This is a genomic window from Pseudomonas sp. AL10 (genome assembly GCF_029960685.1).
Lineage (GTDB): Bacteria > Pseudomonadota > Gammaproteobacteria > Pseudomonadales > Pseudomonadaceae > Aquipseudomonas > Aquipseudomonas lactis.
Genome location: NZ_JASBQZ010000041.1, coordinates 1 through 44316, shown reverse-complemented (window position 1 = coordinate 44316; position 44316 = coordinate 1). Strand labels below are relative to the sequence as shown.

General features: G+C 59.0%; 46 protein-coding genes. 24 read left to right on the top strand and 22 right to left on the bottom strand.

Annotation, left to right across the window (positions count from 1 at the left end; translation table 11 throughout):
- Positions 1-381: 381 nt before the first annotated feature.
- From QK296_RS24765 to QK296_RS24745, 5 genes are all read left to right on the top strand, one after another.
- A complete protein-coding gene (locus tag QK296_RS24765) occupies positions 382-840 on the top strand; it encodes a (2Fe-2S)-binding protein (RefSeq protein ID WP_137205193.1) in 459 nt (152 codons plus the stop codon).
- Entirely contained in the window at positions 840-3077 is a 2238-nt protein-coding gene (locus QK296_RS24760) for a molybdopterin cofactor-binding domain-containing protein (RefSeq protein ID WP_282391603.1), read from the top strand. Before QK296_RS24765 ends, QK296_RS24760 begins: the two co-directional genes overlap by 1 nt.
- Positions 3078-3093: 16 nt before the next feature.
- Entirely contained in the window at positions 3094-4434 is a 1341-nt protein-coding gene (locus QK296_RS24755) for a cytochrome c (RefSeq protein ID WP_282391601.1), read from the top strand.
- 466 nt (positions 4435-4900) lie between these two features.
- Positions 4901-5227 carry a hypothetical protein gene (locus QK296_RS24750; RefSeq protein WP_003190491.1) on the top strand — a complete coding sequence of 109 codons (327 nt, stop codon included), beginning with the start codon at positions 4901-4903 and terminating at the stop codon, positions 5225-5227.
- 125 nt (positions 5228-5352) lie between these two features.
- Complete coding sequence (locus QK296_RS24745; protein ID WP_057710077.1) at positions 5353-7224, top strand: D-arabinono-1,4-lactone oxidase; 1872 nt, start codon at positions 5353-5355, stop codon at positions 7222-7224.
- Between the two features lie 137 nt (positions 7225-7361).
- Here the strand turns inward: QK296_RS24745 and QK296_RS24740 are convergent, their stop codons facing one another.
- Positions 7362-7511: a hypothetical protein gene (locus QK296_RS24740; protein ID WP_003190489.1), complete on the bottom strand. Its 150-nt coding sequence runs from the start codon at positions 7509-7511 to the stop codon at positions 7362-7364.
- A gap of 135 nt (positions 7512-7646) precedes the next feature.
- Positions 7647-8090 carry a YetF domain-containing protein gene (locus QK296_RS24735; protein ID WP_034134983.1) on the bottom strand — a complete coding sequence of 148 codons (444 nt, stop codon included), beginning with the start codon at positions 8088-8090 and terminating at the stop codon, positions 7647-7649.
- A gap of 235 nt (positions 8091-8325) precedes the next feature.
- Between QK296_RS24735 and QK296_RS24730 the strand changes: the two genes are divergently transcribed.
- Entirely contained in the window at positions 8326-8544 is a 219-nt protein-coding gene (locus QK296_RS24730; protein ID WP_003190486.1) for a hypothetical protein, read from the top strand.
- Positions 8545-8547: 3 nt separating this feature from the next.
- Here the strand turns inward: QK296_RS24730 and QK296_RS24725 are convergent, their stop codons facing one another.
- Positions 8548-9387 (bottom strand): DNA/RNA non-specific endonuclease, encoded by an 840-nt coding sequence (locus QK296_RS24725; RefSeq protein ID WP_282391597.1) that lies wholly within the window; start codon positions 9385-9387, stop codon positions 8548-8550.
- Between the two features lie 231 nt (positions 9388-9618).
- Between QK296_RS24725 and QK296_RS24720 the strand changes: the two genes are divergently transcribed.
- Together QK296_RS24720 and QK296_RS24715 are read left to right on the top strand one after the other, a co-directional pair.
- Positions 9619-10311 (top strand): alpha/beta hydrolase, encoded by a 693-nt coding sequence (locus QK296_RS24720; protein ID WP_056784109.1) that lies wholly within the window; start codon positions 9619-9621, stop codon positions 10309-10311.
- 62 nt (positions 10312-10373) lie between these two features.
- Positions 10374-10829, top strand: coding sequence for a GNAT family N-acetyltransferase (locus QK296_RS24715; RefSeq protein ID WP_282391595.1), 456 nt, complete (start codon positions 10374-10376; stop codon positions 10827-10829).
- Positions 10830-10835: 6 nt separating this feature from the next.
- Here QK296_RS24715 and QK296_RS24710 read toward each other — a convergent pair whose 3' ends face one another.
- A complete protein-coding gene (locus QK296_RS24710) occupies positions 10836-11324 on the bottom strand; it encodes a DUF2938 domain-containing protein (protein ID WP_282391593.1) in 489 nt (162 codons plus the stop codon).
- A gap of 81 nt (positions 11325-11405) precedes the next feature.
- Between QK296_RS24710 and QK296_RS24705 the strand changes: the two genes are divergently transcribed.
- The 3 genes from QK296_RS24705 (at position 11406) to QK296_RS24695 (ending at position 12562) form a co-directional block, all read left to right on the top strand.
- Positions 11406-11858, top strand: a complete 453-nt coding sequence (locus QK296_RS24705; RefSeq protein ID WP_282391591.1) for a helix-turn-helix domain-containing protein — start codon at positions 11406-11408, stop codon at positions 11856-11858.
- Positions 11855-12313, top strand: coding sequence for a GNAT family N-acetyltransferase (locus QK296_RS24700; RefSeq protein ID WP_282391589.1), 459 nt, complete (start codon positions 11855-11857; stop codon positions 12311-12313). The genes QK296_RS24705 and QK296_RS24700 overlap by 4 nt, the downstream gene beginning before the upstream one ends.
- Before the next feature lie 99 nt (positions 12314-12412).
- Positions 12413-12562: a hypothetical protein gene (locus QK296_RS24695; RefSeq protein WP_165861668.1), complete on the top strand. Its 150-nt coding sequence runs from the start codon at positions 12413-12415 to the stop codon at positions 12560-12562.
- 28 nt (positions 12563-12590) lie between these two features.
- On the opposite strand, the gene QK296_RS24690 is transcribed toward QK296_RS24695, so the two are convergent.
- Positions 12591-14114: a sensor domain-containing diguanylate cyclase gene (locus tag QK296_RS24690; RefSeq protein ID WP_282391578.1), complete on the bottom strand. Its 1524-nt coding sequence runs from the start codon at positions 14112-14114 to the stop codon at positions 12591-12593.
- A gap of 419 nt (positions 14115-14533) precedes the next feature.
- On the opposite strand from QK296_RS24690, the gene QK296_RS24685 reads away from it, so the two are divergent.
- The 4 genes from QK296_RS24685 (at position 14534) to QK296_RS24670 (ending at position 16429) form a co-directional block, all read left to right on the top strand.
- Entirely contained in the window at positions 14534-14710 is a 177-nt protein-coding gene (locus tag QK296_RS24685; protein WP_019821495.1) for a general stress protein, read from the top strand.
- Positions 14711-15038: 328 nt separating this feature from the next.
- Positions 15039-15389: a general stress protein gene (locus QK296_RS24680; protein WP_019821493.1), complete on the top strand. Its 351-nt coding sequence runs from the start codon at positions 15039-15041 to the stop codon at positions 15387-15389.
- Positions 15390-15442: 53 nt separating this feature from the next.
- Positions 15443-15994, top strand: coding sequence for an ATP-dependent Clp protease proteolytic subunit (locus QK296_RS24675; protein ID WP_192001895.1), 552 nt, complete (start codon positions 15443-15445; stop codon positions 15992-15994).
- 147 nt (positions 15995-16141) lie between these two features.
- On the top strand, positions 16142-16429 hold the full coding sequence (locus QK296_RS24670) for a hypothetical protein (protein ID WP_169855222.1): 288 nt from the start codon (positions 16142-16144) through the stop codon (positions 16427-16429).
- A 54-nt stretch (positions 16430-16483) separates the two neighbouring features.
- On the opposite strand, the gene QK296_RS24665 is transcribed toward QK296_RS24670, so the two are convergent.
- Positions 16484-16753 carry a DUF6555 family protein gene (locus QK296_RS24665; protein ID WP_082628773.1) on the bottom strand — a complete coding sequence of 90 codons (270 nt, stop codon included), beginning with the start codon at positions 16751-16753 and terminating at the stop codon, positions 16484-16486.
- 779 nt (positions 16754-17532) lie between these two features.
- Positions 17533-17847, bottom strand: coding sequence for a hypothetical protein (locus tag QK296_RS24660; protein ID WP_003190472.1), 315 nt, complete (start codon positions 17845-17847; stop codon positions 17533-17535).
- Between the two features lie 409 nt (positions 17848-18256).
- On the opposite strand from QK296_RS24660, the gene cyoA reads away from it, so the two are divergent.
- From cyoA to cyoE, 5 genes are read left to right on the top strand one after another with little or no spacing between them, the layout of a single operon-like run.
- Positions 18257-19168 (top strand): ubiquinol oxidase subunit II, encoded by a 912-nt coding sequence (gene cyoA / locus QK296_RS24655; protein ID WP_238344585.1) that lies wholly within the window; start codon positions 18257-18259, stop codon positions 19166-19168.
- 2 nt (positions 19169-19170) lie between these two features.
- Positions 19171-21144, top strand: a complete 1974-nt coding sequence (cyoB, locus tag QK296_RS24650; protein WP_003190468.1) for a cytochrome o ubiquinol oxidase subunit I — start codon at positions 19171-19173, stop codon at positions 21142-21144.
- Between the two features lie 3 nt (positions 21145-21147).
- A complete protein-coding gene (gene cyoC, locus QK296_RS24645; protein ID WP_020303216.1) occupies positions 21148-21762 on the top strand; it encodes a cytochrome o ubiquinol oxidase subunit III in 615 nt (204 codons plus the stop codon).
- Between the two features lies 1 nt (position 21763).
- A complete protein-coding gene (gene cyoD / locus QK296_RS24640) occupies positions 21764-22102 on the top strand; it encodes a cytochrome o ubiquinol oxidase subunit IV (RefSeq protein WP_019821483.1) in 339 nt (112 codons plus the stop codon).
- Complete coding sequence (gene cyoE, locus QK296_RS24635; protein WP_282391565.1) at positions 22060-22956, top strand: heme o synthase; 897 nt, start codon at positions 22060-22062, stop codon at positions 22954-22956. The genes cyoD and cyoE overlap by 43 nt, the downstream gene beginning before the upstream one ends.
- A gap of 128 nt (positions 22957-23084) precedes the next feature.
- Here the strand turns inward: cyoE and QK296_RS24630 are convergent, their stop codons facing one another.
- The 3 genes from QK296_RS24630 to QK296_RS24620 all read right to left on the bottom strand — a co-directional run bounded on the left by QK296_RS24630 (position 23085) and on the right by QK296_RS24620 (position 26072).
- Positions 23085-24635: a histidine kinase famiy protein gene (locus QK296_RS24630; RefSeq protein ID WP_240520858.1), complete on the bottom strand. Its 1551-nt coding sequence runs from the start codon at positions 24633-24635 to the stop codon at positions 23085-23087.
- A gap of 156 nt (positions 24636-24791) precedes the next feature.
- Positions 24792-25676: a manganese catalase family protein gene (locus tag QK296_RS24625; protein ID WP_282391563.1), complete on the bottom strand. Its 885-nt coding sequence runs from the start codon at positions 25674-25676 to the stop codon at positions 24792-24794.
- Between the two features lie 165 nt (positions 25677-25841).
- Complete coding sequence (locus QK296_RS24620) at positions 25842-26072, bottom strand: hypothetical protein (protein ID WP_032892347.1); 231 nt, start codon at positions 26070-26072, stop codon at positions 25842-25844.
- A gap of 319 nt (positions 26073-26391) precedes the next feature.
- Here QK296_RS24620 and QK296_RS24615 point away from each other — a divergent pair, with 319 nt between their 5' ends.
- Positions 26392-26574, top strand: a complete 183-nt coding sequence (locus QK296_RS24615) for a general stress protein (RefSeq protein WP_003190457.1) — start codon at positions 26392-26394, stop codon at positions 26572-26574.
- Positions 26575-26642: 68 nt separating this feature from the next.
- On the opposite strand, the gene QK296_RS24610 is transcribed toward QK296_RS24615, so the two are convergent.
- From QK296_RS24610 to QK296_RS24560, 11 genes are all read right to left on the bottom strand, one after another.
- Complete coding sequence (locus QK296_RS24610; RefSeq protein WP_229999502.1) at positions 26643-27761, bottom strand: fimbrial protein; 1119 nt, start codon at positions 27759-27761, stop codon at positions 26643-26645.
- Between the two features lie 2 nt (positions 27762-27763).
- A complete protein-coding gene (locus tag QK296_RS24605; protein WP_282391558.1) occupies positions 27764-30361 on the bottom strand; it encodes a fimbria/pilus outer membrane usher protein in 2598 nt (865 codons plus the stop codon).
- Positions 30362-30394: 33 nt separating this feature from the next.
- Positions 30395-31141: a fimbria/pilus periplasmic chaperone gene (locus QK296_RS24600; RefSeq protein ID WP_003190451.1), complete on the bottom strand. Its 747-nt coding sequence runs from the start codon at positions 31139-31141 to the stop codon at positions 30395-30397.
- Between the two features lie 71 nt (positions 31142-31212).
- Positions 31213-31761 carry a fimbrial protein gene (locus QK296_RS24595; protein WP_003190448.1) on the bottom strand — a complete coding sequence of 183 codons (549 nt, stop codon included), beginning with the start codon at positions 31759-31761 and terminating at the stop codon, positions 31213-31215.
- Positions 31762-32684: 923 nt separating this feature from the next.
- Positions 32685-35027 (bottom strand): transporter substrate-binding domain-containing protein, encoded by a 2343-nt coding sequence (locus tag QK296_RS24590; RefSeq protein WP_282391556.1) that lies wholly within the window; start codon positions 35025-35027, stop codon positions 32685-32687.
- The gene (locus tag QK296_RS24585; protein WP_282391554.1) at positions 35024-37384 is read right to left on the bottom strand and encodes an ATP-binding protein; all 2361 of its coding nucleotides are present in this window, start codon (positions 37382-37384) and stop codon (positions 35024-35026) included. Before QK296_RS24585 ends, QK296_RS24590 begins: the two co-directional genes overlap by 4 nt.
- 29 nt (positions 37385-37413) lie before the next feature.
- Positions 37414-38079 (bottom strand): response regulator transcription factor, encoded by a 666-nt coding sequence (locus QK296_RS24580; RefSeq protein ID WP_003190442.1) that lies wholly within the window; start codon positions 38077-38079, stop codon positions 37414-37416.
- 151 nt (positions 38080-38230) lie between these two features.
- A complete protein-coding gene (locus tag QK296_RS24575; protein ID WP_032892352.1) occupies positions 38231-38896 on the bottom strand; it encodes a response regulator transcription factor in 666 nt (221 codons plus the stop codon).
- Between the two features lie 324 nt (positions 38897-39220).
- On the bottom strand, positions 39221-40555 hold the full coding sequence (locus tag QK296_RS24570; RefSeq protein ID WP_192001903.1) for an EAL domain-containing protein: 1335 nt from the start codon (positions 40553-40555) through the stop codon (positions 39221-39223).
- A gap of 137 nt (positions 40556-40692) precedes the next feature.
- Complete coding sequence (locus QK296_RS24565; RefSeq protein ID WP_003190437.1) at positions 40693-41115, bottom strand: hypothetical protein; 423 nt, start codon at positions 41113-41115, stop codon at positions 40693-40695.
- Between the two features lie 20 nt (positions 41116-41135).
- On the bottom strand, positions 41136-42350 hold the full coding sequence (locus QK296_RS24560) for an EAL domain-containing response regulator (protein ID WP_003190435.1): 1215 nt from the start codon (positions 42348-42350) through the stop codon (positions 41136-41138).
- 236 nt (positions 42351-42586) lie between these two features.
- Here QK296_RS24560 and QK296_RS24555 point away from each other — a divergent pair, with 236 nt between their 5' ends.
- Both QK296_RS24555 and QK296_RS24550 read left to right on the top strand, forming a co-directional pair.
- On the top strand, positions 42587-42841 hold the full coding sequence (locus QK296_RS24555) for a hypothetical protein (protein WP_003190434.1): 255 nt from the start codon (positions 42587-42589) through the stop codon (positions 42839-42841).
- 5 nt (positions 42842-42846) lie between these two features.
- Positions 42847-43125 carry a hypothetical protein gene (locus tag QK296_RS24550; protein WP_057710101.1) on the top strand — a complete coding sequence of 93 codons (279 nt, stop codon included), beginning with the start codon at positions 42847-42849 and terminating at the stop codon, positions 43123-43125.
- 19 nt (positions 43126-43144) lie between these two features.
- On the opposite strand, the gene QK296_RS24545 is transcribed toward QK296_RS24550, so the two are convergent.
- Positions 43145-43645, bottom strand: coding sequence for a CinA family protein (locus QK296_RS24545; RefSeq protein WP_034127098.1), 501 nt, complete (start codon positions 43643-43645; stop codon positions 43145-43147).
- A 123-nt stretch (positions 43646-43768) separates the two neighbouring features.
- On the opposite strand from QK296_RS24545, the gene QK296_RS24540 reads away from it, so the two are divergent.
- Positions 43769-44176, top strand: coding sequence for a low affinity iron permease family protein (locus QK296_RS24540; RefSeq protein ID WP_057710102.1), 408 nt, complete (start codon positions 43769-43771; stop codon positions 44174-44176).
- Positions 44177-44316 lie beyond the last annotated feature (140 nt).

Below are 44316 nucleotides of genomic sequence, written 5' to 3'. Positions count from 1 at the left end.
CTGTCAGAGCGGAACCCTAAGTGGCCGTTACCGCAGGAATGGATATGTACACGGTATAACAGCGTCGGCTGTCAGGGCGCCATCGCAGGCAAGCCAGCTCCCACAGAGATGCCGGGACTTCAGTCAAAATCTCGGATCAGCCACTGCTTCTATCGCTCAATCCTCGCGAATACTTGCCTGATCCTCCGACTTATCGCCTGCCGGGATAGATACCCCTTGCGCCGTGGTCTAGAGTCCAACCATGCGCGCGTGGCCAAGATGAAACCGGTTCTCAACCCCGCCGCCATAACCCGTCGCCCATGAGCGACACCAGGGCATGCCACCGCGCACGTCCCTGATAAGAAAAAGCACCACCAACCGATGATCAGCAGGTGAGCCCGCATGGAATTACGTATCAACCAAAAGGCCTATCAGGTCGATGCCGAAGCCGACACCCCGTTGTTGTGGGTGATCCGCGATAACTTGGGCATGACCGGCACCAAATACGGCTGCGGCCTGGCCCAGTGCGGCGCCTGTTCGGTGCTGGTGGACGGCAACGTGGTACGCGCCTGCGTGACGCCCGTGGCCGGCGTGGTCGGTCGTGAGATCACCACCATCGAGGCCGTGGAGGCCGATGACGTGGGCAAGCGTGTGGTGGCGGCCTGGGTCGAACATCAAGTGGCGCAATGCGGTTACTGCCAGTCCGGGCAGGTGATGGCGGCCACCGCGCTGCTCAAGCACACCCCCGCGCCAACCAAGGCGCAGATCGACGCGGCGATGGTCAACCTCTGCCGTTGCGGCACCTACAATGCCATCCATACCGCCATGGATGCCTTGGCCGCCGGGAAGGAGACCGCCTGATGAACACCACCGAGATCATTCCCGGCGTTACCCTGGGCGAACCAATCAACTTGTCCCGTCGCCGCTTCCTGGCCAGCACCGCTGTGGGCGCGCTGGTGATCGGCTTCGGCTTGCCGCTGGGCACCTCCCGCGTGCAAGCCGCGACCGGCGCTGCGGCTGAACGCGGTACTCAAGTGCCCGCCTTCCTGGAAATTCGCCCCGACGGCAGCGTGCGCTTGCTCAGCCCCTTCATGGAAGGCGGCCAAGGCACCCACACCGCCATGGCGCAGATCGTCGGTGAAGAGCTGGATGCCGACCCGGCCACGTTCATCGTCGAAGCGGCCCCGCCCGGCGAAGCCTACGTGGTGATGGAAAATGGCATGCGCATCACCGGCGGCAGCATGTCGGTGCGCATGAGCTACCCGACCATGCGCCGCCTCGGCGCCCTCGCCCGCGCGATGCTGATGCAAGCTGCCGCCGAGCAACTGCGCGTACCGCTCAGCGAGCTGACCACCCAACCCGGTCGCGTGGTGCACGCCGCTTCCGGTCGCTCCCTGGGCTACGGCGAACTGGCCGGGCGCGCCCTGGATATGCCGGTGCCCGACCCGGCCAGCATCACCCTGCGCGACCCAAGCCAGTTCCGCTGGATCGGCAAGCCGGTCAAGCGCCTGGATGCCTATGACAAATCCACCGGCAAGGCGCAGTACACCATCGACCTGAAAATCGACGGCATGCTCCACGCGGCGGTCCAACACGCGCCGCGCCTGGGCATGACCGTGGGCAGCCTGCGCAACCAGGCGCAGGTGCAGGCCATGAAAGGCGTGCATTCGGTTCACACCCTGCCCGGCGCCGTGGCGGTGGTAGCCGAACGTTGGTGGCATGCCAAGCGCGCCGTCGAAGCCATCCAGGTGGAATGGCTGGAAGCCGCCGCCGACTCCACCGTGCGGGCGATGCCGGCGGATTTTTCCAGCGACAAGTACCGCGACTTCCTTGCCGCCCAGCAAGGCCCGGCCCGCGATGAGGAAAACGAAGGCGATGTGCCCGGCGCACTGGCCAGCGCCAAGACCCGCGTCGAAGCCACCTACCACAACCAGTACCTCAACCACGCCCAGTTGGAGCCGCCTTCAGCCCTGGCACGCTTTAACCCCGACGGCACGCTGGAGGTGTGGCTGCCTAACCAGGCGCCGGATATGTTCCGTGCCGACATCGCCAAACGCACCGGCCTGAGCACTGAGCAAATCACCCTGCACTCGCCGCTGCTGGGCGGTTTTTTCGGCCGGCATTTCCTGTATGACTCCGCCAACCCTTACCCGCAGGCCATCGCGCTGGCCAAGGCGGTGGGTCGGCCGATCAAGCTGATCTGGAGCCGTGAAGAAGAGTTCGTGCGCGATGTATTGCGCCCGGTCGCCGTGGTCAAATTCCGCGCCGCGCTGGATGACAAAGGCCTGCCTGTGGCCATCGAAGCGGTGAGCGCCACCGAAGGCCCCACCGAAGCCATCGCCGGCAAACAGGGCGACGCCATCGACCCTACCGCCCTGGAAGGCTTGTCGGGCAAGAGCTACGCGATCCCCAACAAACGCATTGCGCAGATCTACGTCAAAGGTCCGGCCATGCTCGGTTACTGGCGTTCGGTGGGTAACTCGCTCAATGACTTTTTCTACGAAGCGTTCCTGGACGAACTGGCCGATAAAGGCGGCCATGACCCCTATGAACTGCGCCTGCACCTGCTACGCGACAACCCGCGCCTGACCACCCTGCTGCAAGCGGCCGCCGAGCTGTCTGGCGGTTGGAAGCGTGGGCCTTACACCGCCGAAGACGGCACCCGCCGTGCACGCGGCGTAGCCATGGCTTCGCCATTTGGCTCCCATGCAGCGGTGGTGGCCGAGGTGTCTATCGAAAACGGCCAGGTCAAGGTTCATCACATCTGGCAAGCAATTGACCCAGGCAGCATTGTCAACCCGGCGATTGTGGAGGCGCAGGTCAACGGTGCCGTGGCCTTGGGCCTGTCGCAAACCTTGTTAGAGGAAGCGGTGTACGTGGATGGCAAGCCACGGGCGCGCAACTACGACCTTTATCCAGTGCTGCCGCCTTCGCGTATGGCGCAGGTACACGTGAAGATCGTAGAGAGCGGCGAAAAGATGGGTGGCATCGGCGAACCGCCGTTGCCAGCTGTGGCCCCCGCCGTGGCGAATGCCGTGGCGCGATTGACCGGCCAACGCATCCGTAGTCTGCCTTTGAGCCGTTACACCTTCAGCTAACCGACAGGGAATGCCCATGAATAACCGCCGATTCGCAAGAACCGCAGGGTGGCTGGTGCTGCCCTGCGTGGTCGCCGCTGGCGTGCTGGCCTGGTACGTCACACGCCAGCCCGCCTCGCCTTTTGAACAACAGCAAAGCACAAGTTTCGACCCCGCCTTGGTCAGCCGCGGTGAATACGTCGCCCGCGTAAGTGACTGCGTGGCCTGCCACAGCCTGCCAGGCAAGACGCCCTTCGCCGGCGGCCTGGAAATGGCTACGCCGCTGGGAGCGATCCACGCCACCAACATCACCCCCGAGCGCGAGCATGGCATCGGCACCTATAGCCTGGCCGACTTCGACCGCGCGGTACGCCACGGCGTGGCGCCGGGTGGGCGACGGCTCTACCCGGCCATGCCCTACCCGTCTTACGTCAAACTCAGCGATGACGACATACAGGCGCTGTACGCGTTCTTCATGAAAGGCGTGCAACCGGCCAACGAACCTAACCTGCCCAGCGACATTCCCTGGCCGCTCAACCTGCGTTGGCCCATCGCCCTGTGGAACGGTGTGTTTGCGCCCACCGCGACCTACGCCGCCAAGCCCGGCCAGGACGCGCTGTGGAACCGTGGCGCGTATATCGTGCAAGGCCCTGGCCACTGCGGCAGTTGCCACACGCCACGCGGGCTAGCGTTCAACGAGAAAGCCCTGGACGAATCCGGCGCGCCATTCCTGGCCGGTGCCCTGCTCGACGGCTGGTACGCCCCCAGCCTGCGCCAGGACCACAACACCGGCCTGGGCCGCTGGAGTGAGGAACAGATCGTGCAGTTCCTCAAGACCGGTCGCAACCAGCATGCCGTGGTCTATGGCTCCATGACCGAGGCCTTCAACAACTCCACGCAGTTCATGCAGGACGATGACCTGGCCGCGATCGCTCGCTATCTGAAGTCACTGCCCGGCGACCCACAGCGTGACGGCAGCCCCTGGCAGTATCAGGCAGTCACGGCGCGCTCGGATGTCCCTGGCGCCCACACCTACGCCACCCGCTGTGCCTCCTGCCATGGCCTCGACGGCAAAGGCCAACCCGACTGGATGCCACCCCTGGCAGGCGCCACCTCGGCCCTGGCCACGGAAAATGCTTCGGCGATCAACATCACCCTCAACGGCTCGCAACGTGTGGTCACCGCCGGGATGCCGGACGCCTACCGCATGCCAGCATTTCGTGAGCAATTGTCCGACCAGGAAATCGCCGACGTGTTGAGCTACGTGCGTGGTACCTGGGGCAACCACGGCGGCGCGGTCGATGCGAAGGCTGTTAGCAAGTTGCGCGGGCATACGGACCCTGCGAGCAGTAGCCCGATTATTTTGCATATGCGCTGAGGACCAGGCGGTGCAGCGCTTGTGGCCGTTGATAGGCCCAAGGGGTGCACTGCCTCTGAGCACAGGCAGCGAAACGACTGGTATTTCCGAAATGGAGCATATAGCCAAATAGTTTTCTGCCCCACTGGCGAGCAATCGGTACCGCGACTAACCTCCCCTCAGTATCAGAAAGGAATCACCCAGCAGCCACGGAGGCTACCCCCCGCTAAATATGATCCAACTGCCCACGTTATCGAACGTTATAAATGGATTATCCAATCTACTCGTTGTTGTAGGTCAGTGCGCGAAAACAGGCTCACTCACTTGACAGTAATCAGTAAATAGGGAGCGAGGCGACCTATTTGATTTCTGCGTCTCCCATTGCCTCTAAGCAGTGCAATTCACGCCCTTAATAAACACGTCTTATCGCCACGCAAAAGGGCGCAGGCGTGCTCATATAAAATTATTGCTTCAGCAGGAGATAACCATGAGACAAGTTCAAAAAATCACCGTCAATAACAAAGGCGGTTACGTGTTTAACTTCAAGGTCCAATGGCTCAAGAGCGACGGTAAGTGGTACACGTCCCAATGGAGTAGCGGTGACTATCCGGTGGCGCAGTCTCGGACCACACCGAATCTGGAAACCATCGGCGTGCCTTCAGACGCGCTGGCCGTCACGGTGTATGGGCATGCACTGGCCGGGTCATCAGGCCAAGGCACGCCGTTTGTGGGGTTTGCCGCAAACGGCCAGATCGCGACCTACGATGCGGTAGGAACAACCCTCATCGGCTTTGCGATTAACTTGATCGAATAAATCAAGTTCTTTACCACGGGGTATCCGGCCCCCACTTTTCGTGACTTGCCGTTGGAAGTTGGCGCCGGCTTTCTTTTTTACTCTCAACTCACCTGACGTTAAACACCACGTAACAGGAAACCAACATGAAACAAGTCGAACGCATTGGTTGCCTTAACAACGGCATTTTTGTCATGAACTTTTCGATTCAGTGGCTTGATTCGGCCGGCCAATGGCATACCTGCGATTGGAACAGTGGCAACTTCGAAAATGGTGTGTACAGGGTCAGTCCTTCACTTGCATTGCTCGGCATTCCCGCGGATGCAATTGGCGTCACGCCTTATGTGTCCGCCGTCGCAGGCATCCAAAATCAAGGAGAACCTTTAGTTCAGTCGGCCAATAACGGCAGGCTGGCCGCTTATGAAGTCACGGGAACAACCTTGAATTTCAAGGTTCAGCCGCTACCGTGGAAAAACTGGGCTCAGAACATCGTCGACACCCTGGAAATCGATGGTCAATACTACTTCTCCCCAACCCATCTGGCAGCGCTTCAAGACATCGTGCGCCAGGCCGGCGCGGCAGGCGCGACAGTACGCGTATCGGGCCAACGACACGCGCAACCGGCCTTGGTTGCCGAAGACAATCGCATCGCCCCAGCCCCCCACCGCTGGCTCATCGACCTCGCCTGTTACGCAGACTTGGGCCCGAACGGGGATGAGTCTATTGTGCTGGGCACCGCCCCACATACGATCACCGTGAACACGGGTGTGCGCGAGGATGAGTTGGATGCCTTCCTGACCGCCCATGACCTGATGCTCAAGACCGCGACCGCCGGCGGCTTCTTCAGCCTGGGGGGCATGACCGCTGTCGATGTCCACGGCGCAACCATCCGCGCACCGATTTTTGCCGAAACCGCTTCGGCGTTCACCCTCATGGGGCCGGACGGCCAGGTGCGGACCATTGACGCACAGACGCCAGCAGTCGACGGATGGTCGCCCTTGCAATTTGCACGCGTCTCCCTCGGTGCGTTGGGCGTTGTCACTTCAGTGACTCTGGATGTATTGCCCCGCCCATGGGCAACCACGTTGAATGCAGGCAAAGACACCAACGTTGTCTGCGCTGACGAGCCAACCTTCATCGCCCGGTTCAAGGCGCTGCTTACGGACCATGACCGCGTCGAATCCTTTCTCAATCCCTACACCGACAATTTCCTGATCTTGTGGTGGGATGTGGTTGCTTCCCCTGCGACCCAGGTTCCCAACCTGAAGACAAGCGTACCGAATGCCTGTGCCCTGGCGGGAGAGAATGTATTCGGAGCACCCTACCTGATACCGTTTGAGCCCATCATCGAGCCGCCCCTCATCGCCGCCCAGTATGGCAATAACACGACAACGGCGAGTGCAATCATCGACGCTGGGTTCCTTACGATCGAAACGCTTTTTGATCAAGCCGCGGCGGTCTACTCAGACTTGTGGCTAACCAAGGCCTCACGCGTTATTTTCATGTCGTACTTTATCGAGCTCCCGGCTCTGGATGACGAAGGCCTCAGTAAAGCCTGGCAAGGACTCGACGCCGTAAAGGCACGGATCAAGAGTACCAGCGACTTCCTGGTGGTTGCCCCGCTGGAGTTCCGCTTCGTCCGTGGTGGGGACACAGCGTTGGCCGGGACGTACACGCAAACCCCAGACGCTACCTTCGTGAACCTGGATCTTATCGGTTACGTACCCGCTGTGGCGGCGTCTGACTACCCGGATCGCCTCCTGCACTTTTTTGCGGATATTGAACGAGACTGGGTTGCCCTGGGTGGCATGCCGCACACCGGCAAAATGTTCGGTTTTTACAACCCGGCTCAACCCTCGGGAACTTACTCTGAGCCGTTCAACCCGGAATTCCTGAAGGACCTTGCACAGCGCCGAAGCGAGAGAACTGCGGCCTTCAACGCCTTTCGCAAGGCCTGTGATCCAGCGGGTCGATTCCACAACCACTTTGTCGCGACGCTGCTGGGAGACATGCCGTAGCAGGGGTGTTGTGCGCTTGCCTGTGAATTCATCGACTCGGTTTGTCTGATGTACCGAGGTGTTTGCATCGCAGGCAAGCCAGCCCCCACATTCGGGCGATGAGTACCCTTGAGTTAAGCGTCGGCTGTTTGGACGGCTTATTTGCTCTCGTCCGCCTTGCCTTCCTGCATCTGCACTGACGACTGGGTGCCACTGTTGTTGTCTTTGGTGGCGTTATCGGCGTTGTCAAAACAGCCGTGTAGCATGAACGCGCTGCATAGACCCAGGCACATATAGAGTTTCTTCATGAGGGTTCACCTGTTGATGAGTGAGTGATGTACGCGTGACGAAAGTACGATTCGTCCGCCCATGATCTATCTGTCTGGAATAGAGGCGCTGGCGTTCAAAAAATAGCCCCTTGGCTGACGAATGGGGGCCGCGTGTTATTCAAACGGGATCACCGAGATCTTGCCGTTGCGCTCAAGAATCGCGAAGCGGATCTGCTTGAGCTCTACAAGCCCTTGGGTGGACCGGGCCGCCTCAAGGATGTCGCCCTCGTCCAGGCGCGCATGCTTGAGGCGTTTATGCAGCACCTGGCCTTGCTCGACCAGCACCGTCGGCCCGCCATCGAGCACCCGCGCGAACCAGGCTGAACGCTGCTTGACCAGCGAGAATCCGATATCGATGGCAATCAGGGTGGCGATGACCAGCACAGCATTGGTCATCGAGAAGTCTTCGCCCAGCAACGCCTGTTGGGTGGCCTCGCCGATGACCATCAACAGCACCAGGTCAAAGGTGGTGAGTTCAGCCAGCGTGCGCCTGCCGGCAACCTTGAACAGCACCAGCAGTACCAGGTAAATCGCCATAGCCCGCAGTACAGAGTCCATGGTTGACCCTCGCAACAGTGAATGGGAAACGACCGATTCATACGGATTAGGTGACCACCGCGCCGCTCAGGTTCATTCTTTCGACTCGCCCCGGCCACCATCTAAAAAGATGATGGTTCCAGCGCAACTGAAGCGTTGAAGTGATCGAAATTTCGGCAGAAACCCAATTGATATAGGGGCGCTTGAAGCGGGTCACACGTCTATATCGACCACGTTGAAGAAGGAAACCCCTGTCATGAACGACTCACAACGCGCCTGGGAATTGGCCATGGTGCTGATTGCCAATGGCCGGATCCCCTTTGACCCCGCCAACCCGAGCGGGTCGGTGAAGATCCTGTCCAAGCATTTGCAAGCACTGGAAGAAGCACTGCGTGAACAGGCCACAGACGTCGCCACGCATGAGCGCCTGGGCAAGAACAGCAGCCGCAGGCCCTCATTGGTGTGTGCCGACTAGGCGTCAGGCTTTGGTGCGGTTACAGCCGATCCGATTCGGCAACTGGCCCTGCCTGGTTTTCAGCGTGGCCTGCAGCGCTTGCGGCAAGGTGCTCCAGAACGTCAGCCCGGAGCGCTCTTCGATGTGATCCACGGTGACCTGGTAATCGCAGAAGTCTGCGCCCTTGGGGGTTTCCTGGTTCATCACGAATGAGGCGTACAGGCCCGTTTCCGGCGAACTGCCGACCACGATGATTTTCCAATAACCACTGGGGATGGTGTGCACTTTGTTCGTGCCCGGCAACGAGCCGACAAAATGCTCATACAGCGGCCCGGTGGCCACATACACCTGATCGACGCCTGGTTCCTTGCTGAGGTTGCGCTCCTGGTCTTCCAGGCGCGCCCACGGCCCCTGGTTGAGCTCGGCCTTTTGCGGGGTGATGTTCGACAAGTAGTTGAGCGTTTGCCAATCGGCCACCCCGGCCATCGAAGCCAGGTTGGCCTGATGCCCACGGTCGATTTTGAGCGCGACGTTGGCGCCGTTGTAATCCACCGGGTCCAGGGTTTCCCCGGCTGGAATATCCGGGTCGGTGCGCCAGTCACGGGAGCGCCCGCTGGCCGCCGTGGCCTTGGTGATCTTGTAGGACACCCAATTGGCAAACTTGGTCGAACCGTTGTTGTTCAACGTGTAGGCCTGGCGGTTCAACGTCACTGGGCTGCCGCCGGTGGGGCAGCCAACCGCGCAGTTATCGAACGGCAAGGCTGGCGCAGGGAGGACGGCGGACTGGCGCGAGGGTGTGGTACAGGCAACCATCAACGGGATCAACGAAAACGCCAGGTACTTGAACGATGTGCTTCCTTGCATGGTGTTACTCCTTGGGATGAATCTTCTAAGAGACTGAATGGCCTCGGCCGATGCGCGTCCTGCGCAAGCCGAGATAACCATTGAATCACATAAACATTTCTAAACAACGACAGCAACCAGGCCGACGAACGTAACTCCCGCGCGCGCCATCGCAGCCATAACTGTGCTATCCATAACGCCGCCCTTAGGCGAGCGATAGCACCACCTCATCAATGCACAAGGAACTTACACATGAGTGAGAAACCGGCAATTGTCTTGGTCCATGGTTTTTGGGGCGGTGCGGCGCACTGGAATCGGGTGATTATCGAACTGCACAACAAGGGCTATACCGATTTGCATGCGGTGGAGATGCCGCTGACCTCGCTGGCCGACGATGCAGAACGTACCCGCAAGATGGTTGCGCAAATCAAGGGCCCGGTGTTGTTGGTGGGGCATTCCTATGGCGGCGCCGTCATCACTCAAGCGGGCAACGAACCAAATGTCGCAGGCCTGGTGTACATCGCGGCATTCGCCCCGGATGACGGCGAAAGCCCTGGCGGCATCACCCAGGAACATCTGCCCGAAGCCGCCCCTAACCTGGCGCCTGATAGCGACGGTTATCTGTGGGTCAAGCCTGAACGGTTCCACGACAGCTTCTGCCAGGACCTGCCCCGGCAAGAAGGCCAAGTCATGGGGGTTACCCAAAAGGCCCCGCTGGCCAGCACCTTTGGCGATGTGGTCAGCAACCCGGCGTGGAAGAACAAACCGTCCTGGTACCAGATTTCGAGCCAGGACCGCATGATCCATCCCGACAACCAGGCACGCATGGCCAAACGCCTGGGCACTCGGGAAACCCTCACACTGGATGCCAGCCACGCCTCCCTGGCGTCCAGACCGGCAGAAGTCGCTGCGTTTATCGATAAGGCGGCGTGTTCGCTGTCGTGATGATGTAATCAAGCTCGGGGGGGGGGGTAATGAAGTGTTTAAACAGAGGATGCTCCACGACCATGACTGAATACTTTCTGCCCCCCGCTGCCCCACACTGGCTGATCCGCCAAGCCACCCCCGATGACGTGCATGCCTTGGTCGCACTGGATGCCTACGCAACCGAGCATGCCAGCCGTCGCGTGTTTATCTATGACGCCGTGGTTCGCCAGAAATGCCTGGTAGCCGCCGACGCTAACCTGTGCGCCGGCTACCTGGTGCTCACCCACGATTTTTTCAACCATGGGTTTATTGCCCTGGTGGTGGTTTCACCGCTGTACCAGCGCCAGGGCGTCGCCCTTCGTCTGCTGGCAGCGGCCGAAGCAGCCTGCAAGACGCCCAAGCTGTTCGCGTCGACCAATGCCTCCAACAGAGCGTCACAGGCCCTACTGATGAAAGCTGGCTTTATTCCCAGCGGGCAGATCGAGAATCTGGATGAAGATGACCCTGAACACATTTACGTCAAATTCGTCCATTGATCCCGCTCAGGTCCAGGCAATCAGCCGCGCGGCCAAGTAAAGGCCCACCCCAAACACCCCATGGTTGATCACACTGCGCAGGCAATTCTTGCCTGGCGCGGCTGTTTTGGAGGATGCAAACCCGGCCCCCATCGCAGGCTGTATCAGCAACAGCGGGACGGCCACTGTCACCACACCCAGTATCAGTGCCGGCAAAATGGTGGGGGCCTGCAGCCAGGCAATCCCTTCAACCCACACCAGCGTGATCGCAAAAACAACGCCGGTGACGTAATGCGCGACCCAGCCCAGGGCCACTTCACCTCGAACGGATGACGCCTGCCCTATGCTGGCGTGAACAAACCGCCCTTGGCACGCATGACCGACCCAACGCCCCACAAACGCGAAATTCAGCGTCGGAACGCCAAGAGCCTTCATCAATAGCATCCACATATCCATCACGGCGGTAGCTCCCGCCCCTAACAACACAACCTGTGCGACCACTTCCAGCGCTGCCATATCTACCTCTTATTCATGGACCCATCGAACGTGCGCAGGCATCATAGAAGTTGAAGTCAACTTCAAGTCAATGGGTTACCAATGGATATCGCAGAGGTCGTCAAGCGCACGGGAGTTCCTGCCCATACCTTGCGTTTTTATGAGAAGAAAGGCTTGATCACCTCGATCAGCCCGGCCGGTATTCGCCGCCAGTTTCCAGCGGCGGTGATTGAGCAGTTAGCGCTGATTGCACTTGGGCAGGCGGGTGGACTTTCGCTGGATGAAATACAGGCCATGCTATCGCCAAACGGCCAGGCTGATGTGGACAGAGCGGTGCTGCTGGCCAAGGCCGACGAGATTGATGCGACGGTCAGGCAACTGCGCGCCATGAGCCGTGGCTTGCGGCACGCGGCAGCCTGCCCTGCGCCTGATCACGCGCAATGCCCGAACTTTCGTCGGCTGCTTAAAATCGCTGCCGCGGGGGTCTTTAAACGCGACAGCGCCCACCGCCCCGCCGGTGTTCGCCCTGCACACTCAAACGTTGAGGCCGTATGATTCGCGACTTTCGAAACGCTGATGTAGAACCTGTGCTGGACATTTGGTTGCAAGCGTCAACCCTGGCCCACCACTTCATTACCCCTGAGTTCTGGCATAAACAATTGGGCGCCATGCGCGAGATCTACCTACCAAGCGCCGTGACACGCGTGTTTGAGGTTGATGGACAAGTCCGGGGGTTCAGTTGCGTATATGAAAACACCTTGGCAGCGCTATTTGTCTCACCTGCTCATCAGGGCCGCGGCGTAGGCACGCAGTTGCTGGAGGATGCCATGGGGTCTAGAGCCGCTCTTCAACTGAGCGTGTATTCGCAGAATGTTGCCAGCCTTCATTTCTACCAGAAGCACGGATTTATCGTCCTCAGCGAACAGCGGGACGAACACACGGGTCACCTAGAAAAGGTAATGCGCTGGGCATCTGTTAGCTCGCCTAACCCACGGCCCTACCCCCGGTGATCCGGCAAACAGCGGCCTTGCCGGGGCCCCTACGCAGGAACCTTCTCTTGAATGTGCAATCTGTGGTTCACCCTTTGAACCGATTGTGAGACCCCGCGCATGCTTCTGAAAAAAGCCGTCCTCTGCCTGGCACTGCTAAGTGCCGGCTTCATCGCAGGCTATGCGGCAAAACCCACCCCGCAGCTGCAAGTCACCGCTGGCCAATTGATGGAGTGCGGTGAACTCATGATCCCGACGCTTGGGATGTGAGTCGCCAACCTCCAGGTACAAGCCGTTTTCAGCCATTCGAAATCATGTCCGCAGGATGCACGTTGAACCCATTTCGCCCCGCCGCCTTCGCGCCGTAAAGCGCTGCATCTGCGGCCTCCACCAGCCCCAACACCGGCGCCAGCCGTGAGCCCATGCCCGTCGCAACACCGATACTCACACTCACGTGCCCGAAGGGGCTGCCTGGGTGTGTGATGTTCTCCTGCTGCAGACGCGAAAGAATGCGTTGCGCGACCACCGCAGCGCCTGTGCTGTCAGTCGCGGGCAGGATGATCGCCATTTCTTCTCCGCCATAGCGCGCCACCAGGTCCGACGGGCGCCGCACGCACGACTCCAATAGCGTGCTGACCGCCTGCAAGCACGCATCTCCCGCGACATGACCAAAGGCATCATTGAAGCGTTTGAAATGGTCGATATCGAGCATCAGCAATGCCAGCGACGTACCCTCGCGCTGCGCCCGGCGCGCTTCCACGGCCAGCGTCTCATCAAAACAGCGGCGGTTGGCCAGGCCGGTCAGCGCGTCCTTCTTCGCCAAGAGTGCCAATTGCCGATTGGAGTCGAGCAACTGTTGCTGGGCGACACGCAACGCCTCTTCCGCCGCCGTACGCCTGCGGATATCCAGGATCAGAAACCAGCCGATCAGCCCCGTCAGCCCCAACAGCCCCGCCACCACGACCGCTGACAGCGCCGCCTCGATGCGCCACGCCGCGAGGGCTTCGTGCTTGCCCAACGCGACCGTAGTGATCAGCGGCAGGGTTTCGCTTTTGCGAAAGGCATAGAGCCGCTCTACCCCGTCCAGGCTGGAGGTATAGGCCGCAGTGCCCACCGGTTGGTCGACCAGGTACTTGGAATAAATAGGCGAGGAGGAAAAGTTGCGGCCCATGTCCTGCTCGCGGAAGGGGTAACGCACCAGCAACGTACCGTCGGCGTAGGACAGGCCGATGGCGCCCTCCTGGCCCACATCGAGTTTGCCGAATACCCGCAGAAAGTTTTCCACCCCCAGGGTCACAGCGACCACGCCAGCGAAGTTGCCGGCCGCGTCGTTGAAACGGCGGCTGATGGTCACCACCCATTCATGGTTGGCGCGGCTTTGAATCGGCGGGCCAATAAAAGGTTCAGCGCTCGGATCGTCGCGATGGTGGATGAAATAGGCCCGATCACTGCTATTGGCGCCCTCCGGAATCGCACGATTGGAAGACAGCAGCCACCGGCCCTGATGATCATAAATGGTGATGCCGCTGAGCTGCGGCATCAGCGGCTGCTGTCGGTTGATCAGCGTACTGATGCGCTGGATTTGCACCGGGCCACTGCCTTCGGTTTCCAGGCGCTCCACCAACCCCAGCAACAGCAACGAGCTTTGCCGCACGATGCCTTCGGTATAGGTGTTAAGGGCCTGGGTCAGGTTCAAGCCATGCACGTCCACTTCCGCCAGCGCACGGTCGCGGGAAGACAGGACTTTCCAAATCGTCAGCGAAGTCAGGGAACAGCCGATTACCAACAGCAACAGCATCACAAGACGGGTATCACGCTTCACGTCAGCACCTTAAGGAAGTCCGGTTTCCATTCCAGCCATCATTCGAACGTCGGTACTCACAGGGGCAACCGGTTCCAGAGTGCCAGCATACAAGCAGTCCGTGCAGGCTGCAGCAACAGAGTGTGCGGCTGAGCGCCGGCCAGAGGAGCCAGCGGCTTTAATGACCACTATCAAAACAGGGTATTGAATGCTAAACCAACCGTTAAGGTCGCTATTAATTCAATATCAATCGACGCAGAAAAACTTATACGAAGCGGCACTTTCTGAGCCTACTTGTACAAGTTTCATCTGCCACTCTACCGTTCATCGCCCTTTTAAAAAAATTTCAAAACATCTGCGCACCTGCCCTTATCAGAAAAGATGTCCGTTGCATAAACGGGCAACTAGCGAAACGACATTTCAAAACTGGGAGTATTGTTATGACGACGAGCAATAAAAACCCTGGAAACTTTGCCAACGATCGCGAAAAAGCATCAGAGGCGGGAAAGAAAGGTGGACAGGCCTCTGGCGGCAATTTCGCCAACGACCGCGAGAAAGCCTCGGAAGCCGGGCGTAAAGGCGGCCAGAACAGTCATGGTGGGGGGCGTAAGTCCTGACCACACGGGCAGTACCGCTGTTCCGTTTGTTAACAAAGGGCATTCATCATGCGTGCGTCCATTGATAATCAGCGCGGCGAGCCAGCTCGCAGGCCGATTGTAGAAGTGCAAACTAAAGCAAGGACCGGCCTGCGTTCTAATACGTCTGCGTGTTACGAACATCAGCAACTTGCTGAACAAGCCGAAGCCACGATAAGTGCATCTAAAACGCCACCCTTGTGTGAAAGGCACTTGTAATCGTGCAGCTTGATGCCCGCGACCAAGTGCACGCTTCAAGCACAATCGAAGTGAACGTTACATTACCGACATAACGACGAGGTAACTGAACATGACTACTCAAGACAAGCAAGGCAACATGAGCGTCAGCGAAGCCGGTAAAAAAGGCGGCGAGGCCACTTCTGCGTCCCATGACAAAGAGTTCTATCAGGAGATCGGCAGCAAAGGTGGCCAAAACAGTGGCGGGAACTTCAAGAACGATCCCGAGCGCGCCGCTGAAGCCGGCAGCAAAGGCGGCCAGAACAGCGGGGGCAATTTCAAGAATGACCCCGAACGCGCCGCCGAGGCGGGCAGCAAAGGCGGCCAGAACAGTGGCGGCAATTTTGCCAACGACCGTGAAAAAGCTTCCGAAGCCGGGCGTAAAGGTGGCGAACACAGCCACGGCGGCGGGCGCAAAAGCTGATGTGCTTGATGCAGGGGAGCCGTGCTCCCCTGCTTTCATTGATGAGGGACACCATGCCTTTACACATTATCAACTTCACCGCACCGGTCACCGCTTCTACGTGCAGCCAACTGATTGAAAAAGCCTCGTTGGCCGTACAACAAGATGCCCAGGGCCTGGTACTGAATATCGCCACCATGGGTGGTGAATGCAGCTACGGCTTTACGATGTACAACTTTTTATTGTCCCTGCCGATTCCGGTGCATACCCATAACCTCGGCACCGTGGAATCCATGGGCAATATCATCTTCCTGGCCGGTGAGCGCAGGACCGCCTGCAAACACAGTAAATTCCTGTTCCACCCCTTCCACTGGCATGTGCAAGGCGCGGTTGACCACTCGCGCATGTCCGAATATGCGATGAGCCTCGATTACGACTTGCAGTTGTACGCACGCATCGTCGCCGAGCGCACCGCCGATGCCGTCGAAAAACTGGAGACCGAAAAATACCTGATCGCCGCGCCACGCATTCTCGACCCGCAACAAGCGCTCACCGCCGGCTTGATCCATGGGATCGAACTTCCCATGGTCAAGGCGGAATTCGTGAGCAGCTTCATTCATTCCTAGGGCTTATCAGGCAAAAACTGCACAACACGAAAAGTACGCAGCAGAACGGCAAAAACCTGACCCCACGAACCGAGCGGGCGCACGCGCCCGCAACTACCTAACTATCACCACAAAATACTGGCAATAGAACATCAACTAAGCGCTTGTTTGAATTCTTCCTTTTTAGCAGTTGAAAACGTCCACTTCTTAATTGAGAGTGGCCGTTTCATTCAGGGAGGAATCGATGTGACGCATCTACAAGCGAACCGAGGTTGCCTGCACTGCAAACAGCCTTATGAATCAACGCTGGATGACCCGGACTACCTGATGTCGCCAGCGTCAGACATGCTGTGCCCGGCGTGCAGGCAACAGTATGCAGCCGACATCATGAAAGAGGCGCTGCAACGCAGCGTGCAAAAATTGTGCATATTGCAGGAGCGACGCAAAAAACAGTAAACACTTGCCTCGTTCCTGCCGCCCCCTAATGCACATCATCCATTAAAAACCCATTCATTCGGGGGACGGTGGTACATAGGGTTTTGCAATAAACGGGATACTCCCAGACGGACGCCATCTTACATTCTCAAGACCGTAGCGCTCGGCCAGCGGTTTGCTGATGCGTTTGATCTTTTCATTACGCGACCTGGGAATAATGCCAATGCCTGCATCGCAACAGGCCCAATGCCAGGCTTCTGCGTTATTCATCACCTCCGCTCTTATAATGAAAGACTTAGGCTCGTGGTGGTATTCGTATTCGATGACATATAAAGAATTTTTCATAACCTCTCCTTCTGATTTTTTGTTATTTGCTCAGAACGAAGGTTCAGAATTTTTAATGTTTGAATGACGACGATCACACACTTGCCGTCGCACTACCGTTCGTCGGCCTCGCATTAAAAAAATAAAACCGCTCATGCGTCTTTTGTTTCTTAGTAGTGAGTCTGTTCACTCCAGGCTCTTGGTAAAAAACTCCTGTCTTGCCCGCACTCCGTGCGGGCTTTTTTATTTGCGGCGGCGCTACACCCTGTGGCGAGGGAGCTTGCTCCCGTGACGTAGCGACCGACGGTAACCACGATGCGAAGCGAGCCGCTCGTGATCTTGCTCTTGATCTGCTTGTGATCTTGATCTTAAGCGCCCCGTTAAACCACGCTGGCCGAACGCAGGCTTGAATTCGTGGGTAACCCGGCAGGACGCCGGGTTAGCCGCCCCGCGCCATGGATGGCGCGTGGCGGCGGCCCACGGATTCAAGCCTGTGTTCGGGCATACCGAGCGTGAGCGAGGTGCCGAGTGGTGGGGCAAGAGCCCTTTGGTTACCTTGGGGCTTTTCCAAAGTGACCCGCCGTCAGGGCGGCCCCCTAAGTGGCCGTAACCACAGCAATGGATATGTACACAAACCAACTGTGTTGACTGTTAGGCCGCCATCGCAGGCAAGCCAGCTCCCACATTAAATTGCGGGCGTCAGTTAGTTAGGCGTCGGCTGTAAGGCCGCCTTCGCGAGCAAGCCCGCTCACAGTTGCAGCGCGGGGCCTCAGGTAGGTCTCGACCGTCGACCGCACCCTTCAATCGTCGTCGTGCAAGTGCGCATCAGCACAGGGCAGTCGGCCGGACTCACCACCGGCAATCCGTTCCGCCTGATCAATGCCGCGTTTGAGCGCGTCCCGCACCGTCCATTCGGCGCCCGACAATTGCTTGGTACGTTCAACCACGCATTGCCCCGTCGCGGTGTAGACGCACAGCAGCACTTCGATATCGCCATCTTTCCGCTCCCGGGCCCTGACTTCGATATGGCAGCCGTTTTCAACCTCCTGGGTAAAGCACTCTTCGTCGAGTGCCTTGGCGGCCCAGGCTTCATAGGTTTTGCCACGTATAAACATAGCGCTTCTCCAAAACCGTTAGTGGGGTTGGCCATCAACTAACGACTGAACTTCTTAACCCGAATTCAGACTTTTTCCAAGGCCAATTCCATCATGCACCGATAAAAACCCTTTACCGTTTCGCCTGTTAAACCGTTCGTCAGGCGAGGAAACAAATTGTTAAACCAACCCACCGGGCTCTATTCAAAATATTCGGGAGCGCGGCGAAATGCGCCCTGCAGAGCGGCAGCAAAAGCTAATAGAACCGAGCAGTAGAAGCACTTTGTCTACTGACGGCACCTTATTGCCGAGTGTTTAACACCTGGCGGCGTCTGAGGTTAACAAGCGCTTCGCTTAGTTAACGCTTGAGCACTGATTCGGCGCAGCAAAACGCAAGTTTCCAACACAGGAGCAAGGCATGAAACGAGCGATGGGTTATTGCCTGGTCACTATTACCAGCCTCTTCTTACTCACCAGTTGCAACCTGGTGGTATTCAACCCCAAGGGGCAAGTAGCAACCGATGAGCGCGACCTGATCATTCTCGCCACCGGCCTGATGCTGCTGGTGGTCGTCCCGGTGATCGTGATGATGTTCGTCTTCGCCTACCGCTACCGCGCCACCAATAAAAAAGCCCGCTACTCCCCCCGCTGGGCCAGCTCGCACAAAATCGAGGCGGTGGTGTGGGGCGTTCCCCTGCTGATCATCATCGTCCTGGGATGGGTGACCTGGGAGACCACCCACGCACTCGATCCCTATCGCCCGCTGGAATCAGACACCCCGCCCATCAATGTGCAGGTGGTGGCCACCGACTGGAAGTGGCTGTTTATCTACCCTGACCTGGGCATCGCCAGCGTCAACGAGCTGGCCCTGCCGGTGCACACGCCGGTGAGTTTCACCGTCACCTCCGACGCGGCCATGACCTCGTTTTTTATTCCGGCACTCGGCGGGCAGATCTACGCCATGGCCGGCATGCAGACCAAGCTGCACCTGATCGCCAACGAAACCGGTGAGTTCAGGGGGATTGCCGCCAACTACAACGGCCCCGGTTTTTCCGACATGCATTTCACCACGCTGTCGCTGAGCGCTGCCGACTTCCAGAGCTGGGTGACAAAGGTCAAGGGCGCGGCCACGCCTCTGGACCACAGCACTTACGCGCAATTGGCCAAGCCCACCCTCAAGCACCCCGTGACCTATTACTCGGCGGTACAGGAGCGCCTGTTCCTGGACATCGTCGACAAATACGAAGGCATGAACAAGGCCAATAAACCCCGGCGTTCGCCCTTGAGCGACGCTGCACAACGCACCGATCAACACCCAAGTCTGCTGGCTGAGGAGCGGTAACCATGTTCGGAAAACTGTCGTGGGACGCGATCCCAACCACTGAACCCATTGTGATGTACACCCTGGCCGTCGTCGGCCTGATCGGGGTGGCGCTGGTGGGCGCGATCACCTGGAAACGCAAGTGGGGCTATTTGTGGCGCGAGTGGTTCACCTCGGTAGACCACAAGAAGATCGGTTGCATGTACATCATCGTCGCCCTGGTGATGCTGCTGCGCGGGTTCTCCGATGCGATCATGATGCGCACCCAGCAAGCCATGGCCGCCAGCGGCGGGCCGGGTTACCTGCCGCCGGAACATTACGACCAGATCTTCACCGCCCACGGTGTGATCATGATCTTCTTCATGGCCATGCCCTTCGTGGTCGGCTTGATGAACATCGTCGTGCCGTTGCAGATCGGCGCTCGCGATGTGGCCTATCCGTTTCTCAACGCCCTGAGTTTCTGGCTGTTCGTGGTGGGTGCGGCGCTGGTGAACATTTCGCTGGGGGTGGGTGAGTTCGCGCGCACCGGTTGGGTGGCTTATCCGCCGTTATCCGAGCTGGGCTACAGCCCCGGCGTCGGCGTGGATTACTACATCTGGTCATTGCAGATATCCGGCATCGGCACGCTGCTCACGGGGGTGAATTTCTTCGTCACCATCCTGAAGATGCGCACCGAAGGCATGACGCTGTTCAAGATGCCGGTGTTCACCTGGAATGCGCTGTGCACGTCGGTGCTGATTCTGGCGGCATTTCCGATCCTCACCGCCACCCTGTTGATGCTGACCCTGGACCGTTACCTGGGCATGCATTTTTTCACCAACGAGGCCGGCGGCAACCCGATGATGTACGTGAACCTCATCTGGGCCTGGGGGCATCCGGAGGTGTACATCCTGATCCTGCCCGCGTTCGGGGTGTTTTCCGAGATTGCCGCCACCTTCAGCAGCAAGCGGCTGTTCGGCTACGTGTCGCTGGTATGGGCGACCATCGCGATCACCGTGTTGTCGTTCATCGTGTGGCTGCATCACTTTTTCACCATGGGCGCGGGGGGCAACGTCAATGCGTTCTTCGGCATCATGACCATGATCATCGCGGTGCCCACCGGGGTGAAAATCTTCACCTGGTTGTTCACCATGTACCGCGGCCGCGTGCGTTTCGAAACGCCCATGCTATGGACCCTGGGCTTTATCGTGACCTTCAGCATCGGCGGCATGACCGGGGTGCTGCTGGCGGTGCCGGGGGCCGACTTCCTGCTGCACAACAGCCTGTTTCTGATCGCGCACTTTCACAACGTGATCATCGGCGGCGCGGTGTTCGGCTATATGGCCGGCCTGACGTATTGGTTCCCCAAGGCGTTCGGTTTCCGCTTGAACGACAAGCTGGGGCGCATCGCTTTCTGGTGCTGGCTGGTGGGCTTTTATTTCGCGTTCATGCCCTCCTACGTGCTGGGTTTCATGGGCATGACGCGCCGTCTCAATCATTTCGACAACCCCGAATGGCGGCCCTGGCTGCTGCTGGAGTTGGTGGGGGTGGCAATCATCCTCTGCGGCGTGGCGGCGCAAGCCTTGCAATTGTTTGTCAGCATCCGCAACCGTCATCAATACCGCGACCTCACCGGCGACCCGTGGGACGGGCGCACCCTGGAATGGGCCACTGCGTCTCCGCCGCCGCTGTACAACTTCGCCGAGCAGCCCAAGGTCAATGACCTGGACGCGTACTGGGGCATGAAGGAGCGCGGCGTCAGCACCCTCAGCCACACCGACTATCGCAGCATCCACATGCCGCGCAATACCGCGTCGGGCCTGGTGATCAGCCTGTTTGCGCTGGTCTGCAGCTTTGCGTTGGTGTGGCACATCTGGTGGATGGCGGCGTTCGGCCTGGTGGCCTCGGTGGTGGCGTTCGTGGTGCGCAGCTACGACGAAGACACCGATTACTTCGTGCCCGCGCAGGAAGTCGCGCGCATCGAAACGGCACGTCTCAAAGACCTGGCAGAGGCTTGACCCATGTCCAATATCGTTATGGAAAAAGACATCGCCCATACCCACGAACAAGGGCATGAAGACGCCGGTTCCCTGAGCCTGTTCGGGTTCTGGATCTACCTGATGACCGACTGCATCCTGTTTGCGACCTTGTTCGCCGGCTACGCCGTATTGCGCGACAGCGTGGCGGGCGGGCCGTCGAGCATGGATATTTTCGAACTGCCCTATGTGCTCGCCGAAACCATGCTGCTGCTGTTGAGCAGTATCACCTACGGCTACGCCATGCTCGCCATGAACCACGGCAAGCAACGCGATGTGCTGCGCTGGCTGGGGCTCACGTTCGTGTTGGGCGCGGGCTTTATCGCCATGGAGATCAACGAATTCCACCACTTGATCGCAGAAGGCTACGGGCCGGACCGCAGTGCCTTCCTGACGGCCTTCTTCACCCTCGTCGGCACCCACGGCGCGCACGTGTTAACCGGGTTGATCTGGATGGCGGTGCTGATGGTCCAGGTCAAGCAACGCGGCCTGACCAGCACCAACGCCACCCGGCTCAGTTGCCTGAGCCTGTTCTGGCACTTTTTGGACGTGGTGTGGATCTGCGTCTTTACCGTGGTCTATCTGTTGGGGGTGGTGTGACATGTACAAGCAAAGCTCGCTTCACAGCAGTGCCGGTACCAGCCATGGCAGCAGTCGCTCCTATCTGGTCGGGTTCCTGGTGTCAGTACTGCTCACCCTGATCCCGTTCGGCCTGGTGATGTTCCCGTCACTGCCGCGCACCTTCACCGCCTGGCTGGTGGTGGCGTTGGGCGCAATACAAATCGTGGTCCACCTCAAGTTCTTCCTGCACCTGGACACGGCCGAGGAACAACGCTGGAACCTGATTGCGCTGATTTTCTCGGCGGTCATCATTCTTCTGTTGGTGGGGCTTTCGTTATGGATCATGGACAGTATTCATCACAACATGCTGGCGCACTGAAACACTGGCGGGGGCTGTTCAATACCGCCATCGAGCTCACCAAGCCGGGCATTATTGTCGGTAACCTGGCCTCGGTGCTGGGCGGTTACCTGCTTGCCGCCAGCGGGCATGTGGCCTCGGTGACGCACGGGCTTGCCACCCTGCTCGGCACGGCCCTGGTAATCGGTTGCGGCTGTGTCATCAACAACTGCATTGACCGCGACATCGACCGGCGCATGGTGCGCACCTGTCATCGGCCATTGGCATTGCGCACCATCAGGGTGTCCACTGCCGCCGGCTATGGGATCGTCCTGGGCGCCTGCGGTTTTGGCTTGCTGTGGGGCGGCAGCAATGCGCTGGCGTGTGGGCTGGCAATGGTCGGGCTGGTGATCTATGCGGGGGTCTACACCTACTGGCTCAAGCGGCGTTCCCACTGGGCCACCTTGATCGGCAGCGTCTCCGGGGCGATGCCGCCGGTGATCGGCTATTGCGCGGTCACCGGGCGGTTTGACCTCACGGCGTTGCTGCTGATCGTGGTGTTCTGTTGTTGGCAGATGCCGCATTCACACGCGATCACCGTGATGCGCCGCGAGGATTTCCGCGCCGCAGGCCTGCCGCTGTTGAGCCTGGCCCAAGCCCACCGGCAGATACTGGCGTACATGCTGGCCTTCCTCGCAAGCGCTCTGATGCTGGGCGCGGTGGCGCAGATGGCGGCGTTGTATTTTGTGGTGATGCTCGGGCTTGGGGGGTATTGGCTCACCCTGGCGGCCAACAGCACACGACTGACTGACCCGACCGCCTGGGCGCGCAGGATATTCGGGTTTTCGATAGTGCTGGTGCTGGCGCTTAACCTGGCGTTGGCAGTACTGAGGTAGCTCTGCGGGCAGCGCCCTCCCCCTGTAGGAGCGAGCTTGCTCGCGAAAAACGTCAACGATAACGCGGGTTGCCTGCATAAACGCGGCGCCTGTGAGTTTTTCGCGAGCAAGCTCGCTCCTACAGAAGGTCATATCGTCGTCGGCTGTCTGGCATCAAGCACCGCACGGATTTTGCGGGGCAAGTCAGCAGGCTGATACGGCTTGGGAATCAACTCGAACTCATGCACCTCTATGTCCGCGCGGGCCAACGCGTCTTTCGCATAGCCGGTGGTCAGCAAGATCCTGATGTGCGGGTACAAGCGCGACACCTCCCGCGCCAGTGCCGCGCCATTCATTGCGCCGGGCATGATCAAGTCACTGAACACCAGGTCATACGTCGCCTGCCTGAGCATGCCCAATGCCTCGGCGGCATTGAGGGCGATGTCTGTGTGGTAACCGTAGTCAGACAGAATGACCTGCGCCAACTCGGCCACCTCGGGCCGGTCCTCTACAATCAGGATTCGCTCGTTACCTTGGGGTGAGGTCGCCTCAGGTGCCTGCTCGACCCACAGCTGGCTGTCATCGGCCGGAAAGTACAAGCGTATCGTCGTACCGATACCCGGGTCGGAATGAATCCGCGCTGTGCCGCCCGATTGCTTGACGAAGCCGTACACCATCGACAACCCCAGGCCCGAGCCCTGGCCTTCTTCCTTGGTGGTGAAGAACGGCTGCATGACTTTGTCCTGAATACCTGCGTCGATGCCGTTGCCGTTATCCGAGACCGAAATGCTCACGTAACAGCCCTCGGCCAACCCCTCACGCTCGGCATCGATATCGCCGGGCACTTGGACGTTGCAGGTCTTGACGGTGACCGACGGATCAGCACGCCCGTGCAAAGCGTCTTGGGCGTTCGACAACAGATGCTGCACCGCCAGCTCCGCCTGGACCGGGTCGATGCGGCAATTCCACAGCTCGTCGGCAAGCTCCACCTGCAACGCGACGCCCCGCAGCGCACGGGCCATAAAGTCCGGGCGGCCGAGCAAGCTGTTCAAGTTGATCACCCGGCTGTCGAGCCGTTGCTTGCGCGAAAACGCCAGCAACTGCTGAGTCAGGGTTTGCGCTTTTTCCGCCGCCGCCCTGGCACGGCTGGCGCTGCTGACGATGCGCTGCGGATCGCTGCCGGGGCGCTTGGCGCTCTGCTGGATCAAGTCGAGATAGCCCATCATCACTTGCAGCAGGTTATTGAAGTCATGGGCGATGCCACCGGTCAGTTGCCCCAGCGCTTCCAAATCTTGTGCGCGACGCACGCGCTGCTCAGCGTCGTGGCGCCGGCTCACGTCCAGCTGCGAGGCGAAAAAATACACCAGTTGCCCACGTTCGTTGAACAACGGCGAAATGAACAGCTCGTTCCAGAAGGTCGAGCCGTCCTTGCGGTAATTGAGCACCTCGACACAGGCCTCATGGTGCCGCTCAACTGCGCGTTGCACCTGGTGCAGCGCGTTTTTGTCGGTTTGGGGCCCCTGCAGGAACCGGCAATTGCGGCCAATCACTTCGTCCAGTTCAAAGCCTGTCAGGGTCAGGAACGCCTGGTTGGCAAAGATGATCGGGTTATCCGGCTCGGCGGGGTCGGTCACGATCATTGCGCTGTGGCTGGCTTGCATGGCCGCAAAGAACAGGTCTTTGCGGCTGGCAGACAGCATCGCCAATTCCATACCCTCGACCACAGGCTTCTTCTTTGTCGCCAAGGTTCACCTCCAGATACGTGGTATGTGTTCCATGGACCGTGAAAATGCTGCGCAGTGCCATCAAAGGGCGCGGCGCCCGTGATTGGGCGCCGCGCGACCGTACAGCCTGGGTCATGGCTCAGGTTTTGGCTGCAGCCCCCTGCCCAGGTCAGCGCCGGTGGTGGGGTCGCTGGTGGGGTCCGAGAGCGTGCGGATCTTCATCGCGCTCAGCGCCGCTTCCTCGTCGGCGTCCAACTGCACGCTGGCGGTGCCGTCACCGCCATCGACTGCCGGCTGTGGGTTTTCCACGAACTCCCAACCGTCACCCTGGTTCCAGGGCCCGCGCAGGTTTTCCGCACCTTGGGACATGTTGAAGTACACCTGGGTGAACTCCGGCTTGCCCGGCAACTTGCCTTGGGGGAAATTCGGTTGAATGGCATGCAGCGCTTTTTCGAATGAAAGCTGGTGAGCGATTTCCCGCGTCATCAAAAACCCCAGCGCATCTTTTACTCCCGGGTCATCGGTGACGTTCATCAGCCGCTCATAGACGATTTTGGCCCGGGCTTCGGCGGCGATGTTCGAACGCATGTCTGCGGTGGGTTCACCGATGGTGTCAATGTAGGCGGCAGTCCACGGCACACCGGCAGAGTTGGTCAGCGGCGAGCCCGCCCCGTACAGCAGGCTGGTGATGTGCGAGTCATTGCCGGCGCCATTGAGGGCACGATACAACTCGCCCTCCTCTTCCACGCCTTCGGCCATCCGCCCCTTGGCGCCCTTGTTGAGCATGACGATGATGGAGCCGACGATCTCCAGATGGCTGAGTTCTTCGGTGGCGATGTCCATCAGCAAATCTTTGCGCCCCGGGTCGTCTTCCGCCAAGGCTTGGGTGAAGTAACGGGACGCGGCGGCCAACTCACCTTGAGCGCCGCCAAACTGCTCGAGCAAAAGGTTGGCCAGGCCCGGGTTGGGCTCGGCGACACGGACGGTGTATTGAAGTCGCTTGTTATGTAGAAACATGAACAAATCTCCTCAGGCTTACGGAAAAAGGCGCCCTGCTGGAATGCGCGCCTACCTTGCATGGGAAGTGGCCTGCGCATGGAAAATTTCAAAATAAACCGGCGCCTCACGACCAGCGGTAATACGCTGCAGGCCAAGCGAAACGGCGCTTGTAGCGCAGCTCTCTCAATCGGCACCGTGGTTTTCCGACTCGGGCACGACGTCGATGCCGGGCGTACCGCTGGCGGGTTTGATGCTGGCGTCAGCGGGTGTCGCGGCGCTGTCGGGATGGTCCCAATCGGTGGTCGCGTTGGGGTCTTCGTCGCGCCCGGCAGTGCCAATCACGCAACCGTCTTCATTGGGTGCGTCTGGTTGCTCAAGCGGCCGGTACTGTGGGTTGGATGGGTTGGGCTTCATGGCTGAAATGCTCCCGTTCACAGGTTAGGAACTCGTTGGAACGACGCCTTTTTTTGGAGTGCGACGAAAAAGACGAATGGCAGGACCCTAAACTAAGCCGGCAGTTTCGATCTTATTAATACCGAAGCGCTGACCGGCAATAAAAGTTATACGAAGCGGCGTATCAACTAAATTCCTGTATAACTTTTTCAGCGAAATTACCGTTCGTCGCCGGTTAGAAAAATCGGTAAAACATTTCCCAAACAGCCAATATCGGAATAAGTGTCCGTTGCGAAACGGCCAACTAACGAAACGCTAACTTAGCGATTGGAGAACTATCATGACTACAGGTAATAAAAACCCGGGCAACTTTGCCAATGATCGCGAAAAAGCCTCCGAAGCCGGTAAAAAAGGCGGCCAGGCGTCGGGCGGCAACTTCGCCAACGACCGTGAAAAAGCCTCGGAAGCCGGCCGTAAAGGTGGGCAGCACAGCCATGGCGGCGGTCGGAAGTCGGGTTCTTGAGTAACGGTGGGAGGGGCAGCCTGGCTGCCCCTTCAAACCAAACGCACAGAACATAAGTGACATATTCATCACTGATAAATAATCGTAAACGTCGCCGACGCATTGGCCGGGCCTGGCGTGACTCGGTTGGCGGTTTGCAGATAACGGGCACGCAAGCGGATGTTGTAGCTGGACTCGAAGGACAGTGGGTTAATACCGCTGGCCCGATTCATCCCCAGGGGTACCGGGGTACTGTCTAGTGTCGCTACTTGGATGCCGACTCCGCTTGCGGCAGGCGAATTACCTGTGCCTGTGGGATCAATGCTCAGCACGCCCGTACTGGCATTGATCGCCGGGCGCGAGGAGTCGATGCGAAATTGCAGGGTGTTACCCGCTAGGGTTCCGCCGGAGCCAACGCCGGTGGGTGAATTACCACTTTGCGAAAGCCAGCCAGGTCCGGTGGTGGAATAGGTGCCATGGAACGCCGGGCAATCATTCAAGTTGATGGAAAAATCTGTCCACCCTGTGGCGCTGTTAAGCCCGGTGAACTTATTGGTCAAGTGCGTCCCCATCGGCACTGAAACATCCGGCGTACTGCATGTGCGCGAGACAATCTGGATACTGCCGGAGATGCCCATCCTGAAACCCTGCATCCTGGCATCGCCGAAGTTGCCAAACAGGCTCACGACCGGCAATGAGCTGCCCGCCAATACACCTGGCGTTACTTCCCCTAGTTTGATCAGTATCAATTCGAAGTTCGAAGGTCCATCAAACGGAATCAGGCAGCGAGAGCCCGATGTGCAGGCAGTCCAGGATTTGTTGGTTTGCCTGGGCAGCACGCCGCCGAGACTATTGATAACCACCCCCAGCCCTGGAATTCGGGTTCTGTAGACCTTGTTGGCATAGGGGCCGCTGGACCAATTGGCTAAGCCAGAAGTCGCCTCGACCGTCAACTCGGTCCACTGTTGAAACGGAGCAAACCGGCAGTCCAGCTCGGGTGCCTGGCCCAAGGCCATGCTGAAGCGCTGTCGATAGACTTCGGCGCCCACCGGCACATCACGTCCGACGGTAATCGCCGAGACCTGCAATGGCATGTTGCCCACTGCGGCCTGGATACCGTTGTTATATGTACAGGTCACTGCCATGGCCGTATCGGCCATCGCCCAAAGTGCCGCCAGCGCTAGGCTGGGTTTGATCAAAGCGCCCATGTTCATAACGGTACCTTTTGCATGTTGTTGGCCGGCGTGCTGCCCGCGACCTGTTTGCCGGCGGCGCAAATAGCGTCCACCTGTTGCAATTGCTGGCCCTCGCCGGGGCCGGGAGGAATCATCAGGGCACACTGTTGATGGGTCTTGCTGCCCCAGTTGATCAACAACTGGCGGGTTTCTGGCTTGATCCGGGCATAGAGCAGACCGCCCTGCCCGACCATCCCCACCGAGGCGCCTTCGCCGTCGGTCACGCCTGCGCCAAATGGCAAGCTGCTGCCATCGTCCAGGCGCACATTGAGCAGCACCGCACGGCCCTGATTAGTGGTGTATTTAAGATGCACCACGGCACCGGCGCGTGGGGCGACTTGTTGGCTGGTCTCGTTGAGTTCGACATCCAGCGAACTGCCAATCGGGTCGATGGCCACCTCGTTCAGCTCATAAGGCCGTAGGTACGGCACCACGGCATTGCCGCGACTGTCGAGCGTGAGGCCGGGGTATCCCGAAACCTTGGCGCCCGCGGCACCCGGCGCACTGACCACCGCCATGGTTTCGCCGCGGTACGGCGTCATGGTCACACCCTCGGCGTGGGCCACCACGGTGCCGCTGGCGCCCATCGAGGCACTGGTATAGCCATCGCCACGCCCCAGTGCCGCACTGAGCATGGCTCGCCCACCCGTGTACTGACCGTTAAGCGCGGCGCTCTTGCTGTGGTTGGCGCCGTCATGGCCGAAATTGGCGCTATAGCCATATTGACGGTCTTGGCCGGCGGTGCCGCTGATACCGGCCTGCTCACTGTAATTGCCTTGGGTATCGCGGCCCACCTGCGCGGTTATTTGCGGAGTGTTACCCGACGCGCCGAAATCCAGGGGCATGCTCATGGTCAGCAAAAAGCTGTTCTCCATGTCGCCCAGCCCCATGCGGCTGCGGTTGGCATTCACACTGAAGCTGACGCGGTTGAACTGCTTGCTGTAGCTGAACTGGTACTGCACATCACTGCCCGGCTGATTCCAGTAGTTTTGCGCGTAACCGCTGATAGAGACTTGCCCCCAAGCCCCAAGATTCTGGTCGGCGGTCACCGAAAAACGACTGCGCGGGCGACCGAACATGCTCGAATCCCAGCCATTTTTCTCGGCATCCAGCAGTTGGATGGCGTTGCTGAAATCCAGGTAGTCCTGAGTGGAAAACCGATAGGCCGCCAGCGAGAAGTTACTGCCGGTACTGAGCACATTCTTGCTGTACGACACCCGCATGCTCTGGCCCTTGGCAGCGCCGCCGGCCAGGTCGGTCTGGGCGTGCGTGATGTCCACGGCCATCGCACCGATGGGTGTGCCGAACGCCAGGCCGGTGAGCACCGCCGTGTAGTCATCGCTCGATTGCAGACCGGCAAAACCGGTGAAGGTATTGTTCAAGCCGTACTGCACAGTCCCTTGCAGCAGGCGCGCCTGATCGTCGACGAAGTTGTTGCGGGTTTCACCCGCGGTGAGGCTGAACCGCGAGGTGCCGGGGCGTAGCAACTGGCTGACCGAGGCGTAGGGCACGATAAAGTTCTGCTCAGTACCGTCGGCTTCGGCCACGCTCACGCTGAGGTCGCCACCATAGCCGGTGGAGTACAGGTCATCGATCACAAACGCGCCGGGCGCCACGGTGGTTTCCAGCAAGATATTGCCGGCCTGGCGAATGGTTACCCGCGCATTGGTGCGGGCAATACCCCGGATGACCGGCGCATACCCGCGCATCGAATCAGGCAGCATGCGGTCGTCAGTGGACAATTGCACGCCACGGTAGGACAAGGTGTCGAAGATCTCGCCGGTGGTGTTGGACTCACCCACCGTCAGTTGGCTTTTCAACGCGGTGATATCACGCTGAGCGTATGTGTCCAGAGCCTGATACCGGCTGCCCAAACGTGACTGCCAGCTCATGGACGCGTTGTGGCGCAGGCGCCAGTCCCCCAGGTTCAGGCCCGCGTTGAGGCCCATGAACGCCGAATCGGAGTTGCCACTGCGGGTGCGGTTACGATTGGCGTTGAAGTTGTAGCTGAGCATGGCGGCCGTCACGCCACGGTCCCACAACTGCGGGCTGACGTAACCCCGCGCATTACGCTTGAGCGCCACCTGGGGAATGCTCAGGTCCAGCGCCTGGTTCTCTGGGGAGAAGTTCGCGGTAGCGCCAGGGATTACCTGCCACACTGCCGGGCACGCCTGACTGTCGAGCATCGTGCTGGCCTCGGGCGTAAGGCTGGCCATTTGCACACCCTGGCGCTCAAGCAAGCCACGGTTCATACACACCACCGGCTTGCTGCCGTCGGCCTGGGCGTCAATGCGAATATCCTGCCGGTTGTTCAGTTGCCCGTTGAGGATGATGTCGGCTCGGTATTGACCGGGCATCACCGGGTTGCCGGCCTGGTAGGCACTCAGGTCAAGATTGCGCGAGTCTTCGGGCAGGAAGGCGTCATTGAACTGCACTTCTTGCGCCAACGCGCCTTGCATGCTCCACACGCCTGGAGCAATGGCCAATGCCTTGAGGATCAGGGCAGTGAGCGGATTCAAGGCGAAGCGAGGCCGCGCCCGCAGAAAAAGCCTGGAGCAAGAAAAGGTCGACATAGATGACTCGCGGGTAAAAACGTCAGGAATGGATCAGGGCTGCAGCGTGTTGCGGGTCGGGACCAGCGCGCCGTAATCGTTGATGGCGCTGAATTCCACCTGGGCCTGGCTCGACGGCCTGGCCTTGAGCGTGGGCAGCGCGAACTGCCGGGTTTCCCCAGGGCCGACCATGCCGTCCTCACTGCGATAGCGTTGGTTACCCGCCACCAGGTCCAACTCGATCAGCGAGACGTGGAACGCCGACGGGTTGTACGCCTTCAGCGCCAGGCCTTGGCCATCGCGTGCCGTAACCAATTGCCACTGCACCTGCTCAACCGCCTCATTGGGATTTCCAGGCAAGCCGACCGGGCGATAGAACAGCTTGATGCGCGAACGGAAAGCCATTTGCAGCGTGTTGAGGTCTGCACCCGCCTCGGGTTTGGGCGGGATTTCGAGAACGTTGAGCCAGAACACCGACTCTTTGTCCTGCGCCAAAGGCGCGCCGGTAAAGAGCACTCGCAAGCTTTGGCCCTTGGTCGGGTCAATGCGCGCCACCGGGGGCGACAATAGGAACGGCGCCTTGGAGCTGGTGGGTGTCGATTCGACGCTGCCGGTGTCGATCCATGATTGGACCAGTGCGGGCAACGTGCCGTTATTGTTCAGTTTTACGGTGATTTCTTTCTGGTCCGCCGGATAGACCAGGCGCGTACCGGTAATCACCACTGCAGCGAATGCATGGGAACACATCAGTGTGGCCAGGCCGATCAGCAGCAGTGGTTTGAATGCACGTGTGCACGACATAGAGCAATCCCTTTACCGTCTGGATGCACGCCCTTCAATACCGAGCAGGGCGTGTGTCCAAAGCCTGCGACTTACTGATAATTGATGGAGTAAGTCACGGAGCCCACAACGGTGCCCGGCGTGGTAGCCGACTGGGCGTAGTACTGAACGGCGTACGGCAGCACAGCGGTCAGGGCAGTTGGGTCAACAGTTACGCGGCTGGTGGAGGTAACCTGAGACGTGTTGCCGGCCTTGATCGCGTTGCCATTGGTGGCATCCACCAACTGCAGTTGGACCTTGGTGGCTGAACCGCTGATGTTCTTCACATTACCGCTGGCCGGATCCACGCCACCGCCCGACTCAAAGAACGCCGCCGCGGTTTTGATCGCAGCAGAGCACTTGCTCAGTTCGATGTTGAAACCGGTCTGGCCAGCTACTTGCCCGGCGGAAGCCAAGGAAGCGGTGGAGATGGTTGGCAAGGTGACGGTGGTCGCGCCGGAAGCTGCTGCACCATTGACGGCCACTTGGCAGGTTTCGGCTTTCAGCTCACCGTTGAAATCAATTTTGCCGTCCGAAGCCATGGCAGCAGAAGAGACGGTGGCAGCGACCAGTACAGCGAGGGCGCGAGCTTTGTAATTCATGAGTAACTCCGAGAACGCGATAGGCTTGATTAAGTTGTGAAGTTCCCTGGACGGGAAATACTTCTGCGTTGTTGCGAAATGAAGTGTAAGCAGCGCACTTAATTTTCAAAATAGGAGTGCTCTGAAAAACAAATAACCCGGGCAAATCACCTTATAAACAGGCGATTAAAATCAACAAACAAAGTCCCCCAGCATAGTGGGCTGGCTTTAATAAGCCAACAGACAAAGCGTCTATAGGAGTGGTCCTAAAAGCGCGCCTGAACGGTATATTTAAATCCAGCTTATATAATGAGTCATCGTTATCCTGATCATCAGATGTTGACTGACCCATCGTTATCGCAGCCTAAGCATCTACACAACTTCGAGGTTAGGCTGGACCCGTGGCGGCCTGACATCCGACGCTTATCTACCTGGCGCGCCGCAGTCCAAATGTGGGAGCTGGCTTGCCTGCGAAGGCGGCCTGACAGTCAACACAGTTGGATTGTGTACATATCCATTGCTGCGGTAACGGCCACTTAGGGTTCCGCCCTGACGGCGGCTCACTTTTGAAAAGCGCAAAAGTAAGCAAAACGCTCTTGCCCCACCACTCGGCACCTCGCTTAGGCTCGGTGTGCCCGTAATCCGCCAGTGATTTGGGGGCCGCCTGAACGGCTCGCTTCGCATCGTGGTTACCATTGAGCGCTACAGAGTTGTATAGATACCCATCGCTATCGCAGGCAAGCTCTAATACCGTTCAGTTAAGGCATTTTGTAGGAGCGAGCTTGCTCGCGAAAAACTCACAGGCGCCGCGTTCATTCAGGAAGCACGCGTTATCGTTGACGCTTTTCGCGAGCAAGCTCGCTCCTACAGAGGGCGATATACGCTTAACTGAACGGCATTAAGGCAAGCCCCACCTGTGAGAACGAGCGGGTACAGCAACGAGGCTATACTGGCGCAGGCCTTTGACCAAGCAGCACGCTGAGACGCTCGGCTATCTGCTGCGCTGGCCAGTCACGCTCATCGCGCAATAGCCGTTCCAGGCTTTCGACAGTGCTCACCAGGTCGTCCCGCTCCAGCCCCAGCGCCGCCCCGTGCAGACGCTGAACTGCCTGCAACGCTTGGCTTCGCTCGCGCAAGGCCAGTGCCTCGATCAAGTCGTTAAAGGCCGTGCGCAGGATATGCGACTCCTCCTCTGGCTCTTCCTTGGGCATAGCCGGCAGCGGACCTTGCGGCATGTCACACCAAAGCTCGATCATCTGCTGCAACTTGGCCGGTGTAACCGGCTTGACCAGCACCCCGTCGAGCCCCGCATCAAAACAACGCTCTAGGTGCTCGTTATCGCTGAAGCCCGCGACAGCTACAAGCGGACAATGGGCACGCTGCAGCACCTGCTCCAACTCACGAAAGGCGCCCGCCAGCGGCTCGATTTCACTGTTTGGCAAGTCGCAATCGATCAATACCATATCGACCCGTCGCACATTGAATAGCGTCAACCCTTGGGCGCCATCAACCGCCAGCAACACCCTACAACCCAGCGCTTGCAGGTGTGCAGGCAGTGTCTGTTGGCCGGTCACAGGCGCCTGCACCACCAACACGTGTGCACCGTTACCCTCCACTTGGGCCGGCGCCGCTTCAGCCTGGGGTATATCCAGGGTCTTGGCCCACTCGACGGACAGCTTGACTTCAACCTCAGTACCCACGCCTTGGGTGCTGTTGAGGGTCAGCTCACCCGACATCAGCCTCACGAGGCGACGGCAAATCACCAGGCCAAGCCCGCTACCACCGGTACGTTTGTAAGAATGCTTGGCCCGTGCGTAGGGTCGAAACAGGCTGGCCTGCGCCTGCTGTGACAAGCCAATGCCGCTGTCGATGATGCGGATCAGCACGTGCGGCCCACGAACCTCTGGCCATTCAACCACCTTGAGCTGCACCTCTACCCCGCCTACCTCGGTGAACTTGACCGCGTTGGAGATCAGGTTGCGCAGCACCTGACTCAAGCGCATGCCCTCCAGCATCAAGGGGCCGCTGGGGCGCTCACCGCTCAATGTCAGCAGCAGGCCTTTTTCTTCGGCGCCGGCGCGATACTCCTCCACCACCTGCTCGACCAAGGCCCAGAGGTCCACAGGCTCCAGGGTCAGGCTCAGTTGCCCGGCCTCCATCCTGGAAATGTCCAGCACGTCATCCACCAGCCGCAGCAAGGTATTGGCGCCGCTGTTGGCCAATTGAGTGAAGTGGCGCTGCTGTTCGTCCAGCGGTGTGTGCTCCAACAACTCGATAGCCGCCAGCACCGCGTTCATCGGCGAACGCACTTCATGGCTGACCACCGCCAAAAACATCGCCTTTTCCCGCTCGCTCTGCACGGCCTGGCGGCGCTGACGACGGCTTTGCCAGGCGAACGCGATCAACAGCAGCACCACCGACAGCAACAGCCACAACTCACCCTGGAAATGCTCGGCGATGTCCTTGATCGTCGGAATATCCAGGTTCATGTCATCGAACCAGGCGTCATAGATCGCTTTGCGTTCATCGTTGCTGATGGACCCCAGCACTTTCTCCAGGATCGACAACAGGATCTCGTCGCTGTCACGCACCGCCATGCTCACGCCGGTGTGCAATTGCGGCACCACCCCGGATACTTGCAACACCCCCTGATACTGCCGGGAAAGATAGGGGATCAGTAACCATTCAGAGGCGATGGCGGCATCCGCCCGACCGTCCTTGACCATCGCCATGATGTCGACAGCGTTCTGGCCGGAGATCACCGTTATGCCGGGGACTTTCTGCTGCAAAAACGCCTGATACCCCTCGCGCCCCAACATCACCAAGCGTTTGCCGGCAAGTTGTTCCAGGTCCACGAATGGCTGTTGGCCAAAGCGGCTGACGAGGATGGTGGAACTGGTGTTGTAGGGCGTCGTATAGCGCATGCCCAGGTCCTTGACCGGATCGTCGTCGCGGCGCCGGGTCGGCAAGATATCCACCTCGCCGCTGATCAGCATGTCCTTGCGGGCGCTACGATTGCCGGTGACCACCGACTGGAAATGCAGGCCGGTACGCGCCGCAATCAAACCCAGGTACTTGGCCGATAGCCCACGCAACTGGCCGTCGCTGATGTACTCGAAGGGCAGCAGGTTGTCGAACACACCGACACGCAGCACGGGGTTGGCGGCGATCCAGTCACGCTCTTGCTGGGTCAAGGTCATCGACGGCGGGTCGGCCTGCGCATCGGCCAGGCCCGCGCTTACCAGCAGCAACCACCCCAGCAGCAGGCGCAACCGTACAACCTTCATGGTTGCGTCATCGGCGGCGGCGCGACCATGGCCAGCATGTCCAGCGGGGTCTCCTCACTCGCGGCACGCCAGTGCTGAACCAACGCCTGAAGCGTGTGCACGTAAACCGGGTTGCCCCAGCCCTCCTCTGCCCGCAACAGGTTCTCCATGTGCGCGGCCGCCTGGGCCAGGGCCGGCCATTCGATGATCAGTGCCGCGCCGTGTAACCGATGGGCAACATGGATGGCCGAAGGGCGATCACAGAGCGCCATCGCCCTGAGCAGGCTCCCCAGGTCGGCCGCCATCTCACGGTTGATAGCGGCCTGATCAAGTGTCGGGGCCATCAAGCTGGCACGCGGTGCCGCCAACGTGACGCCGCACCACTGCTCGATCACGTCACTCAACTGCCCCAGACGTATGGGCTTGCTCAACGCCCCATCCATGCCCGCCGCCAGGCAGCGTTGAAGGTGCTGCTCGCCGGTCAAGGCGGAAATGGCAATGATCGGGCAGCGCGCTCGCCCCCATTGCTGTTCGAGCGCCCGCAGTTCGCAGACCAGGCTGTAGCCGTCCTGATCCGGCAGGTCGCAGTCCATCAATACCAACGCGTAAGCGCGCTCAGCGAACCGCACGCGGGCCTGGGCCGCATCGGCGGCAATCACTGGCACACAACCAAACCCGCTGATTTGCGCCCGCAGCACTTCCTGGTTGGCCAGGGTGTCTTCCACCACCAGCAGCTGCAAACCATCGGTGACATGCAAAGGCATTGGGGCCGGGGCTCGCGTCGGTTCAGCGGCCTCAGGGGCAAGGGTTGCGGGCAAGTACAGGTTGATACACGTCCCCACTCCCGGCTCGCTGCGCAGGGTCAGCGAGCCTTGCATCAAATCGACCAATTGCCGACATATCATCAGCCCCAGGCCGCTGCCTCCCGCACGCTTGTAGGACTGACTCGCCTGGGCATAAGGCCGGAACAAAGAGGCCTGCACCGCTTCGCCCATACCGATGCCGGTGTCGCGGACTTCAACCTGCAACTGATGCTTACCGCCCAGCAAGTCTTCCAGGCGCAGGGTGATGTCAACAGCGCCGGTATCGGTGAACTTGATGGCGTTGGACAACAGGTTATGAAACACCTGCGTCAGCCGCGAACGGTCGAGCCACAACGACGGCAGGGGGGTCTGCACGCTCACATTCAGACTCAAGTGCTTTTCCCCGGCACGCAGGCGATGCAAGCCCACTACGCCATGCACCAGCGCGATGACATCCGTCGCCTCAAGTGTCAGGCGTAACGCCTTGGCCCCTGAATCCGGCCGGTGCAGCACATCATCGAGCAAGCGCACCAGCATATTGGCGCCGCTGTTGGCCAAGTGCGCGAAGTGGCGCTGCTGGTCATTGAGTCGGGTGTGCCACAGCAGCTCCATGGCCGCCAGCACGGCGTTCATTGGCGAGCGTATTTCGTGGCCCATCACCGCCAGGAACATGGTTTTTTCCTGCTCGTTCCGCTCGGCCTGCCGCTGCTGGCGGTAACCGCGATAGACCAGCACACACAGGCCAATCAACGCCAACATGCCCAGAATCAAAAGGTGCAAGTAATGGCTGGCGATGTCCCACAGGGTCGGCGCATCTACCTCCAGGTCCCGGTACCAATGCTCGTACATCGCATTCTGTTGTGAGGGGCTGATCGAGCCTAGGGCTTTGCCAATGATCGAGGCCAGCATGGCGTTATCGGAGCGCACCGCCATGTTCACATCCAACATGCTACTGCCCACCACGCCAGAAATTTCCAGCACGCCCTGAAACTGTCGATACAAATAGGGCATCAAGAAGGCTTCGGAGGCCACGACTGCATCGGCACCACCGTCCCGGAGGGTGTTCAGCATGGCCAAGGCCTGGGGGCTTTTGATCAGAGTGGCTCGGGGTGCCCTTTTTCTGAGCAACTGCTCGTAATACTCCACATCGGGGATCACGACGGTTTTATCTTGTAGCTGGTCAAGGTCAAAAATATCGGCGTCGTCGACACGGGTCACGATGATCGGCACGGTAGTGTCGTAGACCAGCGCGGTAAGATCCTCGATAGGCGGCTCGTCACGAAAGCGAAAGTGCGAAGACAGCAGGTCTACCTGGCCATCCAACAGCATGCGCTCACGTGCAGCCCGGGTCTTGACCGGCACATAGGTGAATTCAAGCCCCGTGGCATCGCGCACATATTGCAGGTACTGCACCGGCCGCCCTTGCAGCACGCCATTACTCATGTACTCGAAGGGGACCAGGTTTTCCATCACCCCCACTCGAAGGACCGGATGCTGCGCTATCCACAGCCGCTCCTGCTCCGTCAGCTCAACCGGCGCCGCACAGGCAAGCGCGGCATCCAGCATCAGCAACATGAATAAGAGGGCACCCGGTCGCCATCGCCTCATGGTGAGCCGATGATTTTATTGAGCTTGAACAGTTCATTGTTCGAGGTGACCCCCAATTTGCGAAACGCTGAGGTTTTCTGGGTGCTGATGGTCTTGATGCTGCGATTGAATTTTTCTGCGATTTCACTCACGGTCATGCCCGCCAGATAGCAGCGGATCACCTCCTGCTCACGGCTGGTCAGCTCGGCCTGGACCAGGGCATCCGAGGCTTCGCTGGGGTCTTTGCGCGTCTCGCTGGTGACGGTTTCCGCCAGGCGATACGTCATGTCGGTGCTCAGGTACACCGCGCCGGAGACCACCTTGCGAATGGCCTTGACCACTTGCGTCATGTCCTCGCCCTTGCCAACAAAGCCACGGGCACCGACCCGCATGGCCAGGGCCACGGTAGCCGGGTCATGATGGGCGGACAACACCAGGATCTGGCAACTGGGAAACTTGACCCGCAAGGCGCGGATCAGCGATACGCCATCCATCTCGTCGGGGCTCAGGGAGAAATCCAGCAGCAGCAGGTCAGCCGGAGCGCTGACCAGGCCGGCGAGCAAGTCGCGGCTTTTTTCATAAATGCCAACCACGTCAAAGTTGGCCTCGGCCGCCAAGGTGTTGGCGAGCCCATGCCGAACAACAGCGTGGTCGTCCAATAGAGCAATGCGTACAGGTTTCATCGTATTCGAACCCACTTGGCCCCGCTTAGGTGGCGCGGTCAAACAACAGGGACAGCTATTACGGCACTTCAAGGAGTATATGCAACAACCGCCAAAGGGCACGCCCGCCTACCGCTGTTTTTGCGCGCGTCGGCGTGGCCTGCGTTTAGCGTTAAACACTCTCGATGATGTGCTTGATCCGAAACAGCTCGTTGTTGGACATCACGCCCAACTTGCGAAAAGCCGAGGCCTTTTGCGAACTGATGGTCTTGATACTGCGGCTGAATTTTTCAGCAATTTCGGTGATGGTCATGCCCGACAGGTAACAGCGGATCACCTCTTGCTCCCGCGCAGACAAGCTGACAAAACGCATCGCGTCATCGCGTGATTGCTCCTCACCGTCATAGTTGACCGCCGTGGCTTCGGCCACCCGATAGGCCATGTCAGCACTCAGGTAGACAGCGCCCGAGGCCACCAGCCGCACTGCGCTGATCAATTGGCTCATGTCTTCACCCTTGCCGATAAACCCACGGGCACCGACGCGCAGGGCAAGAATCACCGTGGCCGCGTCATGGTGAGTGGAAAACACCAGGATTCGGCAGCCCGGGTACTTTACCCGCAGAGCACGGATCAGCAGGATGCCATCCAGCTCATGAGGGCCGAGCACAAAATCGAGCAACAACACCTCGGCCGGGTGTGTCAGCAGGCCGGCCATCAACTCACGACTGCGAGCGTAGACCCCCACCACTTCAAAATCAGGTTCCTGTACCAACCGATTGACCAAACCATGCCGCACGATTGCATGATCATCCAGCAAAGCAATTTGTAGGCGTTTCATAAATGACGGAACACTCTGTATAGCGTGCAAAAAAATGGACAACAGCGCTGCCTCACTCTGAATAAGTTAAGGTCCTCTCAGACTCATCCATTTCATCAATTACATCCGTGCAACTGAACATCACACGCCACACGCTCACTCCCTATAACTTAACGCGCACAGGCTCACCATCGCAGTTAAAAAATGCGCCAATTCTTCACAATAACAACGGTATAAAACTTAATAGATCTGCGAAAAACTTAATATAAGAAAACTCCTAAAAACCAAGAACTGACCTACACACATCAAGTTCCAATACTTACCTGCCCGCCAAACTTTACAGCCTCAGCCGTTCTTTTCCCGCTCAATCACAAAGTTCAAGAAGGCGTCTATTTCCATCGGGCGCGCCAGCGCATAGCCCTGCCCTACCCGGCAACCCAGGCGGTGCAGCAGGGGGATCGTGGACTCGTCCTCGATCCCCTCCGCCACCAGGCTCAGGTTAAGCAGACCTGCCCAGTTCACAATGCCTGCGATCACCTTGCGTGACGAGGCGTGCTGCTCGACACCGCGCACAAACGAGCCGTCGATTTTCATTTCATCAAACGACAGGTTCGCCAACAGCTTGAAAGTGGCTGCGCCGCTGCCGAAGTCATCCAGCGAAACCTGAAAACCCTTGGCGCGAATAGTCGTCAATGACGCCGAAAGATGCAGCTCATCCGGCTCCTGCACATCTTCGGTCAGTTCGACTTTCAGCAAGCGGCTCGGCAGATCTGCCTGGCGCATGCGCAAGGCCAGGCGCTCGGCAAAATTGGGGGTGCACAGGGTCTTGGCCGACGCATTCACCGCGATAGGGATCGTAATGTTTTCGCGCTTTAACGCTAGCATCACGCGCAGAGTCCACATCTCCACCAGGCTGAACAGCAACAGGTCCAGGCCGAGACGGTTGACCAGCGGCATCAACACCGCAGGCGGAATTTCACCAAAGCGCGGGTGCTTCCAGCGCACCAACGCCTCAGCGCCGACGATGCGCCGGCTCAGCAACTCGAACTGTGGCTGAAAGACAAAGCGCAATCCCTCGCCGGTGGTCAGGGCGTTGATGACTTCATCCTCAGCCAGCGACTCAAACGTCATGGCCTGCAGCTTGGGGTCCGGTTGAGCGAGGGTCAGCAGCACCGTGCGCAAGGCATCGCCCAGCTCCAGCGGGCCACCGTCACGCAAGATCTGCACGCTGATTCCCGCCGACTGCGCCAGGCGCGAATGGGATTCCAGTGCGCTGATGGCTACGCCGCCCATGTGCTTGACCCACAACTGCCTAGCGGGCGCTTCGCACGCCGGTGTAACTGTTGCTTCGATCAAATTTTCCTGCACATTCAGGGTGGTTTCGCCGGTCCAGAAAATACTCGGAAACTGCATTAACGTACCCGCGTCATGCAGTGCTTTGAGCACACTTGGCAACATCAGGCCATCGCCACACTCGGAGCGGATTTCGCACACGATGATGTCCACGCGGTGCTCGCTTAACCACGCCTGCAGCGCCTCCAGCGAGGCGACCGTGGCCAGCGGCGTGACCCCCATGCCACCCAACGCAGAGGCGAGGCGCAAGACACACGCAGGGTCGGTTGCCAACGTGATCACGCGCAGGGCGCTGAACTCGTTAGGCACGGCGGCATTTAAGATCATGACAAAGAATTTCCCGAGATTGTTTCAGCGAAAAAGCTTATCAGTGCCTAAAAAGAAGCAAATAGGAATGGGACTAAAAGCATAAAACTGAGGCGGTGGCGGGTCCCGCGAAAAGCGTGCAATAGCTCACATCAGGATTAATTGGATTCCAGCAACGGTCTGCCCGAGCGCTGTTTTATTTGCACATCCACCCGGTTCATGACGCGCGCCAGAATCGATCGGTCCGGAACACCGGAGGCAATAAAGCCGCAGCGTTGCGCCGTGACTGAATTATCGGGAAACGCTTGCAGGGTCACGCCCTGATAAATCAATGAGTGTCTGACACACGCGTACTCCTCAAGCATTTGCTTAAACTGTGCGCCCGCCGCGTGCACGGTTTCTTCATTGATCACCAACAGATCGAATACATCTCTTGCGTTATCCAATAACGTAATCAACACCTTGAGGGAATCGACAGGCACAACGCGGTGGTATCCCAAATGGCCAAGGTCTTTTTCAATACTCATTCGCCGGGTGGCATCGCTATCTACCAACGCGATCCGCAAACGTGGATTGGACATAAAAGCCCTCCTGATTGACATCAAATATTGCTGCGCGAGTTCAACTGGGTCGCCAGCCAGGCCAACGCGCGCGCAGCGTTCATGGGACGAGCACAGAGATAGCCCTGGGCCTCGTTGCATCCCAGCTTCAGTAATCCCAGGCGCTGGTTTTCGTTCTCGACGCCCTCCACCACCACTCGCATGCCCAGTGCCTCGCCCAGTGCCAATGTGCTACTGACCACGGCACGGTTGCGCGCACTGCTTTGAAGATCGCGGGTAAATGCGGCGTCCAGTTTGATTTCGGTAAACGGCAACTGGCACAGGCGCTCCAGCGAGGAATAGCCGGTGCCGAAGTCATCAATCGACAGGCCGGCACCCATCATGCGCAGTCGTATCAGGGTGTCGAGCACGGCGGGAGAAACTTCCAGCAGGCCGCATTCAGTGATTTCAAACGTCAGACGACACGCAGCAATGGCGTGGGATTGGAGTGAGTCGCAAAGACGCGGCAGTAATAAGCCATGACCGAGCTGGTCGGACTCCAGGTTAAACGCCAGCGATAGGAACTGCTCCTGCTCTGCCAACTGCTGCAAGAACTCAAGGCCTTGTTGCAACAGCGCGAAGAACAGTTCATCCAACGCGCCAACTTGAGCGAGCAGCGGCAAAAAATCTGCCGGATACAACAGGCCGTATTGTGGATGTTGCCAACGCGCCAGCACTTCAAAACCGCGCACCTGCCCCGTGCTCAAATTGAACTTGGGCTGGAAAAACGCCTTGAACTCATGCCTTGAAAAACCCCCAGCCACGCACGCCTTGCTCAAGAACCCAGACCGGCTGCTTCGGCGCGCCTGCTTTGTCGGCGCCCCAATCCTCTCCAGGTAGCGGCTGAGCATAGGCGCAATGGCGCTTGCTGGCACCGGGAAGTCCACATAACCCAATACACTGATGCCCAACAGGCCTGCCATGCGATCAATTGCATCGTGCAGGTCCGTGCCATGGGCGCTGAACATAATGAGCGCTTTAGCCAAGTGGCCACGGCCGAGCACTTCGATGGCCCTCAAGCCGTGTGCGCCCTCGTCCTTCAAGTTGCACAAGGCGATATCGACAGGCCCGGTACGCTCGAGCAACTCAACGGCCGCCGCGACATCGGTAACGGCGGCCACCTCTTCACACCCGACCTCCCGGAACACCTGGGTGGCAACAAGCCGCTTGAACGGGTGTTCTTCGATGACCAGAACACGAATAGGTAGGAAGGACATGGCAGAGCACACATAAGTGGGGATGTGCGAATTATCGGCAGACCTTCAGCCGGCGTATTTAGGAACGCTCCTAGAAAGGGCCAGAAATCTGTACGGCATTATCGAAAGCTAAAGCAATGCGAGCTCATCGGGACAAGGTAAAACACCGGCCACCAAGCAGCCATTACCTTGCCAGTATTTACGCCAACTGATTCTGAGCTAGCCTTAACGCGCTGAGTCCTTTATGCGGTGAACTCATGGATACGTTAACGAAAGCCGAAATCGAAACGGCCCTTTCCGCTCGCCTTCCCAAGTGCGCGGTCAAGTGCGCGCTCAACCCGGACGGCAGCCTTTCAGTCACTGTAACGGCGCACGGTATGGACCAATTCACCATAGCCAACATCAACCGCGCCCACTACCACGGTGTTTCGGGGATCAACCGGCTTGTGCGGGAAATACGTGAAGAAATGGTCATCGCCAGGCAGTCTTTCTGGCTGTCATCGGTGGGGTAACAGATATGCCAGACGCTACTGACGCAACGCTGCAACCGGTCAACATTGAATACCTGCAAGACACGCTGTTCGGTGTGAACACGCTCGCCAGCGAGTGCATGGCGCAGCTTGTGCGCGCTGCGCCCGGTGTGCAGTTGCGGCTTGCGCCGCCATGGCCCGCGCAATTGCTGAAGGCCCACAGGATTAGCTTTGAATGGAACGGTCAGGCCTATCGTGGCGTGGTGCAGGCGGCTGAATCCTTGACCAACGGCGACTTGCTGCTGGACATCGAACCGCAGCCGTAAACGCGCGCACTTGGCAGCATTAGGCGCGTTCACCCGCCAACGCCCGCTGGTGAAAATGCGGCAGCCATTTCAACGCGTGAAGAGACGCGGCCAACTGCACCTGCTCACGAGAGCCCATAAAACGTTCCTTGCGACTGAACACACTCAGAGCCCCGCCGTTTCGATAAGCCCAGGCAAAACAGACAGTGCCTGGGGGAATGCCGTCCATCCCATCCGGCCCCAGCAGGCCAGTGGTGGCGACCGCCACATCGGCGGGGCTGTCGCGCAGCGCGCCTTGGGCCATTTCCTGGGCGACCTCACAACTGGTGAGGTTGAACGTTTCGATGGTGTAAGGGCGTACGTTTAACAGCCGCTGTTTCGCCTCTGGCGAATACACCACGTACCCGCTTTCGATCCATGAACCGCTGCCGTCGACCTGTGAAAGCAAGGTGATGATCTTGCCTGCGGTACACGACTCCGCCGTCGTGATGACCAATTGATGGTGCTTGAGGTATTCAACGATAGAAGCAGCGACCGACATGCTGAACGCTCCTGTGCAGAGGGGTGTTGCTGATTGATTTTTGTCAAAAAAAATCGATTTGTAAAAAAGAATTTCGAAAATCTGCTGGGGTCTACAGAGGAACATCCCCCAGGAGACAGCACCATGAAGTTCGCGAAATTCTGCCAAAAACTCTCCAACCAGGCGGGCAGCTCAAAAACCTTTCTGACGGCCGTCAGCTTGATTGCTGTTTGGGCGCTCACCGGGCCTTATTTTCAATACAACGACACCTGGCAGTTAATCATCAACACCTCCACCACCATCATCACCTTCCTGATGGTGTTCCTGATCCAGAATACCCAGAACCGCGACAACGATATTCTTCATCTGAAACTGGACGAGCTGATTCGTGCCACCAAAGAAGCCCACAATGCAGCGTTGAGCCTGGATAAGCTCGGATCGCGAGAGCTGCAGAAATTGCGCGAGCAATACAGCAAGTTGGGGCAGCCTAACGCGGTTGATGACAGCGAGCGGGAGGCGGATTCTTCCGGTGCTTCTAGTGGCCCAATCTGAGGCCTACATGGGTCTGCGTGCAGCGATCGATGGTAACCACGATGCGAAGCGAGCCGCTCTTGATCTTGATCTGCTTTTGATCTTGGGCGCCCCGTTAAACCACGCTGGCCGAACGCAGGCTTGAATTCGTGGGTAACCCG

Bases quoted from the DNA above. Each gene is read 5' to 3' on its own strand.
- QK296_RS24765 (WP_137205193.1), top strand. From the start codon at position 382: ATGGAATTACGTATCAACCAAAAGGCCTATCAGGTCGATGCCGAAGCC.
- QK296_RS24760 (WP_282391603.1), top strand. From the start codon at position 840: ATGAACACCACCGAGATCATTCCCGGCGTTACCCTGGGCGAACCAATC.
- QK296_RS24755 (WP_282391601.1), top strand. From the start codon at position 3,094: ATGAATAACCGCCGATTCGCAAGAACCGCAGGGTGGCTGGTGCTGCCC.
- QK296_RS24750 (WP_003190491.1), top strand. From the start codon at position 4,901: ATGAGACAAGTTCAAAAAATCACCGTCAATAACAAAGGCGGTTACGTG.
- QK296_RS24745 (WP_057710077.1), top strand. From the start codon at position 5,353: ATGAAACAAGTCGAACGCATTGGTTGCCTTAACAACGGCATTTTTGTC.
- QK296_RS24740 (WP_003190489.1), bottom strand. From the start codon at position 7,511: ATGAAGAAACTCTATATGTGCCTGGGTCTATGCAGCGCGTTCATGCTA.
- QK296_RS24735 (WP_034134983.1), bottom strand. From the start codon at position 8,090: ATGGACTCTGTACTGCGGGCTATGGCGATTTACCTGGTACTGCTGGTG.
- QK296_RS24730 (WP_003190486.1), top strand. From the start codon at position 8,326: ATGAACGACTCACAACGCGCCTGGGAATTGGCCATGGTGCTGATTGCC.
- QK296_RS24725 (WP_282391597.1), bottom strand. From the start codon at position 9,387: ATGCAAGGAAGCACATCGTTCAAGTACCTGGCGTTTTCGTTGATCCCG.
- QK296_RS24720 (WP_056784109.1), top strand. From the start codon at position 9,619: ATGAGTGAGAAACCGGCAATTGTCTTGGTCCATGGTTTTTGGGGCGGT.
- QK296_RS24715 (WP_282391595.1), top strand. From the start codon at position 10,374: ATGACTGAATACTTTCTGCCCCCCGCTGCCCCACACTGGCTGATCCGC.
- QK296_RS24710 (WP_282391593.1), bottom strand. From the start codon at position 11,324: ATGGCAGCGCTGGAAGTGGTCGCACAGGTTGTGTTGTTAGGGGCGGGA.
- QK296_RS24705 (WP_282391591.1), top strand. From the start codon at position 11,406: ATGGATATCGCAGAGGTCGTCAAGCGCACGGGAGTTCCTGCCCATACC.
- QK296_RS24700 (WP_282391589.1), top strand. From the start codon at position 11,855: ATGATTCGCGACTTTCGAAACGCTGATGTAGAACCTGTGCTGGACATT.
- QK296_RS24695 (WP_165861668.1), top strand. From the start codon at position 12,413: ATGCTTCTGAAAAAAGCCGTCCTCTGCCTGGCACTGCTAAGTGCCGGC.
- QK296_RS24685 (WP_019821495.1), top strand. From the start codon at position 14,534: ATGACGACGAGCAATAAAAACCCTGGAAACTTTGCCAACGATCGCGAA.
- QK296_RS24680 (WP_019821493.1), top strand. From the start codon at position 15,039: ATGACTACTCAAGACAAGCAAGGCAACATGAGCGTCAGCGAAGCCGGT.
- QK296_RS24675 (WP_192001895.1), top strand. From the start codon at position 15,443: ATGCCTTTACACATTATCAACTTCACCGCACCGGTCACCGCTTCTACG.
- QK296_RS24665 (WP_082628773.1), bottom strand. From the start codon at position 16,753: ATGAAAAATTCTTTATATGTCATCGAATACGAATACCACCACGAGCCT.
- QK296_RS24660 (WP_003190472.1), bottom strand. From the start codon at position 17,847: ATGTTTATACGTGGCAAAACCTATGAAGCCTGGGCCGCCAAGGCACTC.
- cyoA (WP_238344585.1), top strand. From the start codon at position 18,257: ATGGGTTATTGCCTGGTCACTATTACCAGCCTCTTCTTACTCACCAGT.
- cyoB (WP_003190468.1), top strand. From the start codon at position 19,171: ATGTTCGGAAAACTGTCGTGGGACGCGATCCCAACCACTGAACCCATT.
- cyoC (WP_020303216.1), top strand. From the start codon at position 21,148: ATGTCCAATATCGTTATGGAAAAAGACATCGCCCATACCCACGAACAA.
- cyoD (WP_019821483.1), top strand. From the start codon at position 21,764: ATGTACAAGCAAAGCTCGCTTCACAGCAGTGCCGGTACCAGCCATGGC.
- cyoE (WP_282391565.1), top strand. From the start codon at position 22,060: ATGGATCATGGACAGTATTCATCACAACATGCTGGCGCACTGAAACAC.
- QK296_RS24630 (WP_240520858.1), bottom strand. From the start codon at position 24,635: ATGCTGTCTGCCAGCCGCAAAGACCTGTTCTTTGCGGCCATGCAAGCC.
- QK296_RS24625 (WP_282391563.1), bottom strand. From the start codon at position 25,676: ATGTTTCTACATAACAAGCGACTTCAATACACCGTCCGTGTCGCCGAG.
- QK296_RS24620 (WP_032892347.1), bottom strand. From the start codon at position 26,072: ATGAAGCCCAACCCATCCAACCCACAGTACCGGCCGCTTGAGCAACCA.
- QK296_RS24615 (WP_003190457.1), top strand. From the start codon at position 26,392: ATGACTACAGGTAATAAAAACCCGGGCAACTTTGCCAATGATCGCGAA.
- QK296_RS24610 (WP_229999502.1), bottom strand. From the start codon at position 27,761: ATGGGCGCTTTGATCAAACCCAGCCTAGCGCTGGCGGCACTTTGGGCG.
- QK296_RS24605 (WP_282391558.1), bottom strand. From the start codon at position 30,361: ATGTCGACCTTTTCTTGCTCCAGGCTTTTTCTGCGGGCGCGGCCTCGC.
- QK296_RS24600 (WP_003190451.1), bottom strand. From the start codon at position 31,141: ATGTCGTGCACACGTGCATTCAAACCACTGCTGCTGATCGGCCTGGCC.
- QK296_RS24595 (WP_003190448.1), bottom strand. From the start codon at position 31,761: ATGAATTACAAAGCTCGCGCCCTCGCTGTACTGGTCGCTGCCACCGTC.
- QK296_RS24590 (WP_282391556.1), bottom strand. From the start codon at position 35,027: ATGAAGGTTGTACGGTTGCGCCTGCTGCTGGGGTGGTTGCTGCTGGTA.
- QK296_RS24585 (WP_282391554.1), bottom strand. From the start codon at position 37,384: ATGTTGCTGATGCTGGATGCCGCGCTTGCCTGTGCGGCGCCGGTTGAG.
- QK296_RS24580 (WP_003190442.1), bottom strand. From the start codon at position 38,079: ATGAAACCTGTACGCATTGCTCTATTGGACGACCACGCTGTTGTTCGG.
- QK296_RS24575 (WP_032892352.1), bottom strand. From the start codon at position 38,896: ATGAAACGCCTACAAATTGCTTTGCTGGATGATCATGCAATCGTGCGG.
- QK296_RS24570 (WP_192001903.1), bottom strand. From the start codon at position 40,555: ATGATCTTAAATGCCGCCGTGCCTAACGAGTTCAGCGCCCTGCGCGTG.
- QK296_RS24565 (WP_003190437.1), bottom strand. From the start codon at position 41,115: ATGTCCAATCCACGTTTGCGGATCGCGTTGGTAGATAGCGATGCCACC.
- QK296_RS24560 (WP_003190435.1), bottom strand. From the start codon at position 42,350: ATGTCCTTCCTACCTATTCGTGTTCTGGTCATCGAAGAACACCCGTTC.
- QK296_RS24555 (WP_003190434.1), top strand. From the start codon at position 42,587: ATGGATACGTTAACGAAAGCCGAAATCGAAACGGCCCTTTCCGCTCGC.
- QK296_RS24550 (WP_057710101.1), top strand. From the start codon at position 42,847: ATGCCAGACGCTACTGACGCAACGCTGCAACCGGTCAACATTGAATAC.
- QK296_RS24545 (WP_034127098.1), bottom strand. From the start codon at position 43,645: ATGTCGGTCGCTGCTTCTATCGTTGAATACCTCAAGCACCATCAATTG.
- QK296_RS24540 (WP_057710102.1), top strand. From the start codon at position 43,769: ATGAAGTTCGCGAAATTCTGCCAAAAACTCTCCAACCAGGCGGGCAGC.